The sequence below is a fragment of the Tepidimonas alkaliphilus genome (assembly GCF_007556595.1).
GTDB lineage: Bacteria > Pseudomonadota > Gammaproteobacteria > Burkholderiales > Burkholderiaceae_C > Tepidimonas > Tepidimonas alkaliphila.
Map to the genome: position 1 here is coordinate 1 of NZ_VJNB01000005.1, position 55400 is coordinate 55400.

Annotated in this window: 52 protein-coding genes, 2 tRNA genes and 3 pseudogenes (1 of these 57 running past the window's edge); 19 read left to right on the forward strand and 38 right to left on the reverse strand. The window is 70.2% G+C overall.

Translation table 11 applies throughout. The features are described from left to right. The 5 genes from Talka_RS05855 to Talka_RS05875 all read left to right on the forward strand — a co-directional run. A partial coding sequence (locus Talka_RS05855) for an energy transducer TonB (protein ID WP_143890193.1) occupies positions 1-541 on the forward strand: 541 nt, incomplete at its 5' end. A 78-nt stretch (positions 542-619) separates the two neighbouring features. Beyond that, complete coding sequence (locus tag Talka_RS05860; protein ID WP_143890194.1) at positions 620-1378, forward strand: MotA/TolQ/ExbB proton channel family protein; 759 nt, start codon at positions 620-622, stop codon at positions 1376-1378. Between the two features lie 45 nt (positions 1379-1423). Then, positions 1424-1837, forward strand: coding sequence for an ExbD/TolR family protein (locus Talka_RS05865; RefSeq protein WP_143890195.1), 414 nt, complete (start codon positions 1424-1426; stop codon positions 1835-1837). A 74-nt stretch (positions 1838-1911) separates the two neighbouring features. Continuing rightward, on the forward strand, positions 1912-2598 hold the full coding sequence (locus Talka_RS05870; RefSeq protein ID WP_143890196.1) for a Bax inhibitor-1 family protein: 687 nt from the start codon (positions 1912-1914) through the stop codon (positions 2596-2598). A 197-nt stretch (positions 2599-2795) separates the two neighbouring features. Then, positions 2796-3257 carry a hypothetical protein gene (locus Talka_RS05875; protein ID WP_143890197.1) on the forward strand — a complete coding sequence of 154 codons (462 nt, stop codon included), beginning with the start codon at positions 2796-2798 and terminating at the stop codon, positions 3255-3257. Here Talka_RS05875 and rlmD read toward each other — a convergent pair. From rlmD to uvrC, 12 genes are all read right to left on the reverse strand, one after another. Beyond that, a complete protein-coding gene (gene rlmD, locus Talka_RS05880; protein WP_143890324.1) occupies positions 3247-4701 on the reverse strand; it encodes a 23S rRNA (uracil(1939)-C(5))-methyltransferase RlmD in 1455 nt (484 codons plus the stop codon). The genes Talka_RS05875 and rlmD overlap by 11 nt on opposite strands. A gap of 74 nt (positions 4702-4775) precedes the next feature. Further along, complete coding sequence (locus tag Talka_RS05885; RefSeq protein WP_246100595.1) at positions 4776-5726, reverse strand: peptidoglycan DD-metalloendopeptidase family protein; 951 nt, start codon at positions 5724-5726, stop codon at positions 4776-4778. Between the two features lie 30 nt (positions 5727-5756). Beyond that, a complete protein-coding gene (locus Talka_RS05890; RefSeq protein WP_143890198.1) occupies positions 5757-6446 on the reverse strand; it encodes a protein-L-isoaspartate(D-aspartate) O-methyltransferase in 690 nt (229 codons plus the stop codon). A 71-nt stretch (positions 6447-6517) separates the two neighbouring features. After that, on the reverse strand, positions 6518-7357 hold the full coding sequence (surE, locus tag Talka_RS05895; RefSeq protein WP_143890199.1) for a 5'/3'-nucleotidase SurE: 840 nt from the start codon (positions 7355-7357) through the stop codon (positions 6518-6520). A gap of 44 nt (positions 7358-7401) precedes the next feature. Further along, positions 7402-8493, reverse strand: a complete 1092-nt coding sequence (locus tag Talka_RS05900) for a nucleotidyltransferase family protein (protein WP_221933858.1) — start codon at positions 8491-8493, stop codon at positions 7402-7404. A gap of 79 nt (positions 8494-8572) precedes the next feature. Beyond that, positions 8573-8648: transfer RNA gene (locus Talka_RS05905), tRNA-His, on the reverse strand. A gap of 61 nt (positions 8649-8709) precedes the next feature. Continuing rightward, a complete protein-coding gene (locus tag Talka_RS05910; RefSeq protein WP_143890201.1) occupies positions 8710-10602 on the reverse strand; it encodes a SurA N-terminal domain-containing protein in 1893 nt (630 codons plus the stop codon). A 152-nt stretch (positions 10603-10754) separates the two neighbouring features. After that, a tRNA-Val gene (locus Talka_RS05915) sits at positions 10755-10830 on the reverse strand. Positions 10831-10858: 28 nt separating this feature from the next. Next, complete coding sequence (locus tag Talka_RS05920) at positions 10859-11137, reverse strand: HU family DNA-binding protein (RefSeq protein WP_143890202.1); 279 nt, start codon at positions 11135-11137, stop codon at positions 10859-10861. 90 nt (positions 11138-11227) lie between these two features. After that, positions 11228-12127 (reverse strand): DMT family transporter, encoded by a 900-nt coding sequence (locus Talka_RS05925; protein WP_143890203.1) that lies wholly within the window; start codon positions 12125-12127, stop codon positions 11228-11230. A gap of 22 nt (positions 12128-12149) precedes the next feature. Then, on the reverse strand, positions 12150-12716 hold the full coding sequence (pgsA, locus tag Talka_RS05930; protein WP_143890204.1) for a CDP-diacylglycerol--glycerol-3-phosphate 3-phosphatidyltransferase: 567 nt from the start codon (positions 12714-12716) through the stop codon (positions 12150-12152). Between the two features lie 51 nt (positions 12717-12767). Then, entirely contained in the window at positions 12768-14726 is a 1959-nt protein-coding gene (gene uvrC / locus Talka_RS05935; RefSeq protein WP_185970080.1) for an excinuclease ABC subunit UvrC, read from the reverse strand. On the opposite strand from uvrC, the gene earP reads away from it, so the two are divergent. From earP to Talka_RS05950, 3 genes are all read left to right on the forward strand, one after another. Next, positions 14725-15867 carry an elongation factor P maturation arginine rhamnosyltransferase EarP gene (gene earP, locus Talka_RS05940; protein ID WP_143890205.1) on the forward strand — a complete coding sequence of 381 codons (1143 nt, stop codon included), beginning with the start codon at positions 14725-14727 and terminating at the stop codon, positions 15865-15867. The two genes, uvrC and earP, sit on opposite strands and share 2 nt — an antisense overlap. Before the next feature lie 93 nt (positions 15868-15960). Then, positions 15961-16515: an elongation factor P gene (efp, locus tag Talka_RS05945; protein WP_143890206.1), complete on the forward strand. Its 555-nt coding sequence runs from the start codon at positions 15961-15963 to the stop codon at positions 16513-16515. 90 nt (positions 16516-16605) lie between these two features. After that, positions 16606-17514, forward strand: coding sequence for an LOG family protein (locus tag Talka_RS05950; protein WP_143890207.1), 909 nt, complete (start codon positions 16606-16608; stop codon positions 17512-17514). Between the two features lie 44 nt (positions 17515-17558). Here Talka_RS05950 and Talka_RS05955 read toward each other — a convergent pair whose 3' ends face one another. The 16 genes from Talka_RS05955 to Talka_RS06030 form a co-directional block, all read right to left on the reverse strand. Continuing rightward, positions 17559-17900 (reverse strand): Na+/H+ antiporter subunit G, encoded by a 342-nt coding sequence (locus Talka_RS05955; protein WP_143890208.1) that lies wholly within the window; start codon positions 17898-17900, stop codon positions 17559-17561. Between the two features lie 13 nt (positions 17901-17913). After that, complete coding sequence (locus tag Talka_RS05960; protein ID WP_246100596.1) at positions 17914-18192, reverse strand: K+/H+ antiporter subunit F; 279 nt, start codon at positions 18190-18192, stop codon at positions 17914-17916. 3 nt (positions 18193-18195) lie between these two features. After that, positions 18196-18771: a Na+/H+ antiporter subunit E gene (locus tag Talka_RS05965; protein WP_143890209.1), complete on the reverse strand. Its 576-nt coding sequence runs from the start codon at positions 18769-18771 to the stop codon at positions 18196-18198. Then, on the reverse strand, positions 18768-20417 hold the full coding sequence (locus Talka_RS05970; RefSeq protein ID WP_143890210.1) for a monovalent cation/H+ antiporter subunit D: 1650 nt from the start codon (positions 20415-20417) through the stop codon (positions 18768-18770). The genes Talka_RS05965 and Talka_RS05970 overlap by 4 nt, the downstream gene beginning before the upstream one ends. Beyond that, entirely contained in the window at positions 20417-20779 is a 363-nt protein-coding gene (locus Talka_RS05975; protein WP_221933860.1) for a Na+/H+ antiporter subunit C, read from the reverse strand. Before Talka_RS05975 ends, Talka_RS05970 begins: the two co-directional genes overlap by 1 nt. Before the next feature lie 2 nt (positions 20780-20781). Continuing rightward, positions 20782-23616 carry a monovalent cation/H+ antiporter subunit A gene (locus Talka_RS05980; protein WP_143890212.1) on the reverse strand — a complete coding sequence of 945 codons (2835 nt, stop codon included), beginning with the start codon at positions 23614-23616 and terminating at the stop codon, positions 20782-20784. 118 nt (positions 23617-23734) lie between these two features. Beyond that, on the reverse strand, positions 23735-24058 hold the full coding sequence (gene mnhG, locus Talka_RS05985) for a monovalent cation/H(+) antiporter subunit G (RefSeq protein ID WP_185970081.1): 324 nt from the start codon (positions 24056-24058) through the stop codon (positions 23735-23737). Further along, positions 24055-24318, reverse strand: a complete 264-nt coding sequence (locus Talka_RS05990) for an MrpF/PhaF family protein (RefSeq protein ID WP_143890214.1) — start codon at positions 24316-24318, stop codon at positions 24055-24057. The genes mnhG and Talka_RS05990 overlap by 4 nt, the downstream gene beginning before the upstream one ends. A gap of 3 nt (positions 24319-24321) precedes the next feature. Continuing rightward, positions 24322-24681, reverse strand: coding sequence for a Na+/H+ antiporter subunit E (locus tag Talka_RS05995; RefSeq protein WP_143890215.1), 360 nt, complete (start codon positions 24679-24681; stop codon positions 24322-24324). Next, positions 24678-26141: a complex I subunit 5 family protein gene (locus Talka_RS06000; RefSeq protein ID WP_143890216.1), complete on the reverse strand. Its 1464-nt coding sequence runs from the start codon at positions 26139-26141 to the stop codon at positions 24678-24680. The genes Talka_RS05995 and Talka_RS06000 overlap by 4 nt, the downstream gene beginning before the upstream one ends. Continuing rightward, positions 26138-26575: a sodium:proton antiporter gene (locus Talka_RS06005; RefSeq protein WP_143890217.1), complete on the reverse strand. Its 438-nt coding sequence runs from the start codon at positions 26573-26575 to the stop codon at positions 26138-26140. Before Talka_RS06005 ends, Talka_RS06000 begins: the two co-directional genes overlap by 4 nt. Next, the gene (locus Talka_RS06010) at positions 26572-27027 is read right to left on the reverse strand and encodes an MnhB domain-containing protein (protein ID WP_143890218.1); all 456 of its coding nucleotides are present in this window, start codon (positions 27025-27027) and stop codon (positions 26572-26574) included. The genes Talka_RS06005 and Talka_RS06010 overlap by 4 nt, the downstream gene beginning before the upstream one ends. Then, positions 27024-29303, reverse strand: a complete 2280-nt coding sequence (gene mbhE, locus Talka_RS06015) for a hydrogen gas-evolving membrane-bound hydrogenase subunit E (protein ID WP_185970082.1) — start codon at positions 29301-29303, stop codon at positions 27024-27026. Before mbhE ends, Talka_RS06010 begins: the two co-directional genes overlap by 4 nt. A gap of 153 nt (positions 29304-29456) precedes the next feature. Further along, positions 29457-30461: a 2-hydroxyacid dehydrogenase gene (locus tag Talka_RS06020; protein WP_143890220.1), complete on the reverse strand. Its 1005-nt coding sequence runs from the start codon at positions 30459-30461 to the stop codon at positions 29457-29459. Between the two features lie 37 nt (positions 30462-30498). After that, the gene (locus tag Talka_RS06025) at positions 30499-31266 is read right to left on the reverse strand and encodes a nitroreductase (protein WP_246100597.1); all 768 of its coding nucleotides are present in this window, start codon (positions 31264-31266) and stop codon (positions 30499-30501) included. A 154-nt stretch (positions 31267-31420) separates the two neighbouring features. Continuing rightward, entirely contained in the window at positions 31421-32398 is a 978-nt protein-coding gene (locus Talka_RS06030) for a histone deacetylase family protein (protein ID WP_185970083.1), read from the reverse strand. 110 nt (positions 32399-32508) lie between these two features. Here Talka_RS06030 and Talka_RS06035 point away from each other — a divergent pair, with 110 nt between their 5' ends. Beyond that, positions 32509-33096, forward strand: a complete 588-nt coding sequence (locus Talka_RS06035) for a phasin family protein (protein ID WP_143890221.1) — start codon at positions 32509-32511, stop codon at positions 33094-33096. Between the two features lie 97 nt (positions 33097-33193). Here Talka_RS06035 and Talka_RS06040 read toward each other — a convergent pair whose 3' ends face one another. Beyond that, positions 33194-34075, reverse strand: coding sequence for a patatin-like phospholipase family protein (locus tag Talka_RS06040; protein WP_143890330.1), 882 nt, complete (start codon positions 34073-34075; stop codon positions 33194-33196). A 217-nt stretch (positions 34076-34292) separates the two neighbouring features. Here Talka_RS06040 and Talka_RS06045 point away from each other — a divergent pair, with 217 nt between their 5' ends. The 8 genes from Talka_RS06045 (at position 34293) to Talka_RS06080 (ending at position 46828) form a co-directional block, all read left to right on the forward strand. Further along, entirely contained in the window at positions 34293-35360 is a 1068-nt protein-coding gene (locus tag Talka_RS06045) for an extracellular solute-binding protein (RefSeq protein ID WP_143890222.1), read from the forward strand. Positions 35361-35507: 147 nt separating this feature from the next. Next, positions 35508-36266: a 3-hydroxyacyl-CoA dehydrogenase gene (locus tag Talka_RS06050; RefSeq protein WP_143890223.1), complete on the forward strand. Its 759-nt coding sequence runs from the start codon at positions 35508-35510 to the stop codon at positions 36264-36266. A 95-nt stretch (positions 36267-36361) separates the two neighbouring features. Further along, on the forward strand, positions 36362-37942 hold the full coding sequence (locus Talka_RS06055) for a GGDEF domain-containing protein (protein WP_143890224.1): 1581 nt from the start codon (positions 36362-36364) through the stop codon (positions 37940-37942). After that, a complete protein-coding gene (locus tag Talka_RS06060) occupies positions 37939-38928 on the forward strand; it encodes an ABC transporter substrate-binding protein (RefSeq protein WP_143890225.1) in 990 nt (329 codons plus the stop codon). Before Talka_RS06055 ends, Talka_RS06060 begins: the two co-directional genes overlap by 4 nt. After that, the gene (locus tag Talka_RS06065; RefSeq protein WP_143890226.1) at positions 38925-41693 is read left to right on the forward strand and encodes an EAL domain-containing protein; all 2769 of its coding nucleotides are present in this window, start codon (positions 38925-38927) and stop codon (positions 41691-41693) included. The genes Talka_RS06060 and Talka_RS06065 overlap by 4 nt, the downstream gene beginning before the upstream one ends. A gap of 51 nt (positions 41694-41744) precedes the next feature. Continuing rightward, positions 41745-43679 carry a DNA primase gene (gene dnaG, locus Talka_RS06070; protein WP_143890227.1) on the forward strand — a complete coding sequence of 645 codons (1935 nt, stop codon included), beginning with the start codon at positions 41745-41747 and terminating at the stop codon, positions 43677-43679. 294 nt (positions 43680-43973) lie between these two features. Next, a complete protein-coding gene (gene rpoD / locus Talka_RS06075; protein ID WP_143890228.1) occupies positions 43974-46328 on the forward strand; it encodes an RNA polymerase sigma factor RpoD in 2355 nt (784 codons plus the stop codon). Continuing rightward, the gene (locus Talka_RS06080; RefSeq protein WP_143890229.1) at positions 46325-46828 is read left to right on the forward strand and encodes a hypothetical protein; all 504 of its coding nucleotides are present in this window, start codon (positions 46325-46327) and stop codon (positions 46826-46828) included. The genes rpoD and Talka_RS06080 overlap by 4 nt, the downstream gene beginning before the upstream one ends. On the opposite strand, the pseudogene Talka_RS06085 reads toward Talka_RS06080, so the two are convergent. Next, positions 46782-48105 (reverse strand): annotated as a pseudogene (locus tag Talka_RS06085) (IS1182 family transposase). The gene Talka_RS06080 and the pseudogene Talka_RS06085 sit on opposite strands and share 47 nt — an antisense overlap. A gap of 137 nt (positions 48106-48242) precedes the next feature. Between Talka_RS06085 and Talka_RS11915 the strand changes: the two are divergent. Together Talka_RS11915 and Talka_RS11920 are read left to right on the forward strand one after the other, a co-directional pair. Further along, positions 48243-48410 carry a hypothetical protein gene (locus Talka_RS11915; protein ID WP_185970084.1) on the forward strand — a complete coding sequence of 56 codons (168 nt, stop codon included), beginning with the start codon at positions 48243-48245 and terminating at the stop codon, positions 48408-48410. Positions 48411-48788: 378 nt separating this feature from the next. Continuing rightward, positions 48789-49644 (forward strand): annotated as a pseudogene (locus tag Talka_RS11920) (methyl-accepting chemotaxis protein); the annotation flags it as partial. Here Talka_RS11920 and Talka_RS06095 read toward each other — a convergent pair. The 8 genes and pseudogenes from Talka_RS06095 to ligK form a co-directional block, all read right to left on the reverse strand. Continuing rightward, a pseudogene (locus Talka_RS06095) lies at positions 49619-50470 on the reverse strand (class III extradiol dioxygenase family protein). The pseudogenes Talka_RS11920 and Talka_RS06095 overlap by 26 nt on opposite strands. 26 nt (positions 50471-50496) lie before the next feature. After that, a complete protein-coding gene (locus tag Talka_RS06100) occupies positions 50497-50859 on the reverse strand; it encodes a protocatechuate 4,5-dioxygenase subunit alpha (RefSeq protein WP_143890230.1) in 363 nt (120 codons plus the stop codon). Between the two features lie 60 nt (positions 50860-50919). Then, a complete protein-coding gene (locus Talka_RS06105; RefSeq protein ID WP_143890231.1) occupies positions 50920-51981 on the reverse strand; it encodes an aldo/keto reductase in 1062 nt (353 codons plus the stop codon). Between the two features lie 18 nt (positions 51982-51999). Continuing rightward, positions 52000-52983 carry a Gfo/Idh/MocA family oxidoreductase gene (locus Talka_RS06110; protein WP_143890232.1) on the reverse strand — a complete coding sequence of 328 codons (984 nt, stop codon included), beginning with the start codon at positions 52981-52983 and terminating at the stop codon, positions 52000-52002. Further along, on the reverse strand, positions 52980-53837 hold the full coding sequence (locus Talka_RS06115; RefSeq protein WP_143890233.1) for a class III extradiol dioxygenase subunit beta: 858 nt from the start codon (positions 53835-53837) through the stop codon (positions 52980-52982). Before Talka_RS06115 ends, Talka_RS06110 begins: the two co-directional genes overlap by 4 nt. A 26-nt stretch (positions 53838-53863) precedes the next feature. Beyond that, positions 53864-54304 (reverse strand): protocatechuate 4,5-dioxygenase subunit alpha, encoded by a 441-nt coding sequence (gene ligA, locus Talka_RS06120; RefSeq protein ID WP_143890234.1) that lies wholly within the window; start codon positions 54302-54304, stop codon positions 53864-53866. 4 nt (positions 54305-54308) lie between these two features. Continuing rightward, a complete protein-coding gene (locus Talka_RS06125; RefSeq protein WP_143890235.1) occupies positions 54309-55262 on the reverse strand; it encodes an amidohydrolase family protein in 954 nt (317 codons plus the stop codon). A 16-nt stretch (positions 55263-55278) separates the two neighbouring features. Continuing rightward, positions 55279-55400, reverse strand: the 3' portion of a protein-coding gene (ligK, locus tag Talka_RS06130; RefSeq protein WP_143890236.1) for a 4-carboxy-4-hydroxy-2-oxoadipate aldolase/oxaloacetate decarboxylase. Its footprint extends 565 nt past the window's final position; 122 of the gene's 687 nt are visible here — the last part of the coding sequence; its start codon lies beyond the right edge, outside the window; it ends in the stop codon at positions 55279-55281.

Below are 55400 nucleotides of genomic sequence, written 5' to 3' on the forward strand. Positions count from 1 at the left end.
GCCCGCCCCCTCGCCCCGGCCTCGCACCCAGGCTGCGACGAGCCAACCGACGCGGCCACCGGTCACCCCGACGGCGGCTGAGCCCAGCCAGGCCGCAGAGCCCACGCCAGCGCCGACGCCGGTGGCTGAAGCGCTGCGGGATCCCGCTCCCACGTCGCCGCCCGCCCCCAGCGCGCCGGGCCCCAGCGCGGCGGCGGCTCCCGTGGCGGCGCCCGCTGCGCCTGCCGTGGCCGCTGCGCCGCCTGCGCCACCGCCCAAGATTGAGCTGCCTTCGGCCAGCGCCGCCTACCTCAACAACCCTCCGCCCGCCTACCCGGCGCTGTCGCGGCGGCTCGGCGAGCAAGGCCGCGTCGTGCTGCGGGTGCGCATCGAGCCGGACGGCACCGCCTCCGCGGCTGAAATCCGCACCTCCAGCGGCTATGAGCGGCTCGACAAGGCTGCCTTGGAAGCGGTGCTGCGCTGGCGTTACGTGCCCGGCAAGCGCGACGGCGTGCCCGAGGCGATGTGGTTTTTGGTACCGATCCAATTCGTGTTGGAGTGACGACGCCGCAACCCGCCGCGCCGCGGGGGCCGTCCCCCAAGCGAGCGTGTCTTTTCAATTTCAACCGGAGCTTCGAAGATGGAAACCGTCCAACCTCCTGCCGCCTTCGGCCTGGCCCACCTGTGGGCGCAGGGCGACGGCGTCATCCGCACGATTGCCGTGCTGCTGCTGATGATGTCGGTGCTGTCGTGGGTGCTGATCATCTTGAAGGCGCTGGATTTGCGCCGGCACCGCGCGCAGGCTCGACGCGTCGAGGCTTTTTGGCATGCCAGCGATTTCGCCGACGGGCTGGATCGGCTCGGGCGCGAGCCCGACAACCCATTTCGCTTGCTGGCCCAACAGGGCCGAGACGCCGCCGCGCACCTGCAGGGCCGCGACGACGTGGCCGCGCGCCCTCCGCAGCTGCACGATCAGCTGGACCTCAGCGACTGGGTGCAGCGCGCGCTGCGGCAGGCCATCGACGACTGCGTGGCGCGGCTGCAGGCCGGGCTTTGGCTGCTGGCCTCGGTGGGCTCCACTGCGCCGTTTGTGGGCCTGTTTGGCACGGTGTGGAGCATTTATCATGCGCTGGTGGGCATCGGCGCCTCTGGCAACGCCGGGCTCGATCAGGTCGCCGGGCCCATCGGCGAGGCGCTGATCATGACCGCGCTGGGATTGGCGGTGGCCATCCCGGCGGTGCTCGGCTACAACGCGCTGGTGCGAGGGCACAAAGCGCTGGTGCACCAGCTCAACCGCTTCGCGCACGAGCTGCATGCCTACTTTGTCACGGGAGCGCGGGTGGCGGCGCGCGCGCCAGCGCCGGCTGCTGACGCCCGTGTGCGGGCGCTGCGCGCCTGAAGCGCTGCACGCAAGCCCTGACCACAACTCCGTGGAGGCTCAACCATGGCGATGCAAGTCAGTGACCACGACCAGGACGAACCGATGAGCGAAATCAACATGATCCCGCTGATCGACGTCATGCTGGTGTTGCTGATCGTGTTCATGATCACCATCCCCGTGATGCAACACGCGGTGCAAGTCAAGTTGCCGCAAGCCAACGCCGAACCACTGCAGCCGCCCCCGCAGGCGGTGCGGTTGACGGTGTTGGCCGATGGCGGCTACCGCTGGAACGACGAAACGCTGCAAGAGGCTCAGCTGGAGCTGCGGTTGCAGCAAATCGGCGCACTGGATCCGCAACCCCCTCTGCACTTGCTGGCCGACCGCGACGTGCGCTATGAACGGGTGGCCAAGGTGCTGGCCGCGGCGCAGCAAGCCGGTGTGCAAGGGGTGGGGTTTGTCACCGAGCCGGCGCGGTGAACTTTCGCCAGCCCACCGTATCCAAGTTGGCGTAACGAAGTTACACTTGCGCACCACACAGGAGGCCACTGACGATGAGCTTTGACACCACCCTTCGCTCGGACACCTTGGTTGCGCGCCACGAGCGGCATCGCGTCCTGCGCAACACCTACGCTTTGCTGGCGCTGAGCCTGCTGCCCACAGTGTTGGGGGCCTGGATCGGCGTGGCCACTGGCGTCGCCGCCGCGTTGTCGGGCTGGGTCGGCCTGGTGGTGTTTCTGGCAGGCGCATTTGGCTTCATGTTTGCCATTGAGCGCTACAAACACTCCGGCGCCGGCGTGGCGCTGCTGCTGGGCTTCACCTTCTTCATGGGCCTGATGCTGTCGCGCCTGCTGGCAGCGGTGCTGGGCTTGGCCAACGGCGCGCAGCTGGTGATGACGGCGTTCGGCGGCACCGCGGCGGTGTTTCTTGTGATGGCCAACCTCTCCACGGTCATCAAGCGTGACCTGGAAGGGCTGTCCAAGTGGCTGTTTTTCGGCGCCATCGTGTTGCTGGTGGGCGGCATCATCAACGCGTTTGTCGGCAGCACGGCCTTCATGGCGGCGCTGTCGGTGATGGCCATCGGCATTTTCAGCGCTTTCTTGCTGGTGGATCTCAAGCGCATCGTGGATGGCGGCGAAACCAACTACATCACCGCCACGCTGGCCTTGTATCTGAGCCTCTTCAACATCTTCCAAAGCTTGCTGGCGCTGCTGGGGATCTTCGGCGGCGAGCGCGAGTAAGGCTGCGGCCAGCCGTCAAGGCAAGGCTTGAACGCCCTGCGCCCCCTCGATGGGGGCGCTTTTGTTGGTGCGCCAGGTAGGCGCCAAGCGCCGACAGCCGCGAGCTACCCGATCGACTCCGCGTCGGCGAAGCGGGCCGTTTCGCATTTAGCGTAGGGTGTTGGGCCAAGCGCTCAACCCACGGCACAATTCGGATCATGACGTCTTTGCGCGCTCGCCACCCGGTGCTCCTGACCGTCGGCTTGGCGTTCTTCGTGTCATGGCCCTTGGCTGGCTGCGACATGCTGGGCATTGAAACGCCAGCCAAACAAGCCCAACGGCGCGAAGCCGAAGGCAAGGCCATCGGCGCCGCCTGCCGGCACACCCAACGCAGCCTGGAGGATTGTTACGCCAGCAACCCCAAAGCCTCCAAGGCCGCCATCTTTGCCGGCTGGCGCGAAATGGATGAATACATGCGCGAAAACAACATCCCGCCGGCTGCGCCGACGCTGCGCCAGGACGAGTCAGCGCAGCCGCGTGAGGAGGTGATCGAACCCACGCCCGGGTCGGCCAGCGCCGCCTCCGGCCCCACGCCCGGATCGGTCAATGGCAACGGCAGCGCCGCGCCCAACTCGGCCCCCGCGCCAACCGCCAACGCCCGCCCGCCTGCTAACCGCTAACGCCCACCGGCTCGGGGTTATCAGGCCGGTCGAACACCGCCACGCTTTCCACGTGGGCGGTGTGCGGGAACATGTTGACGACGCCGGCGGCGCGACAGACGTAGCCAGCCTGATGCACCAGCAGCCCGGCGTCGCGCGCCAGCGTCGCCGGGTTGCAGCTGACGTAGACGATGCGCCGCGGCGGCTGCCACGGCTGCCCGTCCGGCGTGCTTGGCGGCTCGCTACCCGCCAGCGCCGCCTGATGCAGGTCGGCCAGCGCCTTGGCCAGCGCAAACGCCCCCTCGCGCGGCGGATCGACCAGCCAGCGCTGCGCCACACCGTCGGCCACCAGCTGCGCCGGCGTCATCGTGAACAGGTTGCGCGCCACGAACTCGGTCGGCGCCAGGCCCCCGCGGCGCGCCTGGTTGGCGGCCCAGTTGGCGCGCGCGCGCGCCACCAGCGCCTCGCTGCCTTCCACGCCCAGCACGCGGCCGGCCTGGGTGGCGATTGGCAGCGTGAAGTTGCCCAGTCCGCAGAACCAGTCGATCACGCGCTCGTCGCGCCGCGCCTGCAGCAGCCGCAGCGCGCGCGCCACCAGCACGCGGTTGATGTGTGGGTTGACCTGCGTGAAGTCGGTCGGGCGAAACGGCATCACGAGGTCAAACTCCGGCAGCCGGTAGGTCAACGGCGGCGTGCCGTCGTCCTCGTCCAGCCGGTGCACGCTATCGGGGCCGGCCGGCTGCAGCCACCACTGCAGCGCCGCCTGCGGATGCGCGCGGGCGAACGCGCGCAGGCGGTCGCGGTCGGCGTCGGTGAGCGGCTCCAGGTGGCGCAGCACCAGCGCGGTCACACCCTCGCCGCAGGCCAGCTCGAGCTGCGGGCAGCGGTCGCGCGCCTGCAGCGCCATCACCAGCGCCCGCAGCGGCTTGAGCAGCGCCGACACGTGCGGCGGCAGCACCGCGCAGCTCGTCATGTCGGCCACGTAGCGGCTCTGGCGCTCGTGAAAGCCGATCAGCACCCCGCCCTTCTTCGGCACGTGGCGCACCGCCAGCCGCGCGCGCCAGCGGTAGCCCCACGCCGGGCCGGCGATCGGCGGCAGGATGCGCTGCGGCCGCACCTTGCCGAGGCGCCACAGGCTGTCCTCCAGCGCGCGCTGCTTGATCGCCACCTGCGCCAGCGCGTCGATGTGCTGCATGCGGCAGCCGCCGCAGGCGCCGGCGTGCAAGCCAAAGTGCGGGCAGCGCGGCGCCACCCGCAGCGCCGAAGGCCGGTGCACCTCGATGGCCTCGGCGGCCTCCCACTGCGGCTTGCGGCGCGTCACGCGCACCTGCACCCACTCGCCCGGCAGCGCGCCTTCGATGAACACCACCTTGCCGTCCGGGCGGCGCGCGATGCCGTGCGCCTCGAGATCGATGCCGTGCACCGGCAGCGCCTCCGGCGGCACGCCGGCCGGCCGCGACGGCATCGGGGTCACGCAGACGTCGGCGGCAGCCAAGCCGGCCGCGCCGTCGGCGGCCACGTCGGGTTCCAGGTTGTCCATCAGCGGCTCGGCAGCAGGCTCAGCGGATCGACCGGCTTGCCCTGGCGGCGCACCTCGAAGTGCAGCTTGACGCGGTCGGCGTCACTGCTGCCCATCTCGGCGATCTTCTGCCCCTGGCGCACGGTCTGATCCTCGCGCACCAGCAGGCTCTGGTTGTGCGCGTAGGCCGTGAGGTAGGTGTTGTTGTGCTTGATGATGATGAGGTTGCCATAGCCGCGCAGGTCGGAGCCGGCATACACGACGCGACCGTCGGCGGCCGCCACCACCGGATCGCCAGCTTTTCCGCCGATGCCGATGCCTTTTTGCCGCACCTCGTCGAAATGATAAAGGATCGGCCCTCGCGCAGGCCAAATCAGACTGATGGCATCGGCGGCCGGCGCTGGACTCGGCGGCGACGCCGGACGCGCGACGTTGGCAGGGGCGGCGGCCGCAGGCGGCAGCGGGGCCGGCGTCGCAGCGGGCGGCGCCGGCGGCTCTGACGGCAGCGGACGGGGTTGCACCGGCGCCGTGGTCACGGGCTGAGTGATCGCACCGCCAGCAGCCTGCGGCTCCCCCCCCGGCGGCGCCACCCGCAGCACCTGCCCGACCTCGATGCGGTCGGGGTTGGGCAAGTTGTTCCAAGCGGCCAAATCGCGCCAGCTCTGGCCGTGCTCCAGCCCGATGCGGTAGAGCGTGTCACCCGGGCGCACGGTGTAGTAGCCAGGCTTGCCGGCGTTGTCCTGCCCGGGCGGCGGCGCGACGGGCGCAGCCGGGGCAGGCGTCGCCCCGGCGGATGGCGAGGGCTGAGGCGCAGGGGCAGGCAACGGCGCGCTGGCCGTCGGCGTGACGCGCCGGTCTTCCACGGGCGCGCTGCGCGCAGGCGGGCGCGACGCCGCGCAACCCGCCGACAGCGCCACCACCGCCCCCCAAAGCACCCACATTTCGGCGCGGCGGGACAACAACCCATTCATGGAAGCGTTCAGCTCCAGCTGTGATAGCGTTCAAACGACGCCCGATTGTAGAGGCACGAAGTGCACGCTTTCGAACTCGTGCCGCTGCCACCCGCGGGCGGTGCGCTCCACCACCACCAGCCGCTGCTCGCCCGGCCGCACTTCGGCGGGCGCCACCAGCCGCCCGCCCACCTCCAGTTGCTCCAGCCAAGCCGCAGGCAGCTCCGCCCCGCCGGCGGCGGCGATGATGCCGGCGTAGGGCGCACCGGACGGATAGCCGCCGCAGCCATCCCCCAAGATCAGGTGCAGGTTGGCGATGCGCAGCGGACGCAGATGGTCGCGCGCGCGTTCGTGCAGCCCGCGGATGCGCTCGATCGAATACACCTCGCGGCACAGGCGCGCCAACAGCGCGGCTTGATAACCGCAGCCGGTGCCGATTTCCAGCACGCGCCCAAGCGGCAGCGCGCGCCCGGCGCACAGCAGCTCCAGCATGCGGCCCACAACGCTGGGCTTGGAGATGGTCTGACCCCAGCCGATCGGCAACGCCGTATCTTCATACGCCTGGGCCACCAAGGCGCTGTCCACAAAACGGTGCCGCTCAACTTGCGCCAGCGCGGCCAACACCGACTCATGCCGCAAACCCTGCTGACGCAGGCGCTGCACCAGGGCTTGGCGCACCCTGGCGGAATCCAACCCGACGCCCGCCGCCGGCGCAGCCGCCTGGCCAGCGACGGAACGCATGGGGAACGCTTGCAACCAAGCGGGTCGCGCGGGAAAGCGCGACGCCTTCGACCGAGGTCCGGATGGCGACGTCACGGCCTGACCTGCCCGCCGGCCTTCAGCGCACCGGCTGCGCCGCCGACCGCGCCGCGCGCTTGCACGCTTAAAGCCGCCGCCGTCTGGGCCCAATAGGCCAGGCGCGCATGGTCGGTCAAATCCACTTGCAGCGGGGTGATGGAAACGTAGCCTTGCTGCGTGGCGTAAAAATCGGTGCCCTCGGCGTCGTCCTTGGCGGGGCCAGCCGCGCCGATCCAATACATGGTTTCGCCGCGCGGGTTGACCTGGGTGATCACCGGCTCGGCGGCGTGGCGCCGACCCAAACGCGCCACTTTGAAGCCGCGAATCTGCGCGCGCGGCAGGCTTGGGATGTTGACATTAAGCAGCCACGGCTGCGGATGCGGCGCCGGCTCGCGCGCCGACGACAGCATCGGCTGCAACCCTTGAATCAACTCCACCGCCACGGCCACCGCGTCGTCCAGGTAAGCCCAGCCCTTTTCCGTCAGCGAAAACGCAATGCCCGGCACCCCGAACAAGTAACCTTCCATGGCCGCGCCGACCGTGCCGGAGTAAATGGTGTCGTCGCCCATGTTGGCGCCGTTGTTGATGCCGGACACCACCAAATCGGGGCGGTAGTCCAACAAACCGGTCAACGCGATGTGCACGCAGTCGGCTGGCGTGCCGTTGACGTAGCGCACGCGCGACGAAGCGCGGTGCACATACAGCGGGGCGTTGAGGGTGAGCGCGTTGGATTTGGCGCTGTTGTTGTGCTCCGGCGCCACCACCTCAACGTCGGCAAACGCCGCCAAAGCCTGCGCCAGCGCCTGCAGCCCAGGAGCCTGGTAGCCGTCGTCGTTGGACAGCAAGATCCGCATGGCTTGGCATTGTAGAGGCGCCCCGGCGCCAGCCGCCCTGTCCCTCAGCCGCGCGCATCCCCCCAGCGCAACGGGCAACGGTCATCGCCGACGTAGGTGGCGCGGCCATACCGATCGACGCAGTAGCTCGGCGAGACGATCATGTCCTGAAACAGCATGCCGGCGCCGATGCGGGTGTATTCAAACAGCACGCTGCGCTCTACGCGCGAGCCGGCGCGCAGGTGGCTGCCGTGGCCGATCCAGGCCGGGCCGACGATCGAGCAGCCCTCCTCCAGCCGCACGCTGGAGCCGATGTAGACCGGCCCGGTGACCTGCACGCGGTCGAAGTCGATGCGGGTGTTGAGCCCGACCCACACGCCTGGGCGCACCTCGGTGCCGGGCATGCGCAGGTCGGCGATCTCGCCGCTGAGCACGCGCTGCAGCACCGACCAGTAGTCGCTGACGCGCCCGATGTCGATCCAGTGAAACGGCCGGCTCTGCGCGTAAAACGGCAAGCCGCGCTCCACCAGCAACGGAAACAGCTCGGCGCCGATGTCGAACACCCGCCCCGACGGCACCAGGTCCAGCACCGCCGGCTCGAAGATGTAGATGCCGGTGCTGGCCAGGTTCGAGCGCGCCTCCTCGGGCCGGGGCTTTTCCTGAAACGACACCACGCGCCCGTCCTCATCGGCCACCACGATGCCGTAGTTGCCGACCTGTTCGCGCGGCACCGGCAGCGTCACCACGCTGGCCAGCGCCCCCTTGGCGCAGTGCTCCGCCAGCGCGGCGGAGATGTCCAGATCCACCAGCGCATCGCCGCACAGGACGATGGTGGTCTCGTCGAAGAAGCCGCTCATGTCCTGGATGCGCTTCATGCCGCCCGCCGAGCCCAGCGGCCGCGGCAGGATGTCGCCGTGCTCGTAGGCGCCTTCGTACGAGTAGCCGATCTCCACGCCCCAGCGGCGCCCGTCGCGGAAGTATTGTTCGATCTTGTGGTGGTTCCAGGCCACGTTGACCATGATCTGGCGCACGCCGTGCGCCGCCAGCCGCTCCACCAAATACTCCATCACCGGCTTGTCCAGGATGGGGATCATCGGCTTGGGCAGGTCTTTGGTCAGCGGGCGCACGCGGGTGCCCTGCCCCGCGGCGAGGATCATGCCTTTGGCCATGGCGCAGCTCAAAACGACAAACCCCCGCCGCTGCTTGAGACGACGGGGGTTGCATCACCTGAACGGCTGGGGTGGCTGATGGGACTCGAACCCACGACAACCAGAATCACAATCTGGGACTCTACCAACTGAGCTACAGCCACCGCAGAAACCTGCATTATAACGGTTGCCGCAACTCTGCGCGGGTCTGATGCGGCAAAGAGGTCATTTCACCAGCCACTCCACACGATAACGATCGCGCAGCGCCGCGCGCAGCGCCTGCGCCTCGCCTTCTCCCCATAGCCGGGCCAATTCGCGCGCTTCTTGGAGGGCTTCGACGGCCTGCGGGGCGGCACGCGCCGCGGCGCGGCGCACGCGCAGCACCGCCGCGCCCTCAGAGCCAAGATCCACCCACGTCCACGCCGCGGCCTCGCCTTGCAGGGGTACGCTCAACGCCGCGCGCACCAGCCGAGGCGGCAGCCCTTGCGTGTTCTGGCGCGACACGATCACCGGGGCACGTAGCGCGTTGTCTGGCGGCGCTTTGGCCTGCCACTGTTGCCAGCGTTGCTGGGCCTCCTGCAAGGCGGCCTGACGGGCCCGCTCGGCCACCAGCGCTTGCCGCACCTGCGCCTCGACCGCCTCCAGCGGCTGCGGCTGCGAAGGGTGATGCTCCACCACCCGCACCACCAGCACGCGCGGCCCGCGCAGCTCGAGGGCGCGGCTGTTGAGCTTGCGCTGCAGCGCCTCGTCGTCGAAGATCGCGCGCAACGCGACCGGCTCGTTCAGCGCCGGGTCGAGGTCGCCTGCCACCGCCCCTTGCCGCTGCACGGTGGCCCGGCGCACCGCCAACCCCAAGGCTTCAGCCGCAGGCTGCAACGTGTCGGGGCGCTCATAGGCGAGGTTGCCCAGCCGCTCGGCCAACTCCGCAAATTCGCGCCCAGCGCGCTGCTGGCGCCATTCTTGCGCCAGTCGATCGCGCAGGCGCTCAAATGGCTCCACCGGCTCTTGCCGCACGTCCAACAGGCGGATGATGTGCCAGCCGAATTCGGTTTCGACCAGATCGGAGATTTGCCCCTTGGTCAGCGCAAACACCGCGTCTTCGAACGGCTTGACCATCGTACCGCGCCCAAACCAGCCCAGATCGCCCCCCTGTTGGGCCGAGCCCGGATCTTGGGAGTGCTGGCGCGCCAGCTCGGCGAAGCGCTCTGGATGCGCACGCGCTTCGGCCAGCAGCTGCTCCGCTTGCGGGCGCACGCGCGACTTGGCCTGCGGCGTGTCGGCCTGCAACAGAATGTGCGCGGCGCGCCGCTGTTCGCGCTGGCTGGCACGCACGACGTTTTGCTCGTAGTATTGGCGCAGCTCCTCCTCGCTGGGCTGCAAGCGCCGCGCCACGGCATCACGGTCCAGCAGCAAATACTCCACCACCGCCTGCTCCGGCGTGCGGAAATCATCCGCATGCTGAGCGTGGTAGGCGCGCAGCTCCTCGTCGGATACGCGCACCGCGGCGGCGTGGTCGGCAGACCGAAACATCGCCAGCGCCACCTCGCGCTGCTCAAACCATGCAGCGGCGGCCAGCTCGACGCTGGCCGTCGGCGCCCAAGCGCTGCGCTGCACCACCTCCAGCCAGTGCCGACGCATGAGGTCGGCCCGCACCAGCGCCTCGTATTGCTCAGCCGTCAAGCCCTGGCTGCGCAGCAGGTCGTGGTAGCGCTGCGTATCCAGCGTGCCGTCGGGCTTGCGCAAGCTGGCGATCACCGGATCACGCAGCAGCTCAGCGGCCAAGCGCCGGTCGGTGACGACCAAGCGCTGATCCTGGGCTGCTTGAGTTAGCACACGCTCATCGATGAGGCGCTGCAACGTGGCGCGGCGGCTGTCTTCGCTCTCCAACAAAGCCCGGTCAAGCCCTGGCATGGCCGCCGCCAGCCGCTCCACTTCGCGCCGGTGCGCGGCTTCCCACTCGGCGCGCGTGATGCGCTCACCGTTGACGCGCGCCACTGGCTCTGAGCGTTGCGCCAAACTGGTGTAACCCTGCACACCGAAAAAAACAAACGAGGGGATGATCAACAACATGAGCAGTGCCATCAGCACCTTCATGTTGTGGCGAAACAGGTCAAACATGGAGCCTGGGCTGCATCAGAGTCAGGAATCGAAGATCAGCGCCGCGCGATCTTCGCCGCGCCGCCGCAACGCCAAGCGTGCAGGCGGCGCATCGACGTGCACCGAAAAGGCAACATGGCGCTGGGCCAGAACGATCCATAAAGCGACGCGGCTGGTGGGTGCTGACGGATTCGAACCGCCGACCTACGCCTTGTAAGGGCGCCGCTCTACCAACTGAGCTAAGCACCCGCGCCATGTTCCCGCTCTTGCCGGGCCTTCAAGACGACGCCACGGCATCACGCAAGGCTTTGCCGGGTCGAAATTTTGGGATTCTAGCGGCTGGGATTTGCACGACCTCACCCGTTTGGGGATTGCGTCCTTTGCGGGCCGCGCGTTCATCGACAGCGAAAGTGCCAAACCCCACCAGCGTCACCTCCCCTCCACGCGCCAGTGTGCGCTTGACGCCGTCGAGCATCGCTTCCAGCGCCCGCGCCGCTTCTTGGCGCGTGAGCTGGGCTTGCTCGGCGATATGCTCAATCAGTTGCGCTTTGTTCATGGTCGGCCCTCACTGAACCGCAACGCCTGGCTTGGACTCCAGACGCGCCGTCAAAGCGACGTATTCTAGCTGCCCCCTGGGGTTCAAGCCTTATGGCGGGGATGGACGCGGGCTTCGCACCACCAGCGCCACGCCCACGGCGGCAAGCGCCGTGCCGGCCAGCGTCATGGCGGTGATCGGCTCGCCGAACAGCGCCCAGGCGATCAGCGCCGTGCACGGCGGCACCAGGTACATGAGGCTGGCCACGGACGCGGCCGCGCCGCGCTGGATCAGCAGGTACAACAGCGAGCTGCCGCCCAGCGTCAGGCCCAGCACCGACCACGCCATCGCGCCGGCGGACTCCAGGTTCCAGTGCATCGGCTCGCGCTCCAGCCACGCCAGCGGCAGCGTCACCATGAGCGCCGCGGCCAGCTGCACGGTGTTGGCGGTGCGCACGTCGCAGGGGGCCAGAAAGCGCTTCTGGTACAGCGTGCCGGTGGTGATGGACAGCAGCGCCGCCACCGCAAACGCCAGATTCACCGGTGTGGCGCTGTCGCCGGGGCCGCCGTGACCGAACTTGTGCCACACCACCAGCACCAGCCCGGCCAGGCCCAGCGTCAGCCCCAGCCACTGGCGTGCCGTCACGCGCCCGCCGGTGGACGAGAGCCACACTGCCGTCAGCACCGGCTGCAGGCCGACGATCAGCGCCGACAGCCCCGCGCCCATGCCGGCCTTGACGGCCGCCCACACACCCCCCAGGTAGCCGGCGTGCATCAGGACACCGGTGACGGCCAGGTGCCCCCATTGCGCCGGCGTGCGCGGCCACGCGACGCGCGCCAACGCGATCCATACCCCGAAGCAGGCGATCGACAGCGCGTAGCGCCACGCCAGGAAGGTCATTGGCGGCGCGTGCGGCATGCCGAAGCGCGCGACGATGAAACCCGTGCTCCAGATCAGCACGAACACCGCGGGCATCGCGCGGATCCAGGCGGAGTCGTCGGCGGCGGTCATCGGCGCGGAGCAGGCCAGCCGGTCAGCGCGCGCGGGCGCGGATTTCGGGAATCGCGCGGCGCAGGTAATAGACCATCGACCACACCGTCAGCACCACCGCCACCCACAGCAGCAGCGTGCCCCACCAGCGCGTATCGACGCCCCACAGCACGCCGTCGTAGAGCAGGAACGGGATCGCCACCATCTGCGTGGCGGTCTTGAGCTTGCCCACCAGGTGCACCGCCACGCTGCGCGTGGCGCCGATCTGCGCCATCCACTCGCGCAGCGCCGAGATCGCGATCTCGCGTCCGATGATGATAAGGCCGGCGAACACGTCGGCGCGCCCCAGGTGCACCAGCACCAGGATGCAGGCGCTGACCAGGAACTTGTCGGCCACCGGGTCGAGGAAGGCGCCGAACGCCGAGGTCTGGTTGAGCCGCCGCGCCAGGTAGCCGTCGGCCCAGTCGGTCAGCGCGAAGACGATGAACAGACCGGTGGCCACCGCGTTGGCCCAAGCCACTGGCCAGCCCGGCACGTAAAACACCGCCACGATCAGCGGGATGGCCGCGATGCGCGTCCAGGTCAGCAGCGTGGGCACGGTCAGGAACATGGCGTTCGAATTATGCGGGCAGCGCAGAAGGCGCTGGACACGGGGTTGATCTCAGCCGCGCAGCGCGCGGTGGATGGCCTCGGCCAGCGCGCGCGAGATGCCCTCGACACTGGCCAGTTCCTCCACGCTGGCCGCCGCCACGCCGCGCACGCCGCCGAAGCGCGCCAGCAGCCGCGCGCGCTTCTTCGGCCCGACGCCCGGGATGTCCTCCAGCCGGCTGGCGCCGGTGCGGACGCGGGCGCGGCGCGCGCGCATGCCGGTGAGGGCGAAGCGGTGCGCCTCGTCGCGGATCTGCGCCACCAGCAGCAGCGCCGCCGAATCCGGCGGCAGCGCCACCTTCGGCCGGCCGTCGGCGAACACCAGCTCCTCCAGCCCGACCTTGCGCCCCTGGCCCTTCTCGACGCCGACCAGCCGGCCGATGTCCAGCCCGAGCGACTCGAACACCGCGCGCGCCGCCGCCACCTGCGCCGCGCCGCCGTCGATCAGCACCACGTCCGGCAGCCGTGCGCCACCGACCTCGTCACCCCCTTGCTCGGCCAGCTGACCAGCCAGCCGGCCGTAGCGGCGCTGCAGCACCTGGCGCATCGCCGCCGGATCGTCACCGGGCGTGATGCCCTCGACCGCGTAGCGGCGGTACTGGCGCGGCTGCATCTGGTGCTGCTCATAGACGACGCAGGAGGCCATCGTGGCCTCGCCGGCGGTGTGCGAGATGTCGAACGCTTCGATGCGCAGCGCCGCCAGCGCCTCGGGGCTTGCCGCCTCCAGCCCCAGCGCCTCGGCCAGCGCGCGCGTGCGCGCCTGCTGCGAGCCTTCCTCGGCCAGCAGGCGCGCCAGCTGCAGCTCGGCGTTGGTCTGTGCCATCTCGAGCCACGCCCGGCGCTGCTCGCGCGGGTGGAACACCGCGCGCACGCGCACGCCGCTCTGCTCGGTCAGCGCCTCCAGCAGCGCCTCGTCCACCGGCGCGCCCAGCACCAGCAGCGGCGGCGGCGGCACGTCGGTGTAGTGCTGGGCCAGAAACGCCTCCAGCACGCGCTGCTCGGCGCTGGCCGCGCCGTCCACGTCGGCCAGCGCCGCACCGTCCTCGACGTGGGCCGGGAAGGTCGCCCGGTCGCCGAGGTGGCGCCCGCCGCGCACCATTGCCAGGTTGACGCAGGCGCGCCCGCCGCGCACCGCCACCGCGATGATGTCCACATCCTGATCGTCGTGGCTTTCCATCGCCTGCTGCTGCAGCACGCGCGAAAGCGCCCCGATCTGGTCGCGTACCTCGGCGGCTTGCTCAAACGCCAGCTGCCCCGCCAGCGCCTCCATGCGCGCCTGCAGCGCCTGCAGCACCTCCTGGCTGCGGCCTTCCAGAAAGTCGCACGCGGCGCGCACGTCGGCGGCGTAGTCGGCCGGGCTGATCGCGCCGACGCACGGCGCGCTGCAGCGCTTGATCTGGTGCAGCAGGCACGGACGCGTGCGGTGCGCGAACACCGTGTCCTCGCAGGTGCGCAGCCGGAACACCTTCTGCAGCAGCTCGATGGTCTGCTTGACCGCCCAGGCGTTCGGATAGGGGCCGAAATAGCGCGCGCGCCGGTCCACCGCGCCGCGGTAGTACGACACGCGCGGGTAGTGATCCGGGTTCGGCGCACCGGGCATCGCGCCGGCGCCGGGCGCGTCGGCCACCCAGGTGCTGAGGCCGACGCGCAGGTACGGGTAGCTCTTGTGGTCGCGGAACAGGATGTTGTAGCGCGGCTGCTGGGTCTTGATGAGGTTGCTCTCCAGCAGCAGCGCCTCGGCCTCGGAGCGCACGACGGTGGTCTCCAGCCGCGCGATCTTGCTGACCATGTGGCCGATGCGCGTGCCATCGTGCGTCTTCTGGAAGTAGCTGCTGACCCGTTTCTTGAGGTCGCGCGCCTTGCCGACGTAGAGCAGCTGCCCGTCGGCGTCGAAGAAGCGGTAAACCCCGGGCAGCGTCGGCAGCGCCGCCACCATGCGCCACAATGCGTCGTCGTGAACCGAGGAGGCCATGACCGCGGATTGTCCCTCACCCCTTGCCGCCCCGGCGCTGCGCTGGGATGTGTTCTGCCACGTGATCGACAACTGGGGCGACGCCGGCGTGGCGTGGCGCTTGTGCCGCCAGCTCGCCGCCGCCGGCCAGCAGGTGCGGCTGTGGATCGACGACCCGGCGCCGCTGGACTGGATGGCGCCGGGGGCCGCGCGCGGGATCGTGCCGGCCGTGGCGGTGCACCGCTGGCCGCGCGGCGCCGAGGCGCCCCCGCCCAGCGGCCTGCCGCCGGCGCAGGTGCTGGTGGAAATGTTCGGCTGCCACGTGGCGGACGCCTGGGTGCAGGCCCTGCTGCCGGCGCACGACGAGACCGGCTGCCCCACCGTCTGGCTCAACCTCGAATACCTGAGCGCCGAGCCGTGGGTCGAGCGCAGCCACGGCCTGCCCTCGCCGGTGCTCAGCGGCGCGCTGGCCGGCCGCACCAAGTGGTTCTTCTTCCCCGGTTTCACGCCGGCCACCGGCGGGCTGCTGCGCGAGGCTGATCTGGACGCGCGCCAGGCCGCCTTCGACGCCGCCGTGTGGCGCGCCGCGCACGGCGCGCACCCCGGGCCGTGGGTCAGCGTCTTCACCTACGAGCCGATGGCGCTGGCCGCGCTGCGTCACCAGCCGGCGCTGGCCGCGGCGCACTGGCTGGTGGCGCCGGGGCGCTGCGCCGCGCACTGGGGCCGGCTCGACGCCGCCGCGCCATTGCCCGCCGCGGCGCGCGTGACGCCCTGCGCGCCGGTGCCGCAGGACGCGTTCGACGAGCGACTGTGGGCCTGCGACCTCAACCTCGTGCGCGGCGAGGATTCGCTGGTGCGCGCGCTGTGGGCCGGCCGCGCCTTCCTGTGGCAGCTCTACCCGCAGGACGACGCCGCGCACCACGCCAAGCTGGCGGCGTTTCTCGCCTGGGCGGACGGCCCGCCTAGCTGGGCGGCGTGGATGCGGGCGCTCAACGACGCGCCCGGCGGCGCCGACCCGCCGCCGCTGACCGCGGCCGACCTGGCCGCGTGGACGGCGCACGCCGCGGCACTGCGCGCGCGGCTGCGCGCGCAGCCGGACCTGCTGAGGCGGCTGCTCGCCTTCGTCGCAGCCAAGCGGCGCGTTGGCGATCCTGCCGCATAGGGCGCGATACAATAGAAGCAGGTTTGGCCGCTGGCGGCGCTTGCCATGCGGCCTGCTGCTTTTGGATATCTTTAGACGGTCTCCATTCCTACCATGAAGCTTGCTCAAGAAATCCGCGCCGGCAACGTCATCATGCACGGCAAGGATCCGATGGTCGTCCTGAAAACCGAATACCAGCGCGGCGGTCGCGGCGCCGCCACCGTGCGCATGAAGCTCAAAGCGTTGCTGACCAACAGTGTCAGCGAGGTGGTTTTCAAAGCCGACGACAAGTTGGACCACATCATCCTGGACAAGAAGGAGTGCACTTACTCCTACTTCGCCGACCCCATGTATGTCTGGATGGACGCCGAATACAACCAATACGAGGTAGAAGCCGACAACATGGGCGATGCGCTCAATTACCTGGAAGATGGCATGACCGCTGAGGTCGTCTTTTACGAAGGCAAAGCCATCTCGATTGAGCTGCCGACCACCGTGGTACGCGAGATCACCTGGACCGAACCCGCCGTCAAAGGCGACACCTCGGGCAAGGTCATGAAACCGGCCAAAATCGCCACCGGCTTTGAAGTGATGGTGCCGATCTTCGTCGAGCAGGGCGACAAGATCGAAATCGACACGCGCACGGGCGAATACCGCAAGCGCGTCTAAACCCATCTCGCCACAGCCGCAGCCGCTACGCCGGCGACCGCCCCGAGCACGGCTGTTCGGCAAGACTTCATTTCCCTTGGTTCGCGCCTCATGGCCTCCGCGCCGCTCGACCCTGAGCACGACCTGCAAACGCACCGCCTTTCCGACGCGGGCATGGAGCTGCACCTGCTGTCCGACAACGGCTCCAGGCCGCCCGCAGACGCTTACCGATTGGCGTTTGCCGACCCGGAGTTTTTGCTGCGGCGCGAGACGCGCGGCATCCGGTTTCAGCTGGAGCTGCTCAAGCCCGACCTCGGCATGGCCGAGTTCGGCATTGAAAACACCATCGTCGTCTTCGGCAGCGCACGCTTCCGCGAGCCGGTCGAGGCCGAGGCGCTCTGGCAGGCCGCGCAGGCCAGCGGCGACGCGCAGGCGATCCGCCGCGCCGCGGCGCTGCGCCGCAACGCGCGCTACTACGACGAGGCGCGCCGTTTCGCGCAGCTGGTGGCGGCCTACAGCCAGTCGTGCCCGAAGGACAGCCAGCTCTACATCGTCACCGGCGGCGGCCCCGGCATCATGGAGGCGGCCAATCGCGGCGCGCATGATGTGGGCGCGCCCAGCGTCGGGCTCAACATCCTGCTGCCGCACGAGCAGGAGCCCAACCCCTACATCACCCCTCAGCTGCGCTTCAAATTCCACTACTTCGCGCTGCGCAAGATGCATTTCATGATGCGCGCCAAGGCGCTGGTGGCCTTCCCCGGCGGCTTTGGCACGCTGGACGAGCTGTTTGAGGTGCTGACGCTGGTGCAGACGCGCAAGTCGCGCCCGGTGCCGGTGTTCCTCTATGGCAGCGCCTATTGGAAGCGGCTGATCAACTTCGACCTGATGGTCGAGGAGGGCGTCATCTCACCCGAAGATCTGGACCTGTTCCGCTATGTGGACACGCCAGAGGAGGCATGGAACGGCATCCGGGCGTTCTACAACTTGCCGTCCGCCTGCCCCATCGATAGCGCCGTTTGACCCCGCGGTTCGCGAGCGGGCGTGCTCGCCATAACAGGCCGCCCTCATTCGCCACCGCGCATGCGCAGCGCCTCCCGCGGCAGCGGCGCGCGCGACGGCACGCGCAGGTGCAGCGCCGCCTGCGCCATCAGGCTGGCCGACACCGGCGCCGTCACGAACACGAACAGCGTGATCAGCAGCTCCGCCAAGCCGGGGCGCCCGTGCGCCAGCGTCACCAGCATGGAGGCGATCAGCACCCCGCCGACGCCCAGCGTCGAGGCCTTGGTCGGCGCGTGCAGCCGCATGTAGAAATCCGCAAAGCGCATCAGCCCGATCGCGCCGACCAGCAGGAAGAACGACGCCGCCAGGATCAGCAGCGCGGCCAGGTTTTCCAGCAGAGCCGTCATCGCCCGTCCTCCTTCACTCGATCACGTCGCCGCGCGTGACGTAGCGCGCCAGCGCCACCGTGGAGACGAAGCCCAGCATCGCCACGATCAGCGCCGCCTCGAACAGCAGCGCGGTGTCGTAGCGGATGTCCAGCAGGATGATCAGCGCCACCAGCCCCATGTAGAGCGTGTCCAGCGCCAGGATGCGGTCGGGCAGCTCTGGGCCGCGCAGCAGCCGCCAGCTGCACAGCAGCACCGCCACCGCCACCACCGCGGTGCCCACGTCCAGGGCCAGCATCAGCAACGGGCTCATCGCTCACTCCTTAAAGGGCGCGCCGCGCGCGGCATTCAGGTCAACGCGGAACACGCGCAGCAGCGCCGCCTCGTAGCGTGCCTTCATGTCGGCCACCATCGCGGCGGCGTCGTCGCAGTTGAGCGCGTGCACCAGCAGCTCGCCGCGGCGCTCGTCGATCACCGCCGACACCGTGCCCGGCGTCATCGTGATGATGCTGGCCAGCAGCGCGTTGACGCGCGCATGGTCGGTGGCCAGCGGCAGGCGCAGCCAGGCCGGCTGCAACCGCTGCATCGGCCCCAGCGTCAGCCGCGCCACGGTGACGTTGGCCACCACGATGTCCCACAGCACCACCGCCACCAGCCGCAGCACCGACGGCCAGTGCAGGCGGCTGGCATCGCCAAGGAACGGCGCCAGCAGCCGCGGCACCGCCCAGGCCAGCAGCAGCGCCGCCAACAGGTGCGCCAGCGCCAGGCTGTGCGCCAGCAACAGCCAGGTGAGCCCCAGCTGCAGCGACAACACCGGGTGCGGAAACCAACGCCGCCAGCCGGTCGGCGGCTGGCCGGGGCGCAGCGGCTCATGGCGGGTCGCCGGGTTCATCGGGCTTCCTCCTGCGCGGGGACGGCCGATGCCGGCACGCGGCCGTCATACGGGCGCGTGGTCGGCACCTGCGGGCCGCCGTGGCGCGCCAGCACCGCCGCCGCGTAGCCGGCCTTGTCGGTCAGCTGGCGCGCGGCGGCGTCGGTGTAAGCCTTGACCGGGGCGGCGCCCACCGCCAGCGCCACCGTCAGCGCCATAAAGGCCCACGGCGCGGCCAGCAGCCGGGCGCTGCCGCCGGCCGACGGCGCCGGCTGCGCCGGCTCGACATGCCAGAACATCACAATGCCAGCGCGCGCCAAGCCGATCAGCGTCAGGAACCCAACCCCCAGCATCACCGACCACACCCACGGCTGCGCCGGCAGCCCGGCCGAGCTCTGCAGCAGCATCACCTTGCCAAGAAAGCCCGGCAGCGGCGGCAGGCCGGCGGCGGAGGCCGCGCCGAACAGCATCATCACGCCGAGCAGCACCGGCTCGCGCACCGCCGGCGCCGGCTGCAGCCGGTCGCCGACCGCGCCGCGCTGCGCCGCGGCCAGCTCGACGAACAGGAACAGCCCGGCGATCACCACCGTGCTGTGCAGCGTGTAGTAGAGCGCCGCCGACAGCGTCTCCGGCGTGAACAGCGCCACGCCGGCGGCGATGGTGCCGACCGAGGCCACCGTCAGGTACGCCACCAGCCGCGCCAGCGTGTGCGCCGCCAGCGCCCCCAGCACGCCGAGCACGCTGGTCATGAGCGCCGCCGGCAGCAGCCACGGCTGCGCGGTCAGCGTGGCCGCGCCGGCGTCCAGCCCGAAGATCACCCAGTGCACGCGCACGATCGCGTAGACGCCGACCTTGGTCATCACCGCGAACAGCGCCGCCACCGGCGCGCTGGCCGCGGCGTAGGCGCCCGGCAGCCAGAAGTAGAGCGGCACCAGCGCCGCCTTGAGGCCGAACACCACCAGCAGGATCAGCGCCGCAGCCTGCGCCAGCCGCAGCTCGGCGCCCTGCAGCTGCGCCACCTTCAGCGCCACGTCGGCCATGTTGAGCGTGCCGGTGACGGAGTAGATGATCGCCAGCCCGATCAGGAACAGCGCCGAGGCGGTGAGGTTGAGCACCACATAGTGCACGCCCATGCGCAGCCGCTCGCGCCCCTGCCCGTGCAGCAGCAGCACGTAGGAGGCGATCAGCAGCACCTCGAAGAAGACGAACAGGTTGAACAGGTCGCCTGTGAGGAACGCCCCGTTGAGCCCCATCAGCTGGAAGTGGAAGATGGCGTGGAAGTGACGCCCACGCGTGTCCCAGCCGCCGCAGGCGTAGCCCAGCACCGGCAGCGCCACCGCCTGCGTCAGCAGCACCATCAGCGCCGCGAGGCGATCGACCACCATCACGATGCCGAACGGCGCCGGCCATTCGCCGAGCTCGTACACCGTCAGCTCGCCGCTGGAAGCGCGCGCCACCAGCGCCAGCGCCAGCAGCAGCCCCAGCGTCGCCGAGGCCAGGCTCAGCGCACGCCGGCGCGCCAGACGCGCCGCGCTGCCGTGGCCGCCGCCCTGGGCGGAGGGGCCGTCGTGGTCGCCGAGCAGCAGCAGCGCCACCGCCGTCAGCGACGGCAGCAACACCGACAGCACCGGCGCGTGCGCCTGCCAGAACGCCTGCAGCGCCGCCATCAGCCCTCCTCCCGGCGCGCGGCAGCACCCAGCGGCACCCCCGGCTCACGGCCGTCGACGTGGTCGCTGCCGTTCTCGTGCGCGCTGCGCAGCGCGAGCTCGACGATGAAGCCGGTGGTGGCAAAGCCGATCACGATCGCGGTCAGCACCAGCGCCTGCGGCAAGGGATCGACCACCGTCTCGCCGCTGCCGAGGATCGGATGCGCGTCGGTCCACAGCCGCCCCATCACGAAGATGAAGACGTTGACCGCGTAGCTCAGCAGCGACAGCCCCAGCACCACCGGGAAGGTGCGCCCGCGCAGCAACAGGTAGAGGCCGCAGGCCGTCACCAGCCCCAGGCCCGAGGCAACCAGAAATTCCATGCTCATCGTGCCGGCCCTCCCGCTTCGGGTCCGCGGCGCTCGTGCCCCTCGACGCTGGCCGAGCCGAGCATCGAGATCGTCAGCAGCGTGGCGCCGACCACCGTGAAATACACCCCGAGGTCGAACAGTGCCGCGCTTGCGAGCGGCAGCTCACCCAGCAGCGGCAGGTGCGGATGGCCGTGCGCGCTGGTCAGGAACGGCCGCCCGAACAGGAAAGCGCCGATGCCGGTGGCCCCGGCGGTGGCCAGCCCCGTGCCAATCCAGCGCACGTAACGCCGCCCGCCCCCGGCGCGCAGCGCGGCCTCGGCGCGCCGCTGGCCCAGCGCCATGAACTGCAGCACCAGCGCCACCGCCGTCACCAGCCCGGCGATGAAGCCGCCGCCGGGCGCGTTGTGCCCGCGCATGAAGATATAGACCGCCACCACCAGCGCCGCCGGCAGCACCACCGAGGCCGCCACGCGCAGCAGCAGCGGCGGCTCGGCGAACGTCCAGCGCCGCCCGCCCTCGTCCACCGCCGGCCGGTGCACGCGCATGCCCTCCAGCAGGGCCAGCACGCCGATCGCCGCGATCGCCAGCACCGTGATCTCGCCAAACGTGTCGTAGCCGCGGAAGTCCACCAGGATGACGTTGACGACGTTGGCGCCGCCACCCTTCGGCAGCGAGTGCTCGAGGAAGTACCACGCGATCGAACTGTAATCGCGCGTCAGCATCACCCAGGCGATCCAGCCCAGGCCCGCGCCGCCGGCGATCGCCAGCAGCGCGTCGCGCAGGCGGCGGTCGGAGGTCGATTCGCGCGGCGTGCGCGCCGGCAGCAGCGCCAGCCCCATCAGCAGCAGCACGGTGGAGACCAGCTCCACCGACAGCTGGGTCAGTGCCAGATCCGGCGCCGAAAAGCTCACGAACACCAGCGACGTCACCAGCCCGACGACGCCGACCAGCACCACCGCCAGGAAGCGCCAGTGGTGCAGCGCCACCAGCGCCACGCAGGTGGCCGCCAGCAGCGCCCACACCACCCAGGCCAGCGCGTTGGCCGGCAGCCGCTCGCGCGCGCCGGCGCCAATGCCCTGCCCGGCCAGCACCGCGGCGGCCACCACCACCGCCGCGCCGACCAGCCACGCCACGTAGCGCTGCAGCGAGCCGTTTTCCAGCGCCGCGGTGGCGCGCCCGGCCAGGCCGAGCAGGCCATCGATGGCGCGCTCGAACACCACGCGCCCCTGCAGCGGACCGAACCAGCCCTCCACCGCCAGCCCGTGCAGCCGGCGGCCGCGCTGCAGCGCGGCGTACAGCGCCACTCCGCCGGCCAGCGCCAGCAGGCTCATCACCAACGGCAGGTTGACGCCGTGCCACAGCGCCAGGTGCAGCTCGGGCAACGGCTGCGGCGCCACCATCGCCGCCGCCGCCACCTCCACCAGCGGGCCGAACACCGCCGCCGGCGCCAGCCCCGCCGCCACCGCGATCAGCACCAGCAAGGTGGCCGGCAGCCGCATGCCCAGTGGCGGCTCGTGCGGGTGCGGGTTCGGCACCTCGCCCGGCGGCCCGTGGAAGAAGGTGTCGTGCACCAGCCGCAGCGAATACGCCACGCTGCACGCGCCGGCCAGCGTCACCACCAGCGGCACGAACCACGTGCCGGTGCCCACCGCCTCGGCGAAGAACAGCTCCTTGGAGACGAAGCCGTTGGTCAGCGGCACGCCGGCCATCGAGGCCGCCGCCACCACCGCCAGCGTCGCCGTCCACGGCATCAGCACCGCCAGGCCGCCCAGCCGCCGCATGTCGCGCGAGCCGGTCTCGTGATCGACGATGCCGGCCACCATGAACAGCGGCGCCTTGAAGCTGGCGTGGTTGAGCACGTGCAGCAGCGCCGCCGCCGCCGCCAGCGGCGAGCCGAGCCCCACGAGGAACATGATCAGCCCGAGGTGGCTGACCGTGGAGTAGGCCAGCAGGCCCTTGAGGTCGTGCTTGAAGATGGCCACGAAGGCCGCGAATGCTACCGTGACCAGCCCGGCGCCCGTCACCAGCAGCTCGAACGTGCCGCTGCCGGCCAGCACCGGATGCAGCCGCATCAGCAGGAACAGGCCGGCCTTGACCATGGTGGCCGAGTGCAGGTAGGCCGACACCGGCGTCGGCGCCGCCATCGCGTCCGGCAGCCAGAAGTGGAACGGCCACTGCGCGCTCTTGGTGAAGGCGCCCAGCAGGATCAGCAACAGCGCCGGCACGAACCACGGGTCGGCCTGGATCTCGGCGGCGCGGCCGGCCATCTCGCTGATCTCGAACGTCCCGGCGACCCAGCCCAGCAGCACGAAGCCCGCCAGCATCGCCAGCCCGCCGCCGCCGGTCACCGCCAGCGCCTGCCGCGCCCCGGCGCGCGCGTCGGCGCGGTGGCTCCAGTAGCCCACCAGCAGGAACGACGACAGGCTGGTCAGCTCCCAGAACACCACCAGCAGCAGCAGGTTGTCCGACAGCACCACACCCAGCATCGCCGCCATGAACAGCATCAGCACGGCGTAGAACTTGCCGGGCGGATCGTCCGGGCCGAGGTAGTAGGCCCCGTAGACGACGATCAGCACGCCGATGAAGGTGATCAGCGCGGCAAACAGCCACGCCAGCCCATCCATGCGCAGGCCGACGTTGAGGCCGATGTCGGGCACCCACGGCAGGAAGCCCGCCACCGCCTGCCCTGCCCAGACCTGCGGCGCCTGCGCCACGATCAGCGCCAGGCTCGCCAGCGTGACGGCCAGCGCCGCCGCCACGGTGGCGGCGCGCGAGCGGCGCGACAGCGCCCACGTCAGCGCGGTGCCGACGACCAGCGGCAGCAGGATGATGGCAAGGAGGACGGCCATGACGACGGTGCGGGGTGGGGCGGGCACGACCCGGCGGCCGCGCCGCCGCGGCGGATGCCGCCGCGACCCCGCGATTGTAGGCACGCGCGGCGGCGCTTTTCGGCGCCGATGCGCGCGTTCAGGGGTGCTGGCCGCCGGCAGGGACGGCGCGGCGCACGTCGTCGTCCAGCCCGGCCTCGCGCACCGCGGCGCGCGCCAGCAGGTTGGAGGCCACCGGCAGCGTCGCCAGCAGGAAGCCGATCACCAGCAGCAGCCGCCAGGTCCACGCCCACTGCCCGGCCACCAGCAGCGCGCCCAGCGCCACCAGCGCCACCGCCAGCGTGCCGGCCTTGGTGGCGGCGTGCTGGCGCGTCAGCGCATCCGGCAGCGCCACCACCCCCCAGGCGGCCACCACCAGCAGCGCCGCCCCGATCCAAAGCAGCAGGTGCCCGAGCGCGCTCACGACGCGCCCCCCCGGTCCACCAGCCGCGCCCAGCCGATGGTGGCGACGAACCCCACCAGCGCCAGCCCGATGGCCACGTCGAGAAACACCGTGCGCTGCGTGGCCAGCGCCGCCGCCACGCACAGCGCCACCGCCGCCGCCAGCAGGATGTCCAGCGCCACGATGCGGTCGGCGTGGCGCGGCCCGCGCAGCATCCGCACCACCGCCAGCGCCGTGGCCAGCGCGGCCGCCAGCACCAGGATCGTCACCGTCACGCCCATGTTTCAGCCCTCCCGTCCGAACAGCGTCACCAGCCCCGGCTCGAAGTCGCGCCGGATGCCGCGCAGCACCGCCTCGGTGTCGGAGGCGTCCAGCACGTGCAGCAGCAGCTCACGGCGTCGCAGGTCGATGTCGATCGCGGTGGTGCCGGGCGTGAGCGTCACCATGCAGGCCAGCAGCGCCGCGCCCTGCTCGCTCATCGGCGCAAACGGCACCCGCACGAACGCCGCCGGTGGCGCGCGGCGCTTCAGCGTCGCGCGCCCGATCACGCCGACCGTCTGCACGCCCGACACCACCACCGCCACGAGGAAGCGCGCCAGCAGCGCCAGCGCTGCGGCCGCCTTGCGCACCGGCCCGGCCCTCATCGCGCCCCTCCGCCCAGCGTCCCGGCCGCCGCCAGCGCGTAATCGAGCAGCGCCTGCGGCCACAGCCCGATGGCCAGCGTGATGAGCGCAAGCATGAGCGTCGCCGCCCACGCCGGGCCCAGACGCGCGTCGCGCGGCGGCTGCCAGCCCGGCTGCGGGTGCGGCTTCCAGAACGCCTCCATCCAGATCTTCATCATCGAATACAGCGTCAGCACACTCACCAGCAGCGCCACCGCGGTCCAGACCAAGCGCCCCTGCGCCAACGCCTCCTGCAGCACCCACAGCTTGGACCAGAAGCCTGACAACGGCGGGATGCCGACCAGCGACAGCGCCGGTACCAGGAACAACACCCCGAGCCACGGGCGCGCGCGCCACAGGCCGCCGACGGCGCGCAGGTCGTAGCCACCGGCCAGCCGCCAGACCATCGCGGCGATCAGGAACAGGTTGGCCTTCACGACGATGTGGTGCAGCGTGTAGAACAGCGCCGCCGCATCGCCGGCCGGGCTGGCCAGCGCCACCGCCAGCAGGATGTAGCCGATCTGGCTGACGATGTGAAACGCCAGGATGCGCCGCATGTCCCAGTGGTAGGCGGCGCCCAGCACCCCCACCAGCATCGTGGCCGCCGCGATCCAGCCCAGCGCCTCGGCCAGCCAGGCGGCGCTCGCCCGCGGCGCCCAATCGGCCAGCGTGCGCAGCACCGCGTAGGCGCCGACCTTGGTCAGCAGCCCCGCAAACAGCGCCAGCAGCGGCGCCGGCAGCGTCGGGTAGGCCGCCGGCAGCCAGGCGAACAGCGGAAACGCCCCGGCCTTGATCAGCAACGCCAGCAGCAGGCCCGCGAGCGCCAGCGCCACCGGCCCGGCCGGCGCCTGCGGCAGCGCCTGCGCCAGCGCACCGTAGTTCAGGTGCCCGCTGACGGCGTAGACCATGCCGACCGCCAGCAACAGCAGCAGCGTGCCGACCAGGTTCAGCGTGAAATACTTGAACGTGCCGTCGAGCTGATCGGTGCGCCCGCCCAGCGCCAGCAGGCCCACCGCGCAGATCAGCATCACCTCGAACCAGACGTAGAGGTTGAACAGGTCGGCGGTGGCGAACGCCCCGCCGACCCCGGCCAGCAGCCCGTGCACCAGCGGCAGCTGCAGCGGGTGCGCCGGCCCCGGGTCGGCGTCGCTGGCCTGAAACGTCAGGCACGCCACCGCCATCACCGCGGTGACGAGCACCAGGGCCGCCGACAGCCGGTCCACCGCGAACACGATGCCAAACGGCTCGCCCCAGTCGCCGAACACCATGCGCGCCGGCGCACCCGAGTTGACCTGCGCCAGCAGCGTCAGCGCGCCGGCCAGCAGCGCCCATGCGCCGAGGTGGCTGACCACGCGTTGCGCCGCCGCATGGCGCTGCAGCAGCGTGGTGGCCGCGGCGGTGGCCAGCGGCACCAGCACCGGCACGGTGACGAGCCAGCTCATCGCGCGTCCTCCGCGCCGCCGTCGGCGCGCGGCGGCCACGCCGGCTCGAACGCCGGCGGCGTCAGCGGCGGCTTGACCGGGTCGGTGGCCGGCGGCTCGGCCTGGCGCAGCAGCGCCGCGTCGTCGCTGCCGACGCGCTGGATCAGCCGCAGCGCCAGCACCAGCGCAAAGCACACCAGCGCAAAGCTGATGACGATCGCGGTGAGCACCAGCGCCTGCGGCAGCGGGTTGGCCGCCTGCTCCAGCGCCAGCTGGCCGGGGGGCACCACCGCCGGCTGCGCCGATCCGAGCCGCCCGGAGGCGAACAGCGCCAGATTCACCGCGCTGCCGGCGATCGCCAGCCCCAGCACGATGCGCAGCACGTCACGCGACAGCGCCAGGTACACCCCAGCCCCCAGCGCCACCCCGACCGCCAGCGCCAATGCCCAGATCATCGATCCCCTCCCGCCGGCTCGCCGTCCGCCGCCGGCGCCTCGTCCAGCGCCAGCAGCGCCAGCGCATAGCCCGCCAGCGCCCCCCAGACGCACAGGTACACGCCGAGGTCGAACACCAGCACGGTGGACACCGCCACGCCGCCCGGCAGGCTGGCCCACAGGTGCGTCAGGTACGGCAGGCCGAGCCACCCCGCCGGCAGCCCCGACAGCAGCGCCAGCGCCACGCCCGCCGCCGCCAGCGCCTGCGGCGAGCGCAGCGGCAGGCGCCGCCGCGCCGCCACGGTGCCGCGCGCCACCGCCCACAGCACCGAGGCGCTGGCCGCCACCAGCCCGCCGATGAAGCCGCCGCCCGGCTCGTTGTGCCCGCGCAGCAGCACCCACAGCGACGCCGCCACGATCAGAACGTAGAGCGGCCCGGCCACCACCTCCAGCATCGGCGAGCGGCGGTTCATCGCGGCTCCTCCCGCGCCGGCGCCGCGCGGCGCGCGCCCCAGTCGCGCTGGCGCGCCAGCGCCTGCAGCAGCGGCCACGCCGCCAGCAGCGACAGCATCACCACCGAGATCTCGCCCAGCGTATCCAGCGCGCGGAAGTCCACCAGGATCACGTTGACGACGTTGCGCCCGTGCGCCTCGGGCACGCTGCGCGTGCCGAAGAAGTCCGACAGCGCCGCATCGAACGGTGTGGCCGCCGACAGCAGCAGCCACGCCGCCGCGCCCACCCCCGCGGCCAGCGCCAGCAGCGCGCGCCACGCCCGCGGCCCGTCGTCCACCAGCCCCGCCCCGTAGCCACGCAGGCGCAGCTTCATCAGCACCGAGGCCGCCACGACGACGAACACCGACTCGACGACGAACTGCGTCAACGCCACGTCCGGCGCGCCGGCGAACAGGAACACGAGCGCGCTGCCGTAGCCCGTCAGCCCCGCGGCCAGCAACAGCACCAGGCGGTCGCGCTGCGGCAGCGCCAAGAGCGCCCCGGCCGCCACCAGCAGCGCCCCGGCCAGCAGCCCGAGACTCGGCAGGGAGGCCGCCGGCCACGCCCAGCCTGCGGTGATGCTCACCCCCACCACCACGAGCGCCAGCACGACGACGGCCACCATCAGCCCGACGTAGCCCGGCAGCGCGCCGTGCTGCAGCGCGCGCGTGACGAGCGCCGCCAGCCGCGGGATCGCGCGCAGGGCGCGCTCGTAGTGCGCCGCCATCGCCAGCGGCGCCAGCCGCGCCCCCAGCCACTCCAGCGCGCGGTGCAGCGGGTCCCAGAACGCGAACACCGTCAGCCCCACCGCCAGCGTCACCGCGACCGACACGAGCGCCGGGCCGGCCTCCAGCGCCAGGGCCAGCGCCACCGCCTCGGCGCCCGGCGTCATCGCCACCGACGCCTCGGCGATCAGATCCTGCACGACGAACGGGAACACCCCGAGCACGATACCCAGCAGCGCCAGCACCAGCGGCGGCAGCACCAGCGCCGGCCCGCCCTCGTGCGCCGGCGGCGTCTCGTTGGCGCCGGGGTGGCGCCAGAACACGCGGATCGCCGCCACCGCCGCCACCGCCACCGCAATGGCGCCAAACACCGTGTGGGCCGCGCGCGCGAACAGCGCCGCTTCGCCGGCCTCCTTGGCCGCCAGGATCGCGTCCTTGGCGATGTAGCCGAACGACATCGGCATGCCGGCCATCGAGGCGCCGGCCAGCAGCGCCGCCGCCGCCGTCCACGGCATCGCGTGGCGCAGGTTGCCCAGGCGGTCGATCACGCGCGTGCCGGTGCCGTGGTCGACGTTGCCGGCGACGAAGAACAGCGGCGCCTTGTACAGCGCGTGCGCCAGCAGCAGCGCGCCCACCGCGATCGTCGCGCCCTCGCCGCGCAGCCCCACCAGCACCACCAGCGTGCCGAGCGTGGCCACCGTGGACCAGGCCAGGATGCGCTTGAGGTCGCGCTCGCGCAGCGCCAGCACCATGCCCCAGGCGGCGGTCAGCGACCCCACCGCCTTCAGCGTCCACTCCCACAGCTCCCAGTGGCCGAACGCCGGGTCGAGCCGCGCCAGCAGGTAGACGCCGAGCTTGACCATCGTCGCCGAATGCAGGTAGGCCGACACCGGCGTCGGCGCCGCCATCGCGTTGGGCAGCCAGAAGTGAAACGGCCACTGCGCGCTCTTGGTGAAGGCGCCGGCGAAGATCAGCAGCAGCGCCGCCACCAGCGCAGGGCTGGCCGGCAGCTGCGGCACGATGTCAATCAACGAGCTGATCGAGCTGGTGCCGGCCGCCTGCGCCAGCAGGATGAAGCCGGCCAGCAGCGCCAGCCCGCCGGTGCCGGTCACCAGCAGCGCCTGCTGCGCCGAGCGGCGGCTTGCGGCCTGCTCATGGTCGAAGCCGACCAGCAGGAACGACACGAGGCTCGTGATCTCCCAGAACACGAACAGCGTGAACAGGTTGTCGGCGGTGACGCAGCCGATCATCGCCACCATGAACACCGTCAGCAGCGCATAGAGCCGCGCCTGCTGCGGGTGCCCGGCCAGGTAGCCGCCGGCATAGACGAACACCGCCGTGCCGATGCCGGTGATCATCAACAGCATCAGCGCCGCCAGCCCATCGACGAGGAACGCCAGCTCGATGCCCGCCGCCGGCACCCACGGCCAGCTCAAGCGCAGCGGCAGCTCGTGCGCCGACAGCAGCACGAGCAGCGCGGCCAGCGCCGCCGCCGGCAGCGCGACGAAAGCCGCCCGCGCCGCCACACTCATGCCTTCACCGCCAACGGCTTGCATCGATGGGGCCATGGTTGGAAGAATAGGGAATCGACAATTGTGGAGGGTCGGCCCGCGTCGCGCTCCTCCGCTCACGCCATGCCCCCGCCTGCCGTGCGATTCCAACAACAACGGCCAAGTTCCCGGCTTTCAGCCGCGCCGCCGCGGCGGGTGGTTCACCGGCGTCAGCGCCCGCCCCTGCGTCAGGAAGGCGATCAGGTTGTCCGCCGCCAGATCGGCCATCGCGCGCCGCGTCGGCACCGTGGCGCTGGCGATGTGCGGCGTCAGCACCACGTTGGGCACCTCCAGCAGCCCAGGGTGGACGTGGGGCTCGCCTTCGAACACGTCCAGCCCGGCGGCGGCGATGCGCCGCTGCCGCAGCGCCTCGGCCAGCGCGGCGTCGTCGACGATGCCGCCGCGCGCGAGATTGACCAGCACCGCGGTCGGCTTCATGCGCGCCAGTTCCGCCGCGCCGATGATGTGATGGTTCTCGGGCGTGTACGGCAGCACCAGCACCAGGTGGTCGGACTCGCGCAGCAGCGTGTCCTTGTCCACCCAGGTGGCACGGCAGGCCGCCTCGGTGGCCGCATCCAGCCGGCGCCGGTTGTGATACAGCACGCGCATGCCGAAGCCGTGCGCGCCGCGGCGCGCGATCGCCTGCCCGATGCGGCCCATGCCGAGGATGCCCAGCGTCGTGCCGTGCACCTCGGCCCCGGCGAACAGGTCCACGCTCCAGCGCCGCCACTGGCCGGCGCGCAGGAAGCGCTCGCTCTCGGTCAGCCGCCGCGCCGCCGCCAGCAGCAGCGCAAAGCCGAAGTCCGCCGTCGTCTCGGTCAGCACGTCCGGCGCGTGGGTGCCGACGACGCCGGCGGCATCCAGCGCCGCGACGTCGAAATTGTTGTAGCCCACCGTCATGTTGGCGACGATGCGCAGCCGCGGACAGGCCTCGAGCAGCGGCGCATCCACCCGCTGCGTGCCGGTCAGCAGCGCGCCGTCCTTGCCCTGCAGGCGGCGGATCAGCTCCTCCTGCGACCACTCGTCGTCGGCGTCGTTGGTCTCGACGTCGAAGTGCGCGCGCAGCCGCTCCACCGTTTCCGCAAAGATGCGCCGCGCCACCAGCACCGCCGGCCGCACGTTCCCCGCCTGCTCCGCCATCGCCCGTTCCTCCTAGGTCCTGCCGCGTGCGCGGCCCTCACTCGACCCAGCGCACGAAGCGCTCCAGCGGCTCGCGCGGCGTCACGAAACGGTTGACCGGCGCGTCCTCGTCGGCCCAGCCCAGCGCCATGCCGCACACCAGCAGCTCGTCATCCGAGGCGCCGATGTGCGGCAGGATGATGCGCGCGTAGTGGTTCCACGCCGCCTGCGGGCAGGTGTGCAGCCCGTGCGCCCGTGCCACGATCATCAGGTTCTGCAGGAACATGCCGGTGTCCACCAGCGAGCCGCGCCCCATCACGCGGTCGATCGTCACCATCAGCCCCACCGGCGCGTCGAAGAAGCGGAAGTTGCGCTGGTGCTGCGCGTGCATCCTGTCCTTGTCGCCCTTGCCGATGCCGAGCAGCCCGTAGAGGCCCCAGCCGTTTTCGCGCCGGCGGTCGAGGTAAGGGCTGACCCACCGGCTGGGATAGTAGTCGTACGGCTCCTGATACTCGGCGGCCAGCGCCGGATTGGCGCGGATGGCGTCGTGCGCGGCGCACACCTGCTCGCACAGCGCGTCGCGCGCGCGGCCCTGCAGCACGTAGACCTTCCAAGGCTGGGTGTTGGTGCCCGAGGGCGCGCGCGCGGCCACCGCCAGCAGGCGCTGCAGCAGCGCGCGCGGCACCGGGTCGGGGCGGAACGCCCGCACCGAGCGGCGCGAGACGATCGCCGCCTCCACCTGCGTCGGGTCGAGCGCGCGCCGCTCGGCGCGCAGCGGATCCAGCTCCAACGGCGGCAAAGTCGTCCAAGCGGAATCGGCCATCATGAACCCTCCATGACCCAAGCTTTTGATGGCGCCACGGCCACAGCACTGCAGGATGGGCGACGCAACGATCAGCCCCGGCTCCCTGGCTGCAAGCCCGCCAGGCGGCAAGCGCCCCAGCTTGGGCATTCTGCCACTCTCATGCGGGCAGGCCGCATCACGCCGGCGACGCTGGGCTTGCCGCGGGCCGGCTTGCGCGTTGCGCGCGCCAGCGCCGCCAATAGTCCAGCGCCACCGCAAAGGTGCGCCGCTGCACGCGCACCGTGGTGGCGATGTCGTGACCGTAGCCGCCGGCCATGGCCATCGCCACCGGCACGCGGCGCTGCCAAAGCCATTCGAACACGCGCCGGTCGCGCGCCTCCATGCCGTCGTCGGTCAGCTTCAGCCGCCCGAGCCGGTCGCCCTCGTGCGGGTCGGCCCCGGCCAGGTAGAGCGCCAGATCCGGCTCGAAGCGGCGCTCCAGCTCCTGCAGCGCCTGCTCCAGCGCCGTCAGGTAGTCGTCGTCGCCGCAGCCGTCCGGCAGCTCGACGTCGAGGTCGCTTGGCTCTTTGCGGAACGGAAAGTTGCGCGCCCCGTGCAGCGACAGCGTGAACACCGTCGGGTCGTCGCGGAAGATGCGCGCGGTGCCGTTGCCCTGGTGCACGTCGAGGTCAATGATGGCCACCCGCAGCGTGCGCGCGCGCGCCGCCGGGCTGCGGCGCGCCCACTCGGCCTGCATCAGGCGCGCGGCCACCGCCGCGTCGTTGAAGACGCAAAAGCCCCCGCCCTTGTCCGCGTAGGCGTGGTGCGTGCCGCCGGCGATGTTGGCCGCCACCCCCTCGGCATCCAGCAGCGCGGCGCGCGCCGCCTGCACGGTGGCGCCGACCGAGCGGCGCGCGCGCTCCACCATCGCCGGGCTCCACGGAAAGCCGATTTCGCGCTGCGCCGCCGCGGGCAGCGTGCCCTGCTGCACCGCCTCGATGTAGGCCGGCGTGTGCGCCAGCGCCAGCTCGCCGTCGCTGGCCGGCAAAGCCTGCCGCAGCCGAAAGGCGGCATCGGCGGCCAGCGCGTCGCGCAGCAACCGATACTTTTCCATCGGGAAACGATGGCCCGGCGGCAACGGAAGCACGAACTCGGTAGCGTAAAACACCAGCATCGCCGCCAGTGTGCCAAAGCCGCTTGCACCCGGTGGGCTTGCCAAAATCGTGACAACTTTTATAATGAGTCAAATGCTGCGCCGCAGCAAAGGCATTTCAGGAGGACGCCATGCTCACCCCCGAACAACTGGCCGCCGTGCACAAAGCGCATGCGGAAACGCTTTTTGGCCTGACGCGCCAGGCGCTGGAAGGGGTGGAAAAGCTGGTGGAACTCAACCTGCAAGCCACCCGCGCCGCGCTGCGCGACGCGGCGGATCAAACGCAGGCGCTGCTGTCGGTGCGCGATGCGCAGCAACTGCTGCAACAACAGGCCGCATTGATCCAGCCGCTGGCCGAAAAAACGCTGGACTACAGCCGGCGGCTAATGCAAATCGTGCAAGACACTGGCGGCGCCTTGGCCCAGGCGGCCGAAGAGCAATCGGCTCAGGCTCAGGCCAAATTGCAAGCCGTGGTCGAAAATGTGGCCCGCAACGCGCCCGCCGGCACCGAGCCGGCGGTAGAAACCTTGCGGCACACCGTGCAGGCCGCCACCCAGGCCGTGGCCGCCGTCCAACAGGCGCTGCGTCAGGCTGCCGATTTGGCCGAGCGCCAAGCCGAGGCAGCCTCCGAACAAGTTCACCAAGCGGCCACCGATTTGGCGCAGGCTATCGCACCGCAAGCCGGCAGCCGCGCGCGTGCGGGGCGCCGCAGCGGGTGATGCCTTCCCGTTGCTTCCCAGTTGTCTCCTCGGGTCTCTTCGAGTCCTGAACTTTCAGGGACCCTTGGCCCCCGGCCCGCAAGGCTCGGGGGCTTTTTTAGCTGGACAGCGGCACGCGGCGCGCCTGCAACTGCTGGCGCAGGCGCGGCAAGGCCGCCTCCATCGCCGCGCGGCCCGCCGCGATGCTGCGCTGGCGGGCCGCAAAGTCGGCGCTGCCAATGCCGTCCAGCGCCGGACGCACCAGCACGTCCGCGCGCGCCAGCACGTGGCGGTTGATGGTCTGCCCCATGATCGTGAAGGTCTGCAGCAGCACGCGCACCGGGTCGGTCTGCGCCAGCGGCTCGGCGGGGCTGGAGATGTCCACCGCCAGCACCAGCTCCGCGCCCATCTCGCGCGCCTGCTCCACCGGCACCGGCGCCACCAGCCCGCCATCGACATAGGCGCGCCCGCCGATCGTCACAGGCGAAAACACGCCAGGCACGGCGCTGGAGGCGCGCACCGCGGTGGCGGTGTCGCCGCGGCGAAACAACACGCCCTGTCCGCTGGCCAGGTCGGTGGCCAAGATGCCCAGCGGCAGCGTCGCCTGCTCGATCAGCCGCCCTTGCACCATGCGGTGCACGTAGCGCGCCAGCGCCTCGCCGCGCAGCAGGCCGCGGTTGAACAGCGGCACCGTCCAGTCGGCGATCGTGGCCTCCTCCATTTCCAGCGCGGCGCGCTCCAGCTGCGCGCCGTCCATGCCGTGCGCATACAGCGCCGCCACCAGGCTGCCGGCGGAGGTGCCCGCCACCGCATCCGGCCGAATGCCGGCGCGCTCCAACACCTGGATCACCCCGACGTGGGCAAAGCCGCGCGCTGCGCCGCCCCCGAGCGCCAACCCCAGCCGGGGCGGACGCGTCGGCGTCGGCAGCGGCGTGGTGTCCACCGCGGGCGGCGCCACGGGCGGGGGCCCTGCACAGCCGGCCAACAGCGCCGCTCCCATTGCGCTCACGGACCAGCTCAGGACACGGCGACGACCGACATGGTCGGGGAATGACAACATCCGGTCACTCCTCTCCATAATAAAAATCATTCTCGTTTGTGGTAGGATATAGCGGTCACGGTGCATGAAGCAAGTTCACCCTACGCCATGGATGAAACGCCCCCCTCTGCGCCGTTGCGCCGACCTTGACATGACATCTGCACGAGGAGTTCCACCCATGCCTTTCAACGGCACCTTCAGGTTAACCCGCCGCCTGACCTGCGGCTTGCTGGCCACGATCGCGTTGGCCACGCCGCTCACCTACGCTCAAGACAAGGTTTTGCACGTCTATTCGGCTCGCCATTATCCCGGGGATGAGCAGCTCTACGCTGCGTTCACCCAAGCCACCGGCATCCGGGTGCAGCGGGTGGACAGCGACGACAACGGCGTCATCGCTCGTCTGCGGGCCGAGGGCGCCGCCTCCCCCGCCGACGTGGTGCTGCTGGTGGATGCCGCGCGCATGGCGCGCGCCGACGCTGAAGGGCTGTTCCGCCCTATCAAATCGCCCAAACTCGATGCGGCCATTCCCCCTGAGCTACGAGCGGCCCCGACGCCTGACGGCGTGACCTGGACCGGCTTTTCAACCCGGGCCCGGGTTATTGTCTATGACCCGCTGCGCGTCAAAGCCGAGGACGTGGCCACCTACGAGCAATTGGCCGACCCCAAGCTTAAAGGGCTGCTGTGCACGCGCAGCGGCTCGCATCCCTACAACCTTTCGCTGTTTGCCACCGTGGTGGAACGGCTGGGCGACGAAAAAGGCCAACAATGGCTGGCCGGCCTGGTGGCCAACATGGCGCGTCCGCCCAAAGGGGGCGACACTGACCAGATCCGCGCCGTGGCCAGCGGTGAATGCGGGGTGGCGCTGACCAACAGCTACTACCTGGCGCGTTTGGTCAAGTCCGACAAACCGGAGGACCGCCGCGTGATCGAGCGCGTGCGCGTGGTCTTCCCCAACCAGGCCACCACCGGCACGCACGTCAACATCGCGGGCGCGGCGGTGGCGCGCCACGCCAAAAACCTGGACGCCGCCATCGCCTTCATGGAATTCCTGGCCAGCCCGCAGGCGCAAGAATATTTCGCCAACGGCAACAACGAATACCCCGCCGCGCGCGGCGTCAAGGTGGACAACCCCGCGCTGCGCGCCATCGGCGGCGAGCGCTTCAAGGCCGACACCATTCCGTTGAACGTGGTGGCGCGCAACTTGCCCAAAGTGCAGCAAATGCTTGATCGCGTCGGCTATCCCTGAACCGATTGCGCCGACGTCGTCCACGACTCTCCTGGCAGAGTGCCCGCAAGGGTGCTTGGCGCCGCGCTCTCAAGGCCGGCGCTTTTTTTGCGCCTATGATTGACGTTGACGTTAACGTCAAGTCACAGCTTATTCGAGGAGCTCTCGATGGACATTGCTGGCAAGGTCTTCATCGTCACCGGCGGCGCCTCCGGCCTTGGCGAAGGCACGGCGCGCAGGCTGGCCGCGCAGGGCGGTCGCGTCGTCATCGCCGACTTGCAAGAAGAACGTGGTCGCGCCGTGGCCGCCGAAATCGGCGCCACCTTCGTGCGCTGCGACGTCACGACCGAAGCGGACGCCCAAAACGCGGTGGATCAGGCGCTGACGCAGGGCAAGCTCGTGGGCCTGGTCAACTGCGCCGGCATCGCGCCGGCGCAGCGCACCGTTGGCAAGAGCGGCCCGCATGACCTGGCGCTGTTCAGCAAAGTGATTCAGGTCAACCTCATCGGCACCTTCAACATGATCCGGCTGGCCGCAGCGGCCATGAGCGTCAACGAACCCGAGCCCACCGGCGAGCGTGGCGTGATCGTCTCCACCGCCTCGGTGGCGGCCTTTGAAGGCCAGATTGGCCAGGCCGCCTACAGCGCCTCCAAAGGCGGCGTGGTGAGCATGACGCTGCCGATCGCGCGCGACCTGGCGCAGGTTGGCATCCGCAACATGACGATCGCCCCCGGCATCTTTGGCACGCCGATGTTGTTCGGGATGCCCCCAAGCGTGCAAGAAGCGCTGGCGGCCTCAGTGCCGTTTCCCTCTCGCCTCGGTCGGCCCGAGGATTTTGCCCGGCTGGTTGAGCACATCATTGAAAATGACATGCTCAACGGCGAAGTCATCCGACTGGACGGCGCGATCCGCCTGCCGCCGCGCTGATCCAGCCTACGCCGCAGCGGCAGCGTGCGATTGACCCAGCTTGGCCAGCGCCGTGGCAGCCGACGGCCCGTTAGCGGCGACCTATACTTTTGCGTATGGGCAGCCCGGCCTCCACCCCTCAAGAAATTGCGCGCGAAGCGGTACGCCTGCTGGCGGCGCGACGGCTGCCGCCCACGCCCGACAACTTCCAGGCCGCCTACCACGAGGTGGCCGGCACGCGCCCGCTGCAGCCCTTCCCTTTGGCGCAGCTGCGCCAAATCGGCCAAGCGTTGCCGGAGCGCACGCCAGCCCAACTGCGCTTCAAAACGTTGTTCAACCGGGCGGTGACGCGCCACAGTTGGGACGATCTCGAAAAACTGCTGGTGCAACACCTCGGCGCCGCCTCGTCCCCCCCTCCTCCAAGTGCGACGCCCCCTGCAACGGCGCAGCCGCCCGACTCTGCCGAGCCCGCGCCCCATGCCGACGAAAAGGCAGCCTCGATCCCGATCAGCCCCGACATCGCCGAGCCCGCTGCGCGCGTCATCGACTTGACGCTGCCTTTAGTGGCTGCCGATGATGCCCGCCTGCGCGAAATGGGCGAAGAGCTGGTGCGCTACCTGCGGCTGGAGCAGCATCACGCCCCCACCCTGCGCCGCATGCTGGCCGACTACGCATTCCGGCTCTCCTTCGGGGTGGATGAGCAGCTCGGCGTGCGTGAGGCGCTGCTGGGTCTGCTGCGGCAGGTGTTGGAGCACATCGACGCCATCAGCCCCGACAACCCCTGGCTGCGCCAGCAGCTGCAAGCCTTGGTGCAAGCCGCCCAACCGCCGCTGTCGCAGCGCCGGCTGGAAGATTTGCAAGCCCGGCTCAAAGACGTGATCGTCAAGCAGGCCGAGGCGCGCGAACAAACAGTGCGGGCGCAGGAGCTGATGCGCCAGACTTTGGCTACTTTTCTGGAGCGGCTGGCGCAAACCGCCGTCAGCACCGGTCAGTATCAAGCCAAATTTGAAGCTTGCGCGCAGGCGCTGGAGCGCGCCCAGAGCCTGGCCGACATGGCTCCGGTGGTGCAGGATGCCATCCAAACCGCCCGCGCCTTTGCCACCGACACGCAGCGCGTGGTGGCTGAGCTGACCGAGCTGCGCGATCGCGCCGACCGCGCCGAAGCCGAGGTTCAGCGGCTGCGGCGCGAGTTGGATCAGATGGCTGAGCTGGTCACGCACGACCTGCTGACCGGGGTGCTCAACCGCAAGGGGCTGGAAAACGCCATCGACCGCGAAACCCACCGCGCCGAGCGCACCGGCACGCGTGTCTGCATCGCGCTATTGGATGTGGATGATTTCAAGCGCCTCAATGACACCTTGGGACACCTGGCCGGGGATGCGGCGCTGAAGCATTTGGCCGACGTGGCGCGGCGCAGCCTGCGGCCTCAGGACACCGTTGGCCGCTACGGGGGCGAAGAATTCATCATCGTGCTGCCCGACACCACGCCGGATGAAGCTGCCGCGGTGGTGCAGCGCCTGCAGCGCGACCTCAGCGCCCACCTCTTCCTGCACGGCGAGCAGCCGGTGCTGATCACGTTCAGCGCTGGCGTGACCGAATTGCGCCCCGGCGAGCCGGTGGCCAACGCCATCGCGCGCGCGGACCAGGCGATGTACCGCGCCAAGCGAGCCGGCAAAAACCGCGTGATGCAAGCATGAACCTCCAGCGGCGCGCCTGGCTGCGCTGCGTGGCCCTCGGGGGTAGCGCGGCGGGGTTGGCTGCAGCCCTGTCGGGCTGCGGGCGCGAGCCGGCGCTGACCGTGGCCTACCACCCCTGGCCCGGCTATGCGCCGCTGCATCTGGCCGACAGCCTAGGCTGGTGGGACGACGGGCAACTGCGCAGCTTGCCCACAGCTTCAGCCACCGCGTCGCACGCCGCGCTGGCTGAAGGTCGGGCGCAAGTGGCCGCGTTAACGCTGGATGAAGTGCTGCTGGCGCACGCTCAGGGGCTGGCACTGCGCGTGGTGGGCCTGCTCAACCTTTCGCACGGCGCAGATGTGGTGCTGGCGCGAGCAGGCTTTGAGCATCCAGCGCGCTGGCGTGGCGCCCGCCTCGGTCGTGAGGCCGGCGCGCTCGGCGAATTGATGGCCCTGAGCTGGCTGGAGTACGCCGATCTTGGCGTGCACGACGTGCAGATGCTGACGGTGCGGCCAGACGAGCACGAACGCGCTTTCATGGACGGCTCGGTCGATCTGCTCGTCACCTACGAACCCGTGGCCACCCGGCTGCGAGCGCTGGGAGCGCGGCGGTTGTTTGACAGCAGCCAGTTGCCGGCGCAGCGTCCGATTGCCGACGTGCTGGCAGCGCACACCGGCGCGTTGCGGCGCCAGCCGCGCGCGCTGCGCCGCTTGCTGCGACACACGTTCCAGGCCCAGAGCCACTTGCTGAAGCTGCCGGTGGATGCGCGCCTGCGGCTGGCTCCCTGGCTCGGGGTGGCGCCCGCGCAAGTGATGGCCACGTTTCGCGGGTTGCGCCTGACGCGCTGGCACGACAACCGCCATTGGCTGATGGGCCACCCCGCGCCGCTGCAGCAAGCCGCCGAATCGTTGGCCCGCTTTCTGTTCGGTGTTGGCTTGCTGCCCCATCCCCGGGTCGCCCCCGAGCTGATCAGCCCCGACGCGCTGCCGGCGCAGGATCCGCCATGAACCGCGCGACGCTGCCCCGCCGGGCAATGTTCGCCCTCGCCGCGACCTGCGCCTGGACACTGCTGGGTCTGACGCCGCGCGCCGCCCGCGCCGACCCCGACGAGCTGCGCATCGGCGTGCTGGCCTACCGCCCGCGGGAGGTGGAAGAGCGCGCCTGGGCGGCCGTGCTGCAAGCGTTGCAGCGCCGGCTGCCGAACCTTCGGTTACAAGCTCGGATCCTGGATTTTCCGGCGCTGGATGCGGCGGTGCGGGCGCGCGAGCTGGACGTGGTCATCACCAACCCTGGCCATTACGTGGCGCTGCGCTACAGCGAGGGCCTAAGCAACGCGCTGGCCACGGTGTGGCGGCGCCGCAACGGCGTCGTCACCGAAGCCTTTGGCGGCACGGTGGTCGTGCGCGCCGACAGCACGCTGCAGCGCTGGGAAGATTTGCGCCGTCGGCGCGTCGGGGTGCCGCACGAGGAATCCTTGGCCGGCTGGCACCTGCAGCGCTTTGAGCTGCGTCGCCGCGGCCTGGCCGACGACGACATCGAATGGGTGCGCATCGGCATGCCGCAAGACAACGTGGTGCTGGCGGTGCTGCACGGCCAAGTGGAGGCGGGTTTCGTGCGCGACGGCGTGCTCGAAGCCCTGCAAGCCAGTGGCCGCATTCCGGCGGGCCAGTTGCGTGTGCTGCAGCCGCAGACCTTGCCTGGCTACCCGGTGGCGGTGAGCACCCCCTTGGTGCCCGAGTGGCCGGTGGCGGTCTTGCCCAGCGTGGACGACGATACCCGGCGCCTGCTGATGTTGGCCCTGCTGCAACTGCACGACGACCCCGCGCTGCAGCAGGGGGAGCTGGCCGGCTTCGTGCCGCCGCAAAACTACGCCGCGGTGGAGCTGGTGCTGCGTGAGCTGCGCGTGCGCCCCTTTGGCGTGCCGCAACTGACTTGGCGCGAAACCTTGGAGCGCCACGCCGCCGCGCTGGCCGCCGCCACCGCGGGGATGCTGGCGCTGCTCATCGGGGTGGCGGTGCTGGGGGCGCAACGACGCCGTGTGCGCCAGGCGCTGCGCGACAAGTCGGCCTTGCTGGAGGAGCTGGCCATCACCGCCAAGACCTTTGAAAGCAGCCAGGGCGTGCTGATCACCGACGCGGCGGGCCGCATCGTGCGGGTCAATCAGGCGTTTCAGGCTATCACGGGTTACACAGCCAGCGAGGCCCTGGGCCGCACGCCAGGCGAGCTGCTGCGCTCGGGCCGGCAAGACACGGCGTTTTACCGCGCCATGTGGCAAGCGCTTGCCGAGCGCGGTTACTGGGAGGGCGAAATCTGGAACCGCCGCAAAGACGGCGGCATTTACCCCGAATGGCTCACCATCAGCGCCGTCACCGACGCCCACGGCCAGGTGCGCCACTATGTGGCGATCTTCGCCGACATCAGCTGGCGCAAACAGGCCGAGGCGCAGATCGAAAATCTGGCCTTTTTCGACCCGCTGACCGGGCTGGCCAACCGCCGCTTGCTGCTGGATCGGCTGCAGCAAGCCGTGCACCAGGCGCGCCGCAGCGCTCGCTGGGGCGCGCTGCTGTTTTTGGATCTGGATCATTTCAAAACCATCAACGACACGCACGGCCATGACGTGGGTGACGCCGTGCTGCGCGCGCTGGGCGAGCGCCTCCGCGCCACCCTGCGCGAGCAAGACACCCCCGGGCGTTTGGGCGGCGACGAATTCCTGGTGCTGCTGCCGCCCTCCTGGACATGCCGAGACGAAGCGGCGCTGGCTGCGCGCGTTGTGGCGGACAAGCTGGCCGCCGCGCTGCGCCAACCCGTGCTGCATCAAGACCGCCAGCTGGCGTTGACGCTCAGCATCGGCATCGCGCTCTACGGCGACGCCCCGGTCGAAGCCACAGAGCTGCTCAAGGCCGCCGATCTGGCCATGTATAGCGTCAAGCAGGCCGGGCGCAATGGCGTGGCTTTCTTCGACCCCGAGATGGAAGCCGCGGTGCGCCAGCGTCACCAGCTGCAACTGGAGCTGGCGCGGGCGATCGACACCGGCGCCTTGCAGCTCTACCTGCAGCCCCAGGTGGACGCGGGCGGGCGGCTGCTGGGCGCCGAAGCGCTGGTGCGCTGGCCGCGTGAAGACGGCACCCTGATGGCGCCCGGGTCGTTTATTCCACTGGCCGAAGAAACCGGCCTGATCGTGCCGCTGGGCAACGCGGTCTTGCAGCAGGCTGCCGCCTTGTTGCAGCGCTGGCAAAGTGAGGCAGCGCTGGCGGGGCTGCGCCTGTCGGTCAACGTTAGCGCCCGCCAGTTCCGCGATCCTCAGCTGGCCGAACACGTGCGACAGGTCATCGAGCAACACCGCATCCCACCCCAACTGTTGGAGTTGGAAATCACCGAATCGGTCTTTCTCGGCGACCTGGAGGCCGCACGCCGCACGCTGCAGGCGCTGGACGCGCTGGGCGTGTCGCTGGCGCTGGACGATTTCGGCACCGGATACTCCTCGCTGGCGTATCTGGCCGAGCTGCCGTTTGACACCATCAAAATCGACCAACGGTTTGTGGCGCGTCTGGGCCAGCACAGCCGTCAGGATGAAGCCATCATCACCACCATCATCGCGCTCGGACGCCAACTTCAAATGCAGGTGTTGGCCGAAGGGGTGGAAACCGAAGATCAGGAGCGCTACCTGCTGCACCACGGCTGCCATGGACTGCAGGGCTACCGCTACGGACGCCCCATGCCGGTGGGGCAATTCGAAGCGCTGGCGCGCGCGCAGCCGACGCCACCGGCCTGAGCTTGGCGCCGGCACGCGGCGGCTTGCGGCGTCATGCCGGACAATGCGGGTGTGAGCATCCCGCCATCGTTCCTTCAGGAGTTGCTGGCGCGCACCGATGTGGTGGAGGTCATCGGGCGCCACGTGGCGCTGCGCAAAAGCGGCGCCAACTACTTGGGGCTGTGCCCCTTTCACCAGGAAAAGACCCCTTCTTTTACGGTCAGCCCGAGCAAACAGTTCTACCACTGCTTCGGCTGCGGCGCGCACGGCAACGCGATTGATTTCCTGATGGCGCACACCGGCGCCACCTTCCGCGAGGCGGTGCACGATTTGGCCGCCCAGCTCGGGCTGACGGTGCCGCAAGACGAACGCTCTCCTCAAGAACGGGCTCGCGAAGCGGCCCTGCGGCGTGCGCAACAGTCACTGACCGAGCTGATGGCCCAAGCCGCGCGCGCCTACCGCGCGCAGCTCAAGGCCAGCCCGCGCGCCATCGACTATCTCAAAAGCCGCGGCCTCACCGGCGAAATCGCCAAAACCTACGGCCTGGGCTACGCCCCGGCGCAATGGCGGTTTTTGTCCACCGTGTTTGCCGACTATTCGGATGCCCGGCTGGTCGAATGCGGCCTGGTCATCGAGGGTGACGGCGAGCAGGGGCGACGCCACGACCGCTTTCGCGACCGCATCATGTTTCCGATCCGCAACGTCAAAGGCGACGTAATCGGCTTTGGCGGACGCGTGCTCGACGGCGGCGAGCCCAAATACCTCAACTCGCCGGAAACCCCTCTGTTTCACAAAGGCGAGGAACTCTACGGCCTCTATGAGGCCCGCAGCGCCATCCGCCAGGCCGGCTGCGCGCTGGTGGTGGAGGGCTACATGGACGTAGTGGCGCTGGCGCAGCTGGGCCTGGGTCACGCCGTGGCCACCCTGGGCACCGCCTGCACGCCGCAGCACGTGCGCAAGCTGCTGCGCTTCACCGACGACGTGGTGTTTGCCTTCGACGGCGACGCCGCCGGACGGCGCGCCGCGCAGCGGGCGCTCAGCGCAGCCCTGCCCTGGGCCAGCGACACGCGGCGTTTTCGTTTTCTCTTTCTGCCCCCCGAGCATGACCCTGACAGTTTCATCCGCGCCCACGGCGCGCAGGCCATGACCGCCGCGTTGGCTGAGGCCACACCGCTGAGCCGCTTCGTGCTGGAGGTGGCCGCCCAAGGCTGCGACCTGGCCACCGCCGAAGGCCGCGCGCGCGCCACCGCGCAGGCGCGCCCATTGTGGCAGGCGCTGCCCGAAGGGGCGCTGAAGCGCCAGCTCCTGCATGAGCTGGCCGATTTGGCCGGGCTGGACGTGCGCGAATTGCAACAGCTCTGGGATGATGCCCAGCCCACCGCGCGCGGATCGGGGCCCGCCGGCCGCTCATCGCTCCCGCCGGGGGCGGGGCGCGCCGCCACTGCCGCGTGGACGCCCGCGCCCACTGCGCCCCGCGCCACGGCCCCAGGGGCGCAGGCAAGCCCGCTGCCGCCGTCCGGCCCCCGCACGGCGCAGGCGCAACGCGCCGCGCGGGGCTGGCTAAATCGCAACGACCGCATCGCCCGGCTGGTGCTAACCACGCCGCAAGCGTGGGAGTGGCTCACCGCCGACGACCACGCCTTGCTGGCGCAGCAGCCGCCGCCGCACGGCCCGCTGTTTGCCTGGTTGGAAGCCCAGTGGCTGGAGCACGGCGCTCAGCCCTGGGCGGTGCTGCGCGAGGGGCTGCGCGGCCAGCCCTTCGAAGCCTTGGCGCTGGCGCTTTACGATAGCGCCTGGGCCCTGGCCCGCCCAGCCGAGGATGCCCCCGAGCTGTCCGAGCTGCGACACGAGCTGCGCGAACTGTTGCGCCGACTGCGCATCGAACACCTCAAAGCTCAAGAAACCGAATGGTTGGCGCGCAGCCAACATGACCCCACGGCGTTGCAACACTACCGCCGTGTTCAGGCTGAACGTTTAGCGCTGCAAGAAAAAGGTGAAACGGTATAATGAAGAGTTTCGCCCATGCCAGCGCAGCCCGTCACGATCCATGGACGTTTGGCGCCTGCAACCGCGTGATGGGCCCTGCCCCGCTGCGCCCCGGCGGTTGCGGGGTGGCTCGGCTGCGATTTCGTCAGGGTGAACCCTTGATGCGTGTCCTTTTTGCTTGCAAAGCCGCCTCGCCAGCCCCATCTTCAAAGGGGTTGAGCGACCGTGTCCGCCCCCTCAAGGGTCGGACGGCCGGGCGTCCTGGATCCCTAGTCTTTGCTTGACCGGCTTGGAGCCGAATGGAGAGCGTTTGCCGTGAGCAACCGTAGCACGAAAACCGCCCCCGCCGAAACCGAAGCCCAAGCTGCTGCGCCGGCTGCGGCCAGCGCCGCGCGCAAGCGCAGCACCAGCCGCAAAGCGGCTCGCGCCGCCGCCGATCCAGCGCCGCAAACCCTCGTCGGTACGGACACTGCGGCCACCGCCAACGCCTCGACCGACGGCGAGACGGCGAGCCCATCCCAGGCGCAGGCGCGTCCTGCGCGCAGCCGCAGCAAAGCGTCCAACAGCCGCGCCAGCTCGACCCAAGGCAGCGCCAAAGCCAGCGCCAAGCGCGGGCGCAAGGCCAAGGCCAGCGACGACGAGGACGTGTTCGCCGACGCCGATCTGGCCGACTTGGACGAGGAACTGGTCGAAGACGATGTCGAGGCGCTGCCCGATGACATCGAGGCAGCCGAGGCGGAGCCAGCCGAAAAGGCCAAGCCGCTGCGCATGAAGCTGTCCAAGGCCAAAGAGCGTGCGCTCATGAAGGAATTCGGCCTGGACGACACCGTTTTGACGGAAGAAGAAGCCAAGCTGCGCCGCGAAAAACTCAAGGCGCTGATCAAGCTGGGCAAAACGCGCGGTTATCTGACCCACGCCGAAATCAACGACCACCTGCCCGACAAATTGGTCGAGCAAGAAACGTTGGAAGTGGTGGTTTCGCTGCTCAACGACATGGGAGTGGCGGTTTACGAGCAAGCCCCCGACACCGAGACGCTGCTGCTGACCGGCGCCTCAGCCGCCGTGACCACCGAAGAAGAGGCTGAGGAAGAAGCCGAAGCGGCGCTGTCCACCGTCGATAGCGAATTTGGCCGCACCACCGACCCCGTGCGCATGTACATGCGCGAAATGGGCTCGGTGGAGCTGCTGACGCGCGAGGGCGAAATCGAAATCGCCAAGCGCATCGAGCGCGGCCTGCACGAAATGATGGCGGCGATTTCGGAGTCGCCGGCCACCATCCGCGACATCCTCAAAATGGCCGACGACATTCGAGCCGGCGCCACCATCATTTCCAGCGTCGTCGATGGCTTCACCGACCGCGACGAAGCCGATGACTACGTCGCCGAGGAAGACTTCGACGACTATGAGGACGACGACGACGGCAAGGGCGGCTCCAAGGCGCTGACGCGCAAAATGGAGGAGCTCAAGCAAGAAGCGTTGCGCCGTTTCGACCTCATCCGCAGCCATTACGAAGAGCTGAATCGCATCGGCGACAGCGAAGGTTGGGGCACGCCGCGCTACCGCGAAGTGCAGGCGCGCATCACCGAAACGCTGATGAGCATCCGCTTCACCGCCAAAGCCATCGAAACGCTGTGCGAAACGGTGCGCCAGCAGGTTGAGACGGTGCGCAAGGTCGAGCGTGAGCTGCGCAAGATCATCGTCGATAAATGCGGCATGCCGCAGGAAAAATTCGCCGCCGAATTTCCGCCGCACCTGCTGGACTTGGGCTGGGTGGAGCAGCAAGCCGCCGCCGGCAAGCCATGGAGCGCCGTGCTCGGGCGCAACATCCCGGCCATTCACGAGCTGCAGCAAAAGCTGATCGATTTGCAAGCGCAGGTGGTGGTGCCGCTGGAAGAGCTCAAGGCCATCCACAAGCGCATGAACGACGGCGAAGCCATGTCGCGCGAGGCCAAGCGCGAAATGATCGAAGCCAACCTGCGGCTGGTGATTTCAATCGCCAAAAAATACACCAACCGGGGGCTGCAATTCCTCGATTTGATTCAGGAAGGCAACATCGGCCTGATGAAGGCGGTGGACAAATTTGAATACCGTCGCGGTTACAAGTTTTCGACCTACGCCACCTGGTGGATCCGGCAGGCCATCACCCGTTCGATCGCCGATCAGGCGCGCACCATCCGCATCCCGGTGCACATGATCGAGACGATCAACAAGATGAATCGCATCAGCCGCCAGCATTTGCAGGAATTCGGCGTGGAGCCGGACGCCTCGATCCTGGCGGAAAAGATGGGCATGCCGGAGGACAAAATCCGCAAGATCATGAAGATCGCCAAGGAGCCGATCTCCATGGAAACCCCGATCGGCGACGACGACGACAGCCACCTGGGCGACTTCATCGAAGACACCACCAACGTCGCGCCAGTGGATGCGGCCATGCAGGCCGGCCTGCGCGAGGTGGTCAAGGAAGTGCTCGACACCCTCACCCCGCGCGAAGCCAAGGTGCTGCGGATGCGCTACGGCATCGAAATGTCCACCGACCACACGCTGGAGGAGGTCGGCAAGCAATTCGACGTCACGCGCGAGCGCATCCGTCAGATCGAGGCCAAGGCGATCCGCAAACTCAAGCACCCGAGCCGCTCGGAGAAGCTGCGCAGCTTCCTCGACAACCTTTGACACTGATCACGGCGCCGTCAAGAAAATCGGCGGCACTTGCCGATCTGAAGAAGACGCGCTTGCGGGGAGGGGGCGATGCCGGTCCGCGGATCGGCGCCGCCCCTCCCCTTTCGGCCCACCCGGAGTTGCCCCGTGACGACCGCCCCCGCCCTGCAGACCCGCTGATGGCGATCTACCGCCGCGGCGATCTCGCGATGCTGATCGCGCTGGCACTGTACGCCGCCGCCTCCGTACCGATCCTGCTGCTGATGCAGCGTCCGAGCCTGAGAAGTTGTGAAGGAATTGAACTTTCGTGCCACCAAGCCGCAGGAGCCCTGCGCGGTGCGGTTTGCTGTGCTGCGCGTCGGCTTGGTCGAGACGGCATCAGGGTTGGCGCGATGCGCGCAGGCGCTGCACGCTGGGGCAAGGTCGCAGCCGTTGCGGCGCATGCTGCGGCAAGGGGCTGCGGCCTTGTCAGCCCGCTGCTGCTGCCGTGGTGGCCGCAGCGGCCTGCAGGCTGAGCATGCGCTGCAGGTTGTGCGCCAGCGCATGCCACAGCAGCACGGCCTGCGCCTTGAGCAGGCCGCAGACGTTGAAGCGCAGCAGCCCGCGGCGGCGCAGCTGGGCGTTGACGCACTCCACGCGGCTGGCGTGCGGCTTATCGATCGAGGCGGCCTGCGGCGTGCCCATGCGCGCGCCACTGGGCAATGGCGGGGCTGTGGCCGCGCTTGGGCGCATGGGGGTCGCTGGCCGGCTTGCGGCTGGCTGGCAGCGGCACCCAGGCTTGCGTGCCTTGCCGATCCAGCGCTTCGATGTCGGCCAGGTTGACGTAGCCCCCATCGGCCAGCCACTGCGGCGCAATGCGGGCATAGCGCTGCTGCAGCTGCTGGTGCATCGGCTGCATGAGCCCGCTGTCGCTGCCGTGGTTGCACAGCTCAACGCCGACGATCACCTGGCTGGCCACATCCACCGCCAGCTGGACGTTGAAGGCGGGGCGAAAGCCGCCGTCGGCCATCTTCATGACGCGTGCCTGCGCATCGGTGGTGCTGACGCGCAGCTGGCTGAGCTTGGGGTCTTGGGAGCTGGGCGGCTCTTCCTCACCACCCTGCGCGGGGTGTGCCGCGGCGGCTTGCGTGGTCTTGGCCTTGGCCTCGGCCTGCATCTGCTGCAGCACCGCCAGCGCGTGCTGCAGCTGCTGCTGGCGCTGCTGCGCCGCGCGCGCCTGCGCGGCCTGGCGGCGGCGCTGGCTTGCGGCCGCATCCTCGTGCAGCTCGCGCTTGAGCCGCTGGACCTGCTGGCGCGCCTGCTCCAGCAGCGCGCGCAGGCTGGGCTCGCGCCGAAAGCTGGCGGCCTTGGCGTGCGCGCGCACGCGCAGCCCGTCCTGCGCCACTCACTGCATCGTCACCAGCCCCGCCTTCATCAGCGCGGCCACGCTGCGCGTGAGCTGCTCATCCAGCCAGGCCACATGCCGGGTGCGAAAGTCCGCCAGCGTGTGGTGGTTGACATGCACCCCGCCGCACAGCCAGCGCCAGGCATCCTCACTGGCGCACAGGCGCTGGATCTGCCGCGCCGAGCCCACCCCCCCCAAGGTCGCATACAGCCACAGCGCCACCAGCAGCGCCGGATCGATCGCCGCTCGCCCGGCATGCCCCTGCACCGAGCGGATGCGCGCATACAGCGGCTCAAGATCGAGCCCCTGCACGAAGCTCCAGACCGCGCGCGCGGCGTGATCCGGCGGCAGCAGCGACTCCAGATCGCAGGCGCGCAGCTCCACCTGATGGCGCTGCACACTGCGCACGCGCGGCTTGCCGCGCACCACCTTGCCCTGCGGCTGCGGCGCCTGCGCCGGCAGCGGCAGATCCTCAAACAGCGCAGCGCCGGGCTGCACCCCTCGCATCGGCTTGGCCTCGGTCTTCATGTCCAGCACCATAACCGATGTCAAAGGGGATTTGTTCATACCTTCTGAGCCTGGGGGCGGAGCTGGCGTGGCTGGTCGGCCTGTCGCTGCCGGGGGCGATCGGCTTTGCGGCGCTGCGCGGAACGCTGGCCGGCCGGCTGCTGCTGGCCACGTCGCTGTCGACGCTGGTGATGCTGCACATCTAGGTCTCGGCGGGGATGATCGAGTTCCACTTCGGCGTGTTCGTGACGCTGGCGCTGCTGACGACCTACCTGGACTGGCGCCCGGTGGTGTGGTCGGCGGCGCTGTTCGCGGTGCACCACGTAGCGTTCGACCGCCTGGAGGCGGCCGGCTGGGGCTCGTACTGCCTGAGCGAGCCGAACTTCCCGGTCATCCTCCTGCATGCGGGGTACGTGGTCGTGCAGACCGGCTTCGAGGTGATGTTCCGGTGGCTGGCGCGCCAGGTGCGCGACAACGCCGAAGTGGCCGCGCTGGCCGACAGCCTGTCCCGCGGCGGGCATGCGGTGCTGGACGTGGCCCACCTGCGCGCCACGACGCCGCTGGCGCCGCGGCTCAAGGACGTCATCGGCCGCATCGCCAGCGCCGTCAGCGGCATCCGCGGCGCCGTGCAGCAGATCGAAAACGCCGCGGGCGAGATCGCGGGCGGCACGCAGGACCTGAGCCGCCGCACCGAGAGCGCGGCGGCGAGCCTGCAGCAAACTGGCGCCAGCCTGCAGCACCTGACCGACAGCGTGCAACACAGTGCCGATGCGGCGCGCAGCGCCAACGAGCTGGCCGCGCAGGCCGCCGACACCACACGCCGCGGCGGCGAGACGGTGGCGCAGGTGGTCAGCACGATGGCCGATATTCAGACCAGCAGCCAGAAGATCGCCGACATCATCGGCGTCATCGACGGCATCGCGTTCCAGACCAACATCCTGGCGCTCAATGCCGCGATGGAGGCCGCGCGCGCCGGCGAGGCCGGGCGCGGCTTTGCGGTGGTGGCCGGCGAGGTGCGCGCGCTGGCGCAGCGCAGCGCCTAGGCCGCACGCGAGATCAAGACCCTGATCGAGACCAGCGTCGCCAAGGTGCAGGCCGGCAGCGCCCAAGTGCAGCAGGCCGGTCAAACCATGGACGACATCGTGCAGGCGATCCAGCGCGTGGCCGACACGATCGGCGAGATCACCCACACCGCACGCGAGCAGAGCGAGGGCATCGGCCAGGTCAACGCCGCGATGGGTCAGCTCGACCAGAGCATGCAGCAGAACGCGGCGCTGGTGGAGCAGTCCGGCCGCGGCGGCCGAGGCGTTGCGCGAGCAGGCGCAGCGGCTGCTGCAGGCGGTGGCGGTGTTTCAGCTCGGCGCGGCCGAGGCCACGGCACCCGTGACCCTGGGCCCGGCGCTGGGCGCGCCGATCAGGGCACAGCTTCCAGCGCGATGACGCCAGTGGCGGTATTCGAGATGGGGATGTGGTAGTTGCGGTGCACCAGCCGCACGCCGCTGCCGGCCTCGGTGAGTGCGGCGCGCATGGCCAGCCACATCAACAGCTCCACCCCTTGCGTCCCGGCCAATTCGACCAGCTCGCGGTCGCTGAACTGGGTGGCCCACTCGGGGTTGGTCTCCATGCTTTGCAGAAACTGCAGGTCGAAGCGCTTGTTGATGAAGCCCGCGCGTTCGCCTTCCAACTGGTGACTCAGCCCGCCGGTGGCCATCACGGCGACGCGCCGGGTGTCGCCCCAGCGGCCGATGGCGCGCCCCACTGCCCGCCCCAGCACATACACGCGCCGGGCCGGCGGCAGGGGAAACTGCACCGTGTTGATATGGATGGGCACGATGCCCACCGGCGCGGGGTGTTGGTCGGGCCAGAACAGTTAGAACGGAATCGTGCAGGCGTGGTCCACCCGCATCTCCTGGCAGACGGTGAGGTCGAATTCCGCCGCCGTGAGCTGCTCGACCAGGTGCCACGACAGCTCCGGGCAACCGGCCAGCGGCGCGGTGGTCGGAATGCCCCAGCCTTCGTCGGCATGGTGGTACTCGGCAGCGGCCCCGATGGCAAACGCCGGTAGCTTGTCGAGGAAGAAGTTCAGCCCATGGTCGTTGTAGAACACGACGATGACCTCGGGCTGCACCTGCCGCAGCCAGGCGTGGATGGGGGGAAAACCGTCGAAGAACGGCTTCCAGTACGGCTCGGCCTGCTTGCCTCTGGCAATCGCGTTGCCGATCGCGGGGATGTGCGAGGTGGCCAAGCCACCGACGATCTGGGCCATGGGAACGTCTCCTGGGGCGGTGGGCCTCAACACTGCTGGTTGGCGGCCACCAGCTTGGCTTGGAACTCGGCCTTGGTCACGCCGGTCTGTTGCGCGCCGATGTCCTGCATATCCCAGCCGAATATGCCGGCCAGCTTGGCCAGGTAATAGGCGTTGCCACCGGCGGCCAGCATGCGCAGCACCTGGCCGCTGCGCACGGCGGCTTTTTGCTCCTCGCTCAGGCCGAAGCGGGCCATGTAGGCCTCCGGGTCGGCGCGGAAGGCCTCGCGGTTGGCGGCCTCGTTGAAGGAGTAGCACATTTTGTTGAGCGCATAACCGCGCTGGACCAGCGTGCCGTCGAAGGGTTGCGTGCCGGGGATGGTGCGCGTCGCGGGGGTGTGCGGGTTCATGGGCTTGCGGTCTCCACGGATCGGGCCCCGATGCGGTGCGCGGCAACCGCCCTGGGGGTGTCAGAAGCGCTCGGTATCCACCTCGTCCTCGCCCTGGGCGTTGTAGCGTGCGCCGCTGACGGCCTGCGGGGTGAAGGTGGCGTCCAGCTCGGCCAGCAGGGCCGCCTCGGGCTGCACGCGCAGGGCCTGCAGATCCTCCTGCAGGTGGTCGATGCGCGTGGTGCCGGGCAGCGCGTGCACGTGCGGCCCGCGCGCCAGCACCCACGCCAGCGCCAGTTGCGCCGGGGTGCAACCGGCCTGCCGCGCCAGCGCCGCCAGCCGCTGCTGCAGGCGCAGGTTGCGCGGCCAGTGCTCGGGGGCAAAGCGCGGCATGGCGCGGCGGATGTCCTTCGGGTGGAACGCCGCCGGATCGGGCGGGCTGGCCGTCAGCACGCCCCGCCCCAGCGGGCTGAAGGCGACGAAGGCCACCCCCAGCTCGCGGCAGGCGTCCAGCACCGCGATCTCGGGGTTGCGCGTCCACAGCGAGTATTCCGACTGCACCGCGGCGATCGGGTGCACGGCGTGCGCGCGGCGCAGCGTCGCGGCCGAGACTTCGCTCAGGCCGATGGCCAAGATCTTGCCCTGCCGCACCAGGTCGGCCAGCGCGCCGACGCTGTCCTCGATCGGCACGCGCTTGTCCCAGCGGTGCAGGTAGTACAGGTCGATGACGTCGGTGCGCAGGCGCTTGAGCGCCTGATCGCAGGTGGCCTTGAGCGTGGCGGGCCGGCCGTCGATGACGCGCACCTTGACGCCGCGCTCGTCGGGCTCGCCGGTCATGCCGCACTTGCTGGCCAGCACGAAGCGCTGGCGGTGCGGCGCCAGATGGCGGCCGATCCACTCCTCCGACAGGCCGAAGCCGTACAGCGCCGCGGTGTCGAAGTGCGTCACGCCCGCCTCCAGCGCGGCGAGGAGCAGCCGCGCGGCGTCGGCCTCCGACAGCGGCTCGCCGTAAGCGTGGCAGACGTTCATGCAGCCCAGGCCGATCGCGGAGACCTCGAACGGCCCCAGGCGCCGCGTCGGCCACGGCGTCGGCGGCGCCTTCAGAGCCGGGGAGGAGGAGCCCTGGGCAACGTGACCGGTCATGCTCGCTTTTCCCCGGGATCAGCGCGGCGCCGGGCCGTTGTCCGTCAGCAGCTGCTGCTCCAGCCGGTGCAGCACCTGGTAGCACGGCAACACCTGCGCGACGCTGGCGTTGGGCTCGCGCCCCTCGCGGATGGCGGCGAAGAACTCGCGGTCCTGCAGCTCGATGCCGTTCATCGAGACGTCCACGCCGCTGACGTCCACCGGCGTCTCCGGCCCCTTGCTGTGGCTCTGCACCAGGTCGTCGTAGCGCGCGATGTAGGTGCCCGTGTCACCGATGTAGCGGAAGAACGTGCCCAGCGGCCCGTCGTTGTTGAACGACAGGCTCAGCGTGCAGATGGCGCCGTTGGCGGCCTTGAGCTGGATGCTCATGTCCATCGCGATCTTCAGCTCGGGGTGGTACGGCCCCTGGATCGCGTGCGCCTGCACGATCGGGCTGCGCGTCTGGTAGGCGAACAGATCCACCGTGTGCGCCGCGTGGTGCCACAGCAGGTGGTCGGTCCAGCTGCGCGGCTGGCCCAGCGCGTTCATGTTGGTGCGGCGGAAGAAGTAGGTCTGCACGTCCATCTGCTGGATCGTGAACTCGCCGGCCAGGATGCGGCGCCGGATCCACTGGTGGCTGGGGTTGAAGCGGCGCGTGTGCCCCACCATCGCCACGAGGCCCGTCTGGCGCTGCAGGGCCAGCACCTCCTCGCCCTCGCGCAGCACGTCGCACAAGGGGATTTCCACCTGCACGTGCTTGCCGGCCTCCAGGCACGCCTTGGCCTGCGCGGCGTGCAGCTGCGTCGGCGTGCACAGGATCACGGCGTCCACCTCCTTCATCGCCAGCGCCTCGGCCAGCTCGGTGGTGGTGTGCGGCACGCCGTACCTGGCGGCCACCTCGGCGGTCTTGGCCGGCTCGCGGCCGATCAGCGAGACGACCTTGACGTCGGGGATGTTGCGGATCGCGTCCAGATGTTTCTGGCCGAAGGCGCCCGGCCCGGCCAGGGCGACGTGGATGGTCATGCGGCGTTCTCCAGGATCAGGTGGCCCACGGCGGTGTTGCTCGCGGGCACGTGGTAGAAGCGGTGCGCGACGCGGGGCTTCGGACCGCCGGCCACGTCGGCCATCGCGCCGCGCGCGATCAGCCACATGACCAGCTCGATGCCCTCGCTGCCGGCCTCGCGCACGTACTCGACGTGCGGCACCTCCGCCAGGCCGGCCGGGTCGTCGATCAGGCGGTCGAGGAAGCGGTTGTCCCACTCGCGGTTGATGAGCCCGGCGCGCGGGCCCTGCAGCTGGTGGCTCATGCCGCCGGTACCCCAGATCTGGACGTTCAGGTCCTCGTCGAAGCGCTCGACGGCGCGGCGGATCGCCTGCCCGAGCGCAAAGCAGCGCCGCCCCGACGGCACCGGGTACTGCACGACGTTGACCGCAAAAGGAATGACCTTGAACGGCCATTCGGTAGGCTGGCCACACATCAGCGACAGCGGCACCGTCAGGCCGTGGTCCACTTCCATCCTGTTGACGATGGTGAGGTCGAAGTCGTCCTGGATGACGCTCTGCGCGATGTGGCTGGCCAGTTCCGGATGACCGACGACCTCCGGCACCGGCCGCGGGCCCCAGCCCTCGTCGGCAATCGGGAAGCGCGCCGCGGTGCCGATGGCAAAGGTCGGGATCAGCTCCAGGCTGAAGGCGGTGGCGTGGTCGTTGTAGACGAGGAAGACCACGTCGGGCATGTGCTCGCGCAGCCACTGCTTGGAAAACTCGTAGCCGGCGAACAGCGGCTGCCAGTACGGCTCGTGGGTCTTGCCGTGGTCGATGGCCGCGCCGATGGCCGGCACGTGGCTGGTGTAGACGGATGCGGTGATGCGCGCCATGGGGGTCGTCTCCGGGGGTGGGGGGTTCAGAGCAGGCGGCCACTGCCGTGGCCCTGCGGCTGGCGGTGCGGCTGGGCGTCACCGTCCTCGCCGAGGTAGCGGTTGCCGTCGATGCGCCGCCCGCCGGCCAGCATCATCGCGCGGTATTCCTCCTCGGTCATGCCGGTCATCGAGCCGGCCATCTGCTGGAAGCTCTTGCCGTGCGTGGCGCCCAGCTTGGCGAGGAAGTAGATGTTGCCGCCGAGCTGGATGCAACGGTTGAGGTCACCGTCCAGCACGGCCTGCTTCTGCTCCTCGGTCATCGGCCACTCGTCGAGGTAGGCGCGCCGGTCGGCCAGGTAGCGCGCGCGGTTCTCCGGCTTCATAAGGCTCATGCAGAACTGGTTGAGCCAGTAGCCCTTGCGGCTCTGGTCGGCGTCGAAGATGACGGTGCCGGGTATGTCGGCGTAGGGCTTGTGCAGGGCCATCGCGTCAGGCTCCTTTCCACTCGTCGGGCCAGTACAGGCGCATCGGGTTGTCCACCAGCAGCCGGCGCAGGTGCGCCTCGTCCGGGACGATGTGCGCCAGCCAGTCCACCAGCAGCCCGTCGTCGGGCATGTGGTCCTTCAGGTTGGGGTGCGGCCAGTCGGTGCCCCACAGCACGCGGTCGGGGAAGGCCTCCACCAGCCGGCGCGCGAACGGGATGACATCGGCGTACGGCGGCCGATCCGGCCCGCAACGGCCCGGCAGCGCCGGCGGCCCCGAGACGGACAGCCGCTCCGGGCAGCTGACCTTGGTCCAGACGTTCTCGTGCTCGCGCAGCAGGCGCACGAACAGCCCGAACTGCGGCCCGTCGACCGGCTGCGTCACGTCCGGGCGGCCCATGTGGTCCACCACCACGGTGGTGGGCAGCGCGGTGAAGAAGTCCCACAGCTCGGGCAGGTCCGGCGCCTCGAAGTAGACGACGACGTGCCAGCCCAGCGGCGCGATGCGCTGCGCGATCTCCAGCAGCTCGTCCTTCGGCGTGAAGTCCACCAGCCGCTTGACGAAGTTGAAGCGCACCCCGCGGATGCCGGCCGCGTGCAGCCGCTCGAGATCGGCGTCGGCGACGTCGCGCCGCACCGTGGCCACGCCGCGCGCGCGCCCGCCGCTGGCCAGGCACGCATCCACCAGCGCGCGGTTGTCGGCGCCGTGGCAGGTGGCCTGCACGATGACGTTGCGCGCAAAGCCCAGGTGGTCGCGCAGCGCAAACAGGTCGTCCTTGCTCGCGTCGCAGGGGGTGTACTTGCGCTCGGGCGCGTACGGAAAACGCTCGCCGGGGCCGAAGACGTGGCAGTGCGCGTCCACCGCGCCATCCGGCAGCCGCAGGCGCGGTTTGCTCGGGCCGTCATACCAGTCGAGCCAGCCGGGGGTCTTGGCGAATCCGCCGGTGGTGGGTCGCTCCACGCTGCTGCCCTCCCGCTCAATCGACGTAGCGCAGGCCGGCCTTGGCCAGCGCCGGGCGCATGTCGTACATGTCCAGCCCCAGCACGCCGGCGGCGAGCTTGGCGCGCTTGTCGGCCTCGGCGGCCTCGCGCCGACGTG

Excerpts from the sequence above, each read along its gene's own strand:
- Talka_RS05860 (WP_143890194.1), top strand. The coding sequence starts at position 620 with ATGGAAACCGTCCAACCTCCTGCCGCCTTCGGCCTGGCCCACCTGTGG.
- Talka_RS05865 (WP_143890195.1), top strand. The coding sequence starts at position 1,424 with ATGGCGATGCAAGTCAGTGACCACGACCAGGACGAACCGATGAGCGAA.
- Talka_RS05870 (WP_143890196.1), top strand. The coding sequence starts at position 1,912 with ATGAGCTTTGACACCACCCTTCGCTCGGACACCTTGGTTGCGCGCCAC.
- Talka_RS05875 (WP_143890197.1), top strand. The coding sequence starts at position 2,796 with ATGACGTCTTTGCGCGCTCGCCACCCGGTGCTCCTGACCGTCGGCTTG.
- rlmD (WP_143890324.1), bottom strand. The coding sequence starts at position 4,701 with ATGCCGTCGCGGCCGGCCGGCGTGCCGCCGGAGGCGCTGCCGGTGCAC.
- Talka_RS05885 (WP_246100595.1), bottom strand. The coding sequence starts at position 5,726 with ATGAATGGGTTGTTGTCCCGCCGCGCCGAAATGTGGGTGCTTTGGGGG.
- Talka_RS05890 (WP_143890198.1), bottom strand. The coding sequence starts at position 6,446 with ATGCGTTCCGTCGCTGGCCAGGCGGCTGCGCCGGCGGCGGGCGTCGGG.
- surE (WP_143890199.1), bottom strand. The coding sequence starts at position 7,357 with ATGCGGATCTTGCTGTCCAACGACGACGGCTACCAGGCTCCTGGGCTG.
- Talka_RS05900 (WP_221933858.1), bottom strand. The coding sequence starts at position 8,493 with ATGATCCTCGCCGCGGGGCAGGGCACCCGCGTGCGCCCGCTGACCAAA.
- Talka_RS05910 (WP_143890201.1), bottom strand. The coding sequence starts at position 10,602 with ATGTTTGACCTGTTTCGCCACAACATGAAGGTGCTGATGGCACTGCTC.
- Talka_RS05920 (WP_143890202.1), bottom strand. The coding sequence starts at position 11,137 with ATGAACAAAGCGCAACTGATTGAGCATATCGCCGAGCAAGCCCAGCTC.
- Talka_RS05925 (WP_143890203.1), bottom strand. The coding sequence starts at position 12,127 with ATGACCGCCGCCGACGACTCCGCCTGGATCCGCGCGATGCCCGCGGTG.
- pgsA (WP_143890204.1), bottom strand. The coding sequence starts at position 12,716 with ATGTTCCTGACCGTGCCCACGCTGCTGACCTGGACGCGCATCGCGGCC.
- earP (WP_143890205.1), top strand. The coding sequence starts at position 14,725 with ATGACCGCGGATTGTCCCTCACCCCTTGCCGCCCCGGCGCTGCGCTGG.
- uvrC (WP_185970080.1), bottom strand. The coding sequence starts at position 14,726 with ATGGCCTCCTCGGTTCACGACGACGCATTGTGGCGCATGGTGGCGGCG.
- efp (WP_143890206.1), top strand. The coding sequence starts at position 15,961 with ATGAAGCTTGCTCAAGAAATCCGCGCCGGCAACGTCATCATGCACGGC.
- Talka_RS05950 (WP_143890207.1), top strand. The coding sequence starts at position 16,606 with ATGGCCTCCGCGCCGCTCGACCCTGAGCACGACCTGCAAACGCACCGC.
- Talka_RS05955 (WP_143890208.1), bottom strand. The coding sequence starts at position 17,900 with ATGACGGCTCTGCTGGAAAACCTGGCCGCGCTGCTGATCCTGGCGGCG.
- Talka_RS05960 (WP_246100596.1), bottom strand. The coding sequence starts at position 18,192 with ATGAGCCCGTTGCTGATGCTGGCCCTGGACGTGGGCACCGCGGTGGTG.
- Talka_RS05965 (WP_143890209.1), bottom strand. The coding sequence starts at position 18,771 with ATGAACCCGGCGACCCGCCATGAGCCGCTGCGCCCCGGCCAGCCGCCG.
- Talka_RS05970 (WP_143890210.1), bottom strand. The coding sequence starts at position 20,417 with ATGGCGGCGCTGCAGGCGTTCTGGCAGGCGCACGCGCCGGTGCTGTCG.
- Talka_RS05975 (WP_221933860.1), bottom strand. The coding sequence starts at position 20,779 with ATGGAATTTCTGGTTGCCTCGGGCCTGGGGCTGGTGACGGCCTGCGGC.
- Talka_RS05980 (WP_143890212.1), bottom strand. The coding sequence starts at position 23,616 with ATGGCCGTCCTCCTTGCCATCATCCTGCTGCCGCTGGTCGTCGGCACC.
- Talka_RS05990 (WP_143890214.1), bottom strand. The coding sequence starts at position 24,318 with ATGGGCGTGACGGTGACGATCCTGGTGCTGGCGGCCGCGCTGGCCACG.
- Talka_RS05995 (WP_143890215.1), bottom strand. The coding sequence starts at position 24,681 with ATGAGGGCCGGGCCGGTGCGCAAGGCGGCCGCAGCGCTGGCGCTGCTG.
- Talka_RS06000 (WP_143890216.1), bottom strand. The coding sequence starts at position 26,141 with ATGAGCTGGCTCGTCACCGTGCCGGTGCTGGTGCCGCTGGCCACCGCC.
- Talka_RS06005 (WP_143890217.1), bottom strand. The coding sequence starts at position 26,575 with ATGATCTGGGCATTGGCGCTGGCGGTCGGGGTGGCGCTGGGGGCTGGG.
- Talka_RS06010 (WP_143890218.1), bottom strand. The coding sequence starts at position 27,027 with ATGAACCGCCGCTCGCCGATGCTGGAGGTGGTGGCCGGGCCGCTCTAC.
- mbhE (WP_185970082.1), bottom strand. The coding sequence starts at position 29,303 with ATGAGTGTGGCGGCGCGGGCGGCTTTCGTCGCGCTGCCGGCGGCGGCG.
- Talka_RS06020 (WP_143890220.1), bottom strand. The coding sequence starts at position 30,461 with ATGGCGGAGCAGGCGGGGAACGTGCGGCCGGCGGTGCTGGTGGCGCGG.
- Talka_RS06025 (WP_246100597.1), bottom strand. The coding sequence starts at position 31,266 with ATGATGGCCGATTCCGCTTGGACGACTTTGCCGCCGTTGGAGCTGGAT.
- Talka_RS06030 (WP_185970083.1), bottom strand. The coding sequence starts at position 32,398 with ATGCTGGTGTTTTACGCTACCGAGTTCGTGCTTCCGTTGCCGCCGGGC.
- Talka_RS06035 (WP_143890221.1), top strand. The coding sequence starts at position 32,509 with ATGCTCACCCCCGAACAACTGGCCGCCGTGCACAAAGCGCATGCGGAA.
- Talka_RS06040 (WP_143890330.1), bottom strand. The coding sequence starts at position 34,075 with ATGGGAGCGGCGCTGTTGGCCGGCTGTGCAGGGCCCCCGCCCGTGGCG.
- Talka_RS06045 (WP_143890222.1), top strand. The coding sequence starts at position 34,293 with ATGCCTTTCAACGGCACCTTCAGGTTAACCCGCCGCCTGACCTGCGGC.
- Talka_RS06050 (WP_143890223.1), top strand. The coding sequence starts at position 35,508 with ATGGACATTGCTGGCAAGGTCTTCATCGTCACCGGCGGCGCCTCCGGC.
- Talka_RS06055 (WP_143890224.1), top strand. The coding sequence starts at position 36,362 with ATGGGCAGCCCGGCCTCCACCCCTCAAGAAATTGCGCGCGAAGCGGTA.
- Talka_RS06060 (WP_143890225.1), top strand. The coding sequence starts at position 37,939 with ATGAACCTCCAGCGGCGCGCCTGGCTGCGCTGCGTGGCCCTCGGGGGT.
- Talka_RS06065 (WP_143890226.1), top strand. The coding sequence starts at position 38,925 with ATGAACCGCGCGACGCTGCCCCGCCGGGCAATGTTCGCCCTCGCCGCG.
- Talka_RS11915 (WP_185970084.1), top strand. The coding sequence starts at position 48,243 with ATGTCAAAGGGGATTTGTTCATACCTTCTGAGCCTGGGGGCGGAGCTG.
- Talka_RS06100 (WP_143890230.1), bottom strand. The coding sequence starts at position 50,859 with ATGAACCCGCACACCCCCGCGACGCGCACCATCCCCGGCACGCAACCC.
- Talka_RS06105 (WP_143890231.1), bottom strand. The coding sequence starts at position 51,981 with ATGACCGGTCACGTTGCCCAGGGCTCCTCCTCCCCGGCTCTGAAGGCG.
- Talka_RS06110 (WP_143890232.1), bottom strand. The coding sequence starts at position 52,983 with ATGACCATCCACGTCGCCCTGGCCGGGCCGGGCGCCTTCGGCCAGAAA.
- Talka_RS06115 (WP_143890233.1), bottom strand. The coding sequence starts at position 53,837 with ATGGCGCGCATCACCGCATCCGTCTACACCAGCCACGTGCCGGCCATC.
- ligA (WP_143890234.1), bottom strand. The coding sequence starts at position 54,304 with ATGGCCCTGCACAAGCCCTACGCCGACATACCCGGCACCGTCATCTTC.